Raw genomic sequence first — 55,534 nt, 5'->3', positions numbered from 1 at the left:
ACTGTCCATAGTCGCAAAAGGCCATAGGGACCTTGGCGCGGTCCGGAAGGCCCTTCTCAAAAAAGAGAGGCAGGCAGCGTGACCGTTTACTTCCGTCAGCAGACCGTCTCGCCGCAGGCCTGTCCCGCCCTCGTGCTCAACGCAGACTACCGGCCGCTGAGCTATTATCCGCTTTCACTATGGGGCTGGCAGGACGCGATAAAGGCGGTGTTTCTGGACCGCGTGAACATCGTCTCCGAATATGACAAGACAGTCAAAAGCCCGAGCTTCGAGATCAGGCTGCCATCCGTCGTCTCGCTGAAGGAATATGTGCGGCCGACGCGCCAGCCGGCATTCACGCGATTCAACGTGTTTCTGCGGGACCGCTTCACCTGCCAATATTGCGGCGCGCATGACGAATTGACCTTCGATCATGTCATCCCCCGCTCCAAGGGCGGAGCGACGACATGGGAAAATGTCGTGGCGGCGTGCTCGCCCTGCAACCTGCGCAAGGGCGACCGGCTGCCGCACGAGGTCCACATGTCGCCCGCGCAGGCGCCCTTTCAGCCGAGCGTTTCCGATCTGCATCGCAACGGCCGCCTGTTCCCGCCCAATTACCTGCACGAAAGCTGGATGGATTATCTCTATTGGGATTCGGTGTTCGAACCCTGACGCGCCGCCCCCACGGGATTCCCGATGCTTCGTCGGCTCATCGTCATGATTTTCGGATTCGCCATCGCCTCCGGCGTTGGCGCGATTTTCCTCGTCGTCTCCGCGCTTTTCGATCCCGCGACCATGGAGGTCGGCCTCTCGGCGACCATGGCCGGGATATTCGCGATCATCGATGAGACATTGCGCACCGGCGCGCCGGAGGACGCGCTCGCCGCTTTCGGTTTCGTGATCTGGGCCGTGGTCGTCGCCACCTGCGTCGCCCCGCTCGCGATTGCGGCGCTCGTCGGCGAGGCGGCCGGCGTGCGCTCGATTGTCTGGTATTCGGGAGTGAGCGGCGTCCTCGCCGGCGCGTCGCCCTGGATCGCCCGCGCGGCCAAGGGGCTGGAGCGCGCACAGAGCGTCAGCGCTCTGGAGGGCCGAATCGCGCTGCTGTTTTTCCTGACCGGCGCGGTGACAGGCGCGATCTACTGGCTGATCGCCGGCCCGCGCCAGCGAGAAACGGCGATCGCGCCGCGCCCGCAAGGACCAGTTTGACCGGACTTCGAAATAGGCGGGCGAAGCCGCGGACACGGGCCGCCCACGCCGTCCACTCTCGGCAGGGAGGCGCTCGATAACGGAAACGAACTCCCGATGCGTCGCGAAACTGATCCTCGTTCCCGCGCTCTGTCAGCCCCCTAAGGATAGGCGCTTGCGGTTCTTGCCGGTCCGCTCGCCGCGCTGGGCTCCGTAGCTCCAGTAAGCGAGAACGAGCCCCGTCAGGAACACGCCGCCGAGGATCGCCGGCGCGTAGAACAGAAGCGACCCGCCGACCGTGAAGCCGAATCGCGTCGTGCGGCGCGCGCCGGAGGACTCGATCACGGTGATGAAGGCCGCGTAATTGCCGCTTTCCGCAAAAGTGTGATCGACGACCACCGCCCCGCCGGGATAGACGCGCGGCTCCATGAAGGCCACAGTCAGCGGCGCGAGATCGTCTTCCTCGGTCAGTGGGCCGGCGGGCTCTTTCACCACGCGCACCTCGATCGGAAGATCACGCAGCCGAGCTGCGATGAGGTCGATCGTCATGATGATGCGTCCGGTCGCGGGAAAGTCCGCACAAAACCGGTCGCGTGAACGATCCGGCATATAGGCGACGACCTCGACAAGGTCGGGGCCGACCGAAAATTCGCACTGGTCCCTGATGGTTGAGCTCTTGTCCATGCTGATCGCCTCCGCGCGCGGACAGGCGAGGAACAGGACGAGCAGCGCGGGACATATTGCGCGCAGCAATTGGCCGGACAGGGACATGCACAATCTCCAGACGCGAGCGCCGCGCGATTTTTCGCCGGCGCCTCTCGATGCATGGAAATCCCCGGTTTTTCTCGCATTGGCAAGGGGGTCAGGATTGACGCCTCCGGCCGGAAGTGCTCTTAACCAAACATGGCTGATTATTATTCCTTGATCTCCAGAGCGATCTCCGCGCTCCCCCAGCCGACGACCGAGGCGAGACAAGCCGTCTACGAGCGTGCGCGAAAGGCGCTGGTCAACCAGCTGCGCAACATCCAGCCGCCTGTCGCGGAAGCCGACATCGCCGCAGAAGGCCGCGCGCTGGAAGAAGCGATCACGAGACTGGAGATCGAGACCGCGGCCAAGGGAGCGCTGTCGCCCGGCGCCCAGCCAAGCCCGCAGCCCGCCCCGTCGATGAAGCGGGAAGCCACGCCTCCGCCGGCCGCTCCGGCCCGCCCCCCGGAGCCGCCCAAGGCGCCCGCGCCGCCGCGCGACGAAAACGCCGCCTGGCGTGAGACGCTCGCGGCCGCCGAAAAAGCGCCCATCGACAACGATTCGCATCCGCGCGAGCCGCAGCGCCCTGCGGCGCCCCTGCCCCTGCCACCCGCCCCGCAGCGGGCCTCTCGCCGCATCATCGCCGTTTCGGCGGTGCTCGTCGCGCTGATCGGCGTCGTCGGCGTGCTCGCCTGGCAGCTGCGCGAGCGGCCCGAGGATCTCGCGAAACTCAAGCCCGAAGAAACCAAGACCGCCGAAAACGCGGAGGCCGGCAAGTTCGACGATCGCGTCGACGGCGGCGCGAAATCGGCGGCTCCCGCCGCTTCGGGCAAGCGCGCCTCGAACCTTCCGGTCGCGCAGAGAGCCGAAATGTGGGTGGCCTCGCTTCAGGAGCCCGCCAAGGTAGACAAGATCTATAACGCCAATGTCGTCTGGCGCCTCGAGAATGTCGGCGGCGGACCGGGTGAGCCCGTGGGTTCGGCCATTCGCGGCGACGTCGACATCCCCGACGCCAAGCTGAAACTTACGCTGCTGTTCCGCAAGAACACCGACACCGCGCTTTCGGCTTCTCACACGATCAACGTCACCTTCACGCCCGCCCCCGGCAGCCCTGTGGGCGGTGTGAAGGCCATCGGCCCCATCCAGATGCGGCGTGTGGACGCGCAGTCGGGCGAGAAGGTCGCGGGCATTCCCGTGCCGATCACGGAAAATAATTTCCTCATCGGCCTGATGCGCGGCGATCGCGAGCAGCGAAACGTCACCCTGCTGCGCTCGCTGCCACTGCTCGACCTGCCGATGCAGTTCAACGACGGTCGCGCCGCGACGATCAACATGGAAAAAGGCGCAACCGGCGAGCGCGTCTTCGCCGACGCGATCGACGCCTGGGGCCGGTAGTAGTCCTCAGACGAAGACCAGCTGGTAGACGAATGAGTCTCCGCCGCGCTTGCTGACCCATTCGCAGGCGGGCGGAAGATCGCCCTGTTCCGAGGGCGCGACGTCCCATGGCCGACCCATGAGCGCCTTGTTCTCCCCGTCCCAGACGATCCAGCCGAAGGCCGGGTCGCGCATGATCCAGACGTCCTTGTCTTCCCGACGATAACGCGGCGCGCCCTCCGCGGTCGGCGCCGCGACGAAACGATAGACCGCCCCGTCTTTCATGCGGCGCATCTCGATCGCGCTTTCCTTGCCCATCGCGAACCCCTCACATCACCAGCGTCAGCTTCTTCGCCGCGCGCGTGACGCCGGTATAGAGCCAGCGCGCGCGATGTTCGCGGAAGGCGTATGACTCGTCGAAGAGGGTCACGTCGTCCCATTGCGAGCCCTGCGCCTTGTGCACGGTGAGCGCATAGCCGAAATCGAATTCGTCGGAATCCTTCCGCAGCGCGAAAGGGATTTCACCCTCCCCGCCCTCGAAGAATTGCGGAATGACCGCGACGCGCTGGAACTTTCCGGCCTCCCCATCTTCGGGAATGACGAGCATCCGCACCTTGCCCCGCCGCAGCGCGCCGGCGCTTTTCACGGTGAACAGCGCGCCGTTGAGCAGCCCCTTCTTGCGATTGTTGCGCAGGCAGACGAGCTTCTCGCCCGATTGCGGCAAGTCGCCCGTGAAGCCGCGAAGCTGGCGCAGACGGCCATTATAGGCCCGACGTGTCTTGTTCATGCCGACGAGCACCTGATCCGCGCCAGTGACGAGGGCGGGATCGAGTTGATCGCGCGAGACGATGCGCGTGTCGCCGAATTCGCCGCGCGTCAGCGTTCCGCCCTCGCGAATGGTCATCGACAGGCGAATGATCGGATTGTCCGCCGCCTGACGATGCACTTCGGTCAGCATCACGTCGGGCTCCGCCTCTGTAAAAAAGCCGCCGCCCTTCACCGGCGGCAATTGGGCCGGATCGCCCAGCACGAGCACTTTCTTGCCGAAGGAGAGAAGATCCCGCCCCAACTCTTCATCGACCATCGAACATTCGTCGATGACGATCAGCTTTGCGTGAGCCGCGTCGCTTTCGTCATTGAGCACGAAGGAGGGCTCCTCCGTCTCCGTGTCGGTGGCGCGATAGATCAGGCTATGGATGGTGCGCGCGTCCTTGCAGCCCTTGGAGCGCATGACCAGCGCCGCCTTGCCGGTAAAGGCCGCGAAGGCGACGTCGCCGTCGACATGTTCGGCAAGATGGCGGGCGAGCGTTGACTTGCCCGTTCCGGCGTAGCCGAAGAGACGAAAAACCTGGGGCCCGCGCGGCGTTTCCAGCCAGCGGGCGACAGCGCCGAGCGCTTGATCCTGTTCAGGCGTCCAGACGGGCATGTTTCCGCAGGCAAGATCGAATCGGGAACAGGCACGATGCCGGAGCCTGCCGCGCGGGACAAGCCGCGGGGATTTATTCGCCGAGTTGCATCAACAGATTGATCTTCGTGATGATGTTCTCGATTGCGAGCAGCAGCCCGAGCCAGATTGCGACCCACACGGCCCAGAACTTCGGATTCTTGATCAGTTCTTGATCGGACATCTCTCCCTCCCCGGCCGCGCTGCGTCCTTTTGACGCCCATGGCGCATATGGCGCAAACCCGCCCATTGAGAAGTCCTTTACCGCCGCGCTCTAGCGTTCGGACAGGCGAAAATCCGACGAAGAGCGGGCAAAATGAGCATTCTGGCGAACCTGACCGAAAGGCTTCACCCCGTCCTAATGTCGCCGGGATCTCATTTCTCGCTCTTCTCCCTCGCGGGCGCCTTTTGTGTCGGGTTCGGCTATCTCGCCTTTCGTCAATGGCGCCGGCGCGGCCATGTGCGTCTCGCGGCGCTCTCGCGGGCCTTCTTTTCGCGAGAGCTGATGTTCCATCGCTCGACGCGCGCCGACCTCTTCTATTTCTTCGTAAATATATTCGTTACCGGTCTCTTCATCGGCTGGTTCTGCCTCGGCGTGAAGGAAGTTTCGGAATTCGTGCAGGCGCTGCTGACGGATCGCTTCGGCGCCCGCGCGCCATCCCAAGCGCCGGAACTCGTCTCCCGTACAGTCGTGACCGTCGTCGCCTTCCTGGCATACGAATTCGGCTACTGGCTCGACCATTATCTCAAGCACCGCATCCCTTTCCTTTGGGAGACGCACAAGACCCATCACACCGCCGAGCGTCTCACGCCATGGACGGTGTGGCGCGTCCATCCGCTGGATTCGCTCGTCTTCACCAATGTCGTGGCGCTCTGCGTCGGCCTTGCGATCGGCGTGACGGCCTTCGCCTTCGGCGCGCGCTTTGCGGCCTATGCGGTCGACGGCACCAACGCCTTTCTTGTGCTGTTCTTCTTCGCCTATGTGCATCTCCAGCATTCGCAGATCTGGATTCCCTTCACCGGCGCCCTCGGCCGTCTGCTGATGAGCCCCGCGCATCACCAGATCCATCATTCGATCGATCCGGCGCATTACAACAGCAACATGGGCAATGCGCTCGCGATCTGGGACTGGATGTTCGGCACGCTGGTCGTTCCGCAAAAGGAGAGTCCCCGCCTCGCCTTCGGCGTCGATGAGCCGGGCGTCGATCCCCACAGTGTCACGGAACTGCTGCTCACGCCGTTCCGCGACGTCGCCGTGGCGCTGCTGCCGCAGGCGCCGGCGCAGGAGGCGCTGGAAAAGCGGGCGGAACTCAGCCGATAAAGCCGGCGATCAGGAGATAGACGCCGATGAGGCACACGCCGCCGGCATAGGCGGCGTAATGTTTTTCGAGCCGCATCGACTCGAAAATCGCGACCAGCCTCTCATGCGGAAGGAAAAGGATGAGAAGGCCGCGCAGCAGCTCGAGCCAGCCGATGAGCGTGATGATCACCGGCGGCGCGCCGCCGCTCCAGACGTCGTGGCCCAGCACCATCGCCAGACCCAGGCAGGTCCGCAGAACGCCAATGTAGGCGGTGAAGACTTCATCGCCGATGACGCGCTTCGCCAGCGCGAGCACGAGCGGCTTTTTCGCGGCCATCCAGAGCGAGACGACCAGCATGGTCGCGCCGATGAGTTTGGCGAGATAGAGCGTCAGCGGCGTCATCAACGCCTCCCTGTAACGCCCCGCCCCTTACACCGCCACCGTATGCCGCGCGGCGCTCGTTTCGAGATAGGCGTCGAAGGCCGCGGCGGCAAGGCGCATGAAGGGCTGGCCGCGCGGGGTGACCGTCACGCGCCGCCCCTCGACGGTCACGACGCCGTCGGCGGCGAGCGCCGAAAGCGGGACCCGCGCGGCGTCGAAGGCGTCCTCCGCAAAGCCATGCGCCAGCGCCATTGCGCCGTAATCAACGGCGAAGTCGCACATCAGCCGCTCGATGATCTCGCCGCGCGCGCGGTCCTCGCGCGTGAAGGCGAGACCGCGCGTGACGGCGAAGCGATCCGCCTCCACCGCGCGGCGCCAGCCAGCGAGATCGGTGGCGTTGCCGACATAGCCCTGCGGCAAACGGCCGATGGAGGAGACGCCGAAAGGCAGAAGAGCGTCCGCCTGATCGATCGTGTAGCCCTGAAAATTGCGCCGCATATGGCCATTCTTCGCCGCAATCGCGAGCGGGTCGGTCGGCCGCGCGAAATGGTCGAGGCCGATCGCCTCATAGCCCGCGCGCTCCAGCGTCGCGCGCACGGCCGCCGCCTGCGCGAGGCGCTCGGCGGCGCCGGGAAGCGCCGCGGCGTCGATCAGCTTCTGATGCGTCTTGAACCAGGGCACATGAGCGTAACCGAAAACGGCGAGGCGCGTCGGATCGAGCCCCGCCGCGAGCGAGGCGGTGCGCTCCACATCCGCGACGCTCTGGCGCGGCAGGCCATACATCAGATCGAGGTTGATCGCCTCGATCCCGCCCGCGCGCAGCAACCCGACAGCCCGCTCCACAATCTCGTAAGGTTGTATGCGGCCGGAAACCTCCTGCACATGCGGATTGAGATCCTGAACGCCGAGCGAGGCGCGATTGACGCCCGCGCGCGCCAGCGCCTCGACGAGCGCCGCGTCGAGAATGCGCGGGTCGAGTTCGATGGAATGTTCCGTTTCGTCGGAGACGGCAAAGAGGTCGCGCACGCGCTCGGCGATTTCCCCAAAACGCGAGGGCCCCAGAATGCTCGGCGTGCCGCCACCCCAATGGATGCTCGTCACGCGCCGCGCGCGCGTCGTCTGCGCCGTCAGCTCCAGCTCGCGCAGCAGCGTCTCTTTGTATGCGGTGAGCGGCGCCTCCTGACGCAGCGCTTTGGTGTGGCAGCCGCAGTAGGAGCAGATCGCGGTGCAGAAGGGCACATGAAAATAGAGTGAAAGCGACGCGCCCTCGTCGAGTGCGGCGAGCCAGGCGCGCATTTCCGCGTCGCCGATTTCCTTGGAAAAATGCGGCGCTGTCGGATAGCTCGTGTAACGCGGCGCCGAGCGTTCGGCCAGCGCGAGGGCGGCAGGGTCCATCTGTCGGATTCCGTGGGGCCGCGGCGCGGCCCTTACATAAATCAAGAATAGCGCGCGGCGGAACGCGGCGCAAAAACTCCCGCTGCTACACATTATCGCGCCCTGTCCGGGTGAAGCTTGACAAAACGGGCTTGGCCCTCGCGCGCGAAAAAGGCACAATGTTGGCGATTCCCTTAAGTGTTGGAGCGAGGAACGATGTCGAAAAACTCCCGGCGCGCGCGCAAGCTGCAGCGCTTCGGCCTGGCGGCGGCGTTCGCGGCCTTTTCGGCGGCGGCTTTGGCGGCCGGCGACGTCGGCGGCCGCTACTCGATCCTGCGCGACGAGGACAAGGACACCGGCTGCATGCTGACCTTGGACACGCGCGCCCGCGGTCCCGGCGGCAACAAGGCGCAGCTCGCGCCGGCCTGCCGCGACAATGGCGTAGTCATCTTCGATCCCGTCGGCTGGACGGTCGATCACGGCCGGCTCGTGCTCACCGCCCGCAAAGGCCACAAGGCGCATTTCGAGCGCGACAGCAACGGCGTCTGGCGTCGCGACGCCAAGGAAGGCAAGGCGCTGGGCCTGAAGCCGATGTAGCGCGGGCCGGCCCATAAAAGAAAGCCTCCCGGATTTCTCCGGGAGGCTCTACGTCCAACGCCGCGCGAGAGGGGCGGGGGTGCGGCGAAGGATCGCGTAAGCGCTTGGCTTTTCATACGCGGCGCTTATTCTCGAACTTGTCTTCAGGCCGGGGACAACATCCCCCTGGATACTCTTCCTGAAGACTGATGGGACCGCAGCCGATGCGGCCTCATGTGACGCAATATGACTCGTCCCTCCTGAACAGGACATGTCCGCGTCGTTCATCTCCCATACAGCTTTTGCGTAGCCGCAAAGTTGAGCCTATGCTGGCGTCCCGCCCCCCGTAAGGAGCGAGAGGAAGGCCAAGTGACGGAACACCAGCCCATCCGCATCATGATCGCCGAGGATCAGACCGTGATCCGAAAGGCGCTCGCGGCGCTGCTGGCGCTCGAGGCGGATATCGACGTCGTCGCAACCGCGGCCGATGGCGAACAGGCGGTAAGCGCCGCGCGCGCCTATTCACCCGACGTCATTCTGATGGATGCGAAAATGCCGCGTATGGACGGCGTCGCGGCGACGCGCATGATTCTTTCCGACAATCCTCGGACGCGCGTGATCATGCTGACGACCTTCGACAATGAAGAACTCGTCTATGACGCCATAACGGCCGGCGCGCAGGCGTATTTATTGAAGGATTCGGAAGAGAGCGAAATCCTTGCGGCGATTCGGGCCGTCGCCAAAGGCGAACCCCGCCTTTCGCCGAGCGTCGCCGCGAAGATCCTCGCGGAGTTCCGCCGCGTGAAAAGCCCGCAGCGCGCCGCGTCGCCGTCGGCCGAGGACGAAGAGCCGCTCACCGACCGCGAAAAGGCCGTGCTCGCGCATGTCGCCGCAGGCAAGGGCAATCGCGAAATCGCCCGGGAGATGGGCCTCGCCGAAGGGACGGTGAAAAATCACGTCTCGACGATCCTGGCCAAACTCCATCTGCGCAGCCGCACGGAGCTTGCGATCCGCGCACTCTCGAACCGATGAAGCCGATCGCTAAATTGCGCGACGCCAGATTGCGCGGCCGAGGCCGAGAAACATTTCCTCCACCCCCTCGCCGGTCCTCGCGCTCGTGTAAACAGCCTTGATGCAGGAATCGCCGACATCGGGAAGCTCCGGCGCAAGGTCTATCTTGTTGACGATCGCCGACACCGGCCGCCCGGGAAAACTCTCCTCGAAACGCGACGCGAGCGCCGACATCTTCACCAGAGTCGCGGGACGCGTCGCGTCGGCGACGACGATCGCGGCCGAGGCGCCTGCGAGATAAACCGTCTCGAAAATACGGCTTCCGAAATCGCCGTCCGTGTCCCACAGGACAAAACGCAACTTGTCATTATTGCACTCCGCGCCGAGATCGACGTCGTGGGTGAGCACGTCGACGCCGATCGTGGTCTTGTACTCGCTCTCGAAGCGATTGAAGACGAAGCGGCGGGCGAGGGAGGATTTGCCGACGCCGATGTCGCCGAGCAACATGACTTTCGCGGAGATCATCGCACCTCGAACTCGCCGGCGAAGGGAAGCTCGAAAGCGACGCGGCGGCTCCGGATGGCGTCGAATTCGGTGTCCGCGATCGGGTCGAGAGTCGACCGCGGAACGAGCGCCAGCCGCTGACGCGGCACGCCGCGCTCGACGAGCATGGAGACGATCTTGTCGGCGCGCTTGCGCGAAGCGGCGCGGTTCAGGGTCGCGGAGCCGACCTCGTCCGCATAACCCACGACGCGAAGATTTGCGCCGCTCGCCTTCATCAACCCCACCAGTTCATCCAGTCCCTTCGCCGTCGCCGCAGGATTTGAAAGCGTGTCCAGCTCCGTGAAGAACACGGCGAAAGTCTCGACGAAGCGTCGCAGCTTCACGTGTGGCGCTTCGTCCTGCGCCAGAGATCGGTCGAGAGACGCGCGGGTTTCCTTCAACTCCGCGCGCAGGGTCTCGATCTGCGCCTGCGCCTCCTGCAGGGTCGCTGCGGCGCGAGTCTCGCCCGCGCGCATCTCCTGCGTCTGCGACGCCAACGCCACGATCGAGACCTCGCGCTCGACGCGATAGGGCGAAGCCGCTTCGACCAGCGCATCCGCAACTGCCAGCGGTTCGGCTTCATTGGCGGCGAGACCGCGCACCACCACGCGGCCGGCGTCGTGCTCGACCTCGATGCGTAGCGGGAATTGCGCAAGCACTGGATGCGCCGCCATCGCAGCGCGCGCCGCTGCGCCGATTCGCCAATCGCGAACGGCGCGCGTCGCCGGCCCCCATGCGGCCCATATGGCGAGCGCCGCCGCTACGGCGGCGAAGATCATCACCGGCTTCCTGCTTTTCGGCTTCGCAGGCTCCTCCGCCAGCGCGTCGTTCAGCAGGCGGCCAACCATCTCGCCCGTACAGGACACTTCGTCCTTCTCGTGACGTTCGACGATCGACAGAAAAGCCTCGTCGAGCCGGCTTTCGCGATGGCGCGACAGATCGCCGCCAAATTCCGCCGCGATGATGACGCGGTGCGAGGCGCGCAAGAAAACATGGCTCGCGCCGAGATCGAGCATGCGCAACTCGCCGCCCTTGTCGGCGTAGACGTTGGTCGCGAATTCCGTGATCGCCGCGATCATCCCGCTTTCGAGATCGACATTCGCGTCGACCCGCGCGTCGCCCTCCTCCGCCAGAGGCCATTTCGCCAGGACACGGCCGCTGCCGCGTTCGAGCAGGAGCGCGCGCTTCAGCCGGCCGGCGTCGGCTTCGGCGAGCGCAACTTCCGCCATGGTCCTGCCGGTGGCCATGGCCCGCATCCGCAGCCGCCAGGAATTGGCGGAGACCAGCGCGTCGATTCGCTCGTTCAGCGTTTCGACAAGTTCGCGAAAGGCGCCGGCGACCGCCGCGGTGACGAGGCGTCCCATGATCGGATAGAGCGCCTCGACCAGCATCTCCTTGGAGTTCTTGATTTCCGAGCGGATGGCCGAAATCACCAGCGGCGCGACGGCGCGTGAGAGTTCGGGATGCCGCTTCTCTTCCGCGCGCTGCAGCGCCTCGACGAGAATGTCGCCGGTGGCGGCTGCGAATTTTCTGCTGTCGCCGAAGCGCGCGTCGATCTTTTCGACACGTTCTGTCGTCACGTCGAGACGGCGAGTGGTCTCGTCGAGCAATAGCTGCTTGAGCCTTTCGAACGCCTCGCCGCCGCCGGATGCGGACATTTCAGCCCTTCCGCCTCGCGCTCATGTTCTGGATCGTCGCGCCCAATTGCGCGATCGCGCCGCCGATGGCCTCGATTGCCTCCGCCTGGCTATTCTCGGTCTCGCGCGCGAGATCGGCGAGCTGGCCCTCCAGCGCCGAGAAGCGGGCGAGGAAATCCGTCCGCATTTCTTCCAGCCTGGTCTCGATGACGCTCAGCTGGTTGTCGGTTTCGCGCTTGGTCGCGCCGAACAGGAGTTCCCGAACCTGATCGATGGGATCGGGAGGCGCGCCGCGTTCCGTTCCGATCGACACATCCCCCTCATCCGTGCTCCGCGTCATGTCGCCACACCCTCGGACGCAAAAATTATAGCTACGCTCAAGCCCTTCTAGCACCTGCGCCGCGCAATGACGAGGCGTGCGGTTACGAATTGTGACCAATGTCACGCCCGGGAGGTGACCATCAGCACTGTCAACCTTGGCCCTGAGCGCGCAATTTCGCGCAATGTTCCGGCCCCATAAGCGCTTACTGAACACGCTGCGCGCCGGAACAGAATGGACTCCGAGCTGTAAACATGACGACCGCCGATAAGTTGAATGGAATGCAATCCGATTTCCCGGAGGACGACGACCGTGAAACATCGCGCGGCGCGCTGACCCGTCAGGATATCGCGCTGGCGATCCACAGGCGTATCGAGGGCGTCTCCCGCCGCGAGGCGAAGCGGATAGTCGATTGCGTCATCGATGAAATGGTGTCGACGCTGGTCTCAGGAGAATCGCTCAAACTGCATGATTTTGGATCGTTCCTGGTGCGCGAAAAAGAAGAGCGCTCAGGGCGCAACCCGCGCACCGGCGCGCCGGTGCCGATCGAGGCTCGCCGCGTCGTCGTCTTCAAGGCTTCGCCGAACATGAAGGCGACGGTGAATGGCGAGCCGCCGGCTCCGCGCGACAAAGCGCCCGAGAAACGCCGGCCTTCGCGAAAAAACGAGACGATCGTGGCGCGTCAGAAGAGCGACGCAATAGCTTTGGGCGACACGCTCGCCGAATAAGTCCGTTCGCTTGCCCCGCGCAACGGACGCAAGGGCCCGATCACGCATACATGCCCCTCCGCGCGATCGGGCCCGTTTCTTTAAGGCAGAAGCTTCCGGTTCAACTTGCCGTTGGCGTTGCGCGGCAAGGCGTCGAGAAAAGTCACGGAGCGCGGGCGCTTGTAGGCGGCGAGATGCTCATGGCAATGCGCGAGGATCTCGGCCTCGTCGCGCGGCGCGCCGTCGCGCATCACGACATAGGCCCTGATGATCGTCGAGTCGGCGTCGCGGCCGGGACGCTCGGCGGCCGCGGCCTCGGCCACATGGTCGAAGGCGAGCAGGCATTTCTCGACTTCCGCCGGGGACACGCGGAAACCGCCGGCGTTCATCACTTCATCGGCGCGGCCGTGATGGTGCATGTAGCCTTCGGCGTCGAACTCGACGAGATCACCGGAGACGAACCACGCGCCGCGGAACGCCTCGCGCTCCTCCTCGGGACGGTTCCAGTAGCCCAGCATCAGGCCCGGATCATCGCGCCGCACGGCGAGCACGCCGGTTTCCCCGGACGGCAGCGGCGTCTCGCCGCCCTCCTGCGGCAGCGCCGCGACCACCCGCCCCGGCTGCGGCCGCCCGGGCGAACCGGGATGCACGGGCGTGGTCGGTCCGCTGGAAATGAAAGTCGAGCATTCGCTCATGCCGAAGGCTTCATAAATCTCCTTGCCGGTGCGCGCGCGCCAGTCGGCGAGCAGGCTCGGCGCGAGCGCGGCGCCGGCGGAAAGTCCATGACGCAGGCTGGAAAGATCGGCTTTCTCGGGCGCGGCGTATTTGAGCATCTGGCGATAGACGCCTGGCACGGCGGCGAAGACCGTTGCGCGATGCTCCTCGATCAGGCGCGGCCAGACCGCCGGGTCGGGATGGCCGTTATAGAGCACGGCGGACCCGCCGGCCGAAAGTGGGTCAACGATGCCGACGCCGAGCGTATAGGTCCAGTTGATCGCGCCGGCGTGGAGCATCACGTCGCCGGGGCCGAGCCCTGTCCAGTGCTCTCGCATCGGCCGGCGGCCCCAGGCGGCGCGGTGGGCGTGCAACACGCCCTTGGGCCGGCTCGTGGTGCCTGAGGTGTAGACGAGATAGGCGGGATCGTCCGCAGCGGTGTCGGCGTAGCCGGGAAGCGGCGCGCTTTCGGCGAGGCGCCCGAGATCGGCCCCGCGAAGGACGGTGACGCCCGGCGCGTCATGCGCTTCCTCCTCGAAGGCCGCGCCCAGCGCCAGAACCGAGGCGCCGCAGTCGCGCAGAAGAAAATCGGCCTCCTCGAAGGTGAGCTGCGAAGAGGCGAGCAGCGCCACATAGCCCGCGGCGATGGCGCCGAAATAGGCCAGCGCCGCGTTGGCCTCATTGCCCATGCGGATCATCACCCGCGCGCCGGGCGCGAGGCCGAGGGATTGCAGCCCTGCGGCCAGACGCCGCACCCTGAGATCGAGTTCCGCGTGCGTCCAGCGCAGCACATGGTCGTCGCCGACCACCGTGATGGCGGTCGCGTCCGGCCGCAGCCGGGCGTTGTCGGCGAGGCAATAGCGGGCGAGGTTGAAGCGGGGCGGAACGGGCTCGCGTGAGTGAAGGCTTTGCGTCATGCGCCGCCTTCTCGCATCGGAGGCCAGGTTTTCGCAAGCCTCGCGAGCGCGGGACGCCAACAAGGGCTCGCGCCGAAGGCTTACGAAATAAAACGCGCGAGGCGAAAGCCTCGCGCGTTCCAGCAAAAAGAATCAGAGGACTGCATTGTCTCTAATTTTTACTGTAAGGACAGGCGCCTATCGCAGAGCGCAGCCCAGTGATCCGACGGTTACGCTCATTCCGGGCGTCACATTCGGGAAATTGGCGGGAAAATTTCTCAACTCCGTCGCGAAGGTGAGGTCGCCGACAATGTCGCCGCTGGCCACATCCCGTCTCAACGCCATCTGACCCACGGCGACGCCGCCCACGGCGACTCCCAGTTTCTGGCCGGCCGCGAAGCCCAGTCCCGGCGCAGACTCGAAAGACGCGTTGAACTTCCTTCGCGGCGCGCGAACGTCATAACGCGCGCTCATGCTGAAATCTCGCGCGCCTTCCGCAGTGCAGGAGAGTCTGACACCGCCGGCCGCTTGGGCGGGGCCAGTCACTGCCACACTCGCGGCAGCGACGACGCAAACGGCTGCGGCAAAAACGAAAAACCCTCTTATCGACATGCTTATTTCCTCCTATCACAAGATCAATTTTAACGACGTGTATACGATAATTCGATAGCTTGGCCATTTCTGGACGAGCAAAAGGCGTAGTGGTTTTTTCTATGCTTGTCGTCAATCGGGATTGGGACGATTTTCTCGCGAAAATCCCTGAAAAATCAGTTGCGCGGCTTCCACGCGCGCCGATTTGATGGCTTGACCATGACTAGAAAACGGCCGAATTGCGGGGCGTGACAAATTCCGCCCGCAGCGCAGGGCGTCAATAGACGAACACCTCGGCACATCGATCAGTCGAACAGGCTCGACACGCTTTCTTCCTTCGCCGTGCGGGCGATGGCCTCGCCGATCAGAGGCCCGATCGGAATGACGCGAATATTATGCGCGCCGTTGATCGCGTCTGTCGCGCGGATCGTGTCGGTGATGACAAGTTCCTTGAGCTTCGAGGCCGCGATGCGCTCCGCCGCCGCGCCGGAAAGCACGCCATGCGTGATGTATGCGTGCACCGACTCGGCGCCGGCGGCGAGCAACGCTTCGGCGGCGTTGCACAGCGTGCCGCCCGAATCGACGATGTCGTCGACGAGGATGCAATTGTGCCCCGCCACGTCGCCGATGATGTTCATGACTTCCGACTCGCCGGCGCGTTCGCGACGCTTGTCGACGATGGCGAGCGGGGCGTCGATGCGCTTGGCGAGCGCGCGGGCGCGCACCACGCCGCCGACGTCGGGCGAAACCACCATCGTATTCTTCAGCAGCGCATGCGACTTGATGTCGGCTACCATGACCGGCGCGGCGAAGAGATTGTCGGTCGGGATATCGAAGAAGCCCTGCACCTGACCGGCGTGAAGATCGACCGTCAGGACGCGGTCGGCGCCGGCGCGGGTTATCAGATTGCTGACGAGCTTGGCCGAGATCGGCGTGCGCGGACCCTGTTTGCGATCCTGCCGGGCGTAACCGAAATAGGGAATGACCGCCGTGATGCGGCGCGCGGAGGCGCGGCGCAGCGCGTCGATCATGATCAGCAGTTCCATCAGATGGTCGTTCGCCGGAAAGGACGTAGACTGGATCACGAAAGTGTCCTGACCACGGACGTTCTCGAGAATCTCGACCCAGATTTCCTGATCGGCGAAGCGCCGCACCTGGGCGCGGCACAGGGGAATATTGAGATGCGCCGCAATCGCCTCCGCGAGCGCCCGGTTCGAGTTGCCCGCCAGAAGTTTCATCGCCGCCATCGACCCTTCCTCACCCCTTTGAAACACCGCGGCGTATTAGCAGCCGCGGCCGTCGCGAACAATATGACGTTTCCGTGGCGCCGGGTCGCGTGGGGTCCGCCGCTCATGATTGCGTCACGGACGGGTAATGTTCTAAATGTCAGTTTGCCGACGGTCGCGACACCCTTCTACCGGGTCCGGACCGTGGCGCGGGCCACACTCAACCCCGGATTTGCAGGCGCTCTCGAATATGACGGTTTGTTCCAGCGTTTCGGATCCCCTGATCCTGCCGGCGTCGCCCGGCGACACGCGCGTGGTCGTCGCCATGTCGGGCGGGGTGGATTCCAGCGTCGTGGCCGCGCTGCTCAAGGAACAGGGCTATGACGTCGTAGGCGTCACGCTGCAGCTTTACGACCATGGCGAGGCGACCCACCGCAAGGGAGCCTGCTGCGCCGGACAGGACATTCAGGACGCGCGCGCGGTGGCGGCGCGGCTCGGCATTCCGCATTTCGTGCTCGACTACGAGCGCCGCTTCCGTGAGAAGGTGATCGACGAATTCGCGGCCTCCTACGCCAGCGGCGAAACGCCGGTCCCCTGCGTCGCCTGCAACCAGTTCATCAAATTCGCCGATCTCTTCGAAACCGCGAAGGATCTCGGCGCCCATGTGCTCGCGACGGGCCACTACATCTCTTCGCGCGACGATGGCGAAGGCGGGCGCGCGCTCTACCGGGCGAAGGACGCCTCGCGCGACCAGAGCTACTTCCTCTTCGCCACGACGCGCGAGCAACTGCGCATGCTGCGCTTTCCGCTCGGCGACTACACGAAGGCCGAAGTGCGCGAAATGGCCCGCAACTACGGACTCGAGGTCGCAGACAAGCCGGACAGCCAGGACATCTGCTTCGTGCCGAGCGGCCGCTACACCGACGTTGTCGAGCGCCTGGCGCCCGACGCCGTGGTTCCCGGCGACATCGTGCATGTCGACGGCCGCGTGCTTGGCCGACACGCCGGGGTTGTGCATTACACGATCGGCCAGCGCCGCGGGCTCGGCCTTGGCACCTCCGTCGCCGGCCGCGACGCCGAGCCGCTGTTCGTCGTGCGCCTCGACGCCGCCAGGGCCGAGGTCGTGGTCGGGCCGCGCGAGGCGCTGGAAACCCGCGCCGTTGCGCTACGCGACGTGAACTGGATCGGTTCTGGCGAGTTTAACGATATGCCGCCACAGGGAATCGACATCATGGCACGCGTGCGCTCGACGCGCCCACCTGTCCCCGCCCGACTGATCGCCCGCGAGGACTCGTCCGCGACGGTGGTTTTCGCCGCCAGCGAATTCGGCGTATCGCCGGGCCAGGCCTGTGTTTTCTATGATCGCGCCGACGATGCGGCGCGCGTGCTCGGCGGCGGTTTCATCGCCGCTGTGGAGCCGGCACGTACGACAATTGCACCCATGGCGCCGCCGCGGCGCGCCGCAACTGCGCAAGGGGCGCCAAGATGAGCGAAGCACGAAATATTTATCGCGAAGCCGACGCGCTCGACAATTGCGACGTCGAGGCCGCCTATGCGCGCTGGGCGCCGATCTACGACCTGACCTTTACGGCGCTGCTGCGCCCCGGCCGCCGCGCCGCCGCCGCCGCGGCCTCGAAGGCCGACGGTCCGATTCTCGACGTGGGCGTCGGCACCGGGCTCGAACTGCCAATGTTCGAGCGCGATACGCAAATCTATGGCGTCGACCTGTCCGAGCCGATGCTGCGCCGCGCCGCCCATCGCGTGGCGCGCGAGCGGCTGGCCAATGTTCACGGCCTCGCCAAGATGGACGCGACGCGAATGGCTTTCGCCGACTCGAGCTTCGCCTGCGTCGTCGCGCCTTACGTCCTCACCGTCGCGCCGGAGCCCGAGGCGATGCTCGACGAACTCGCCCGCGTGGTGCGCCCGGGCGGGGAGATCGTGCTGGTTAACCATGTAAGCCGCAAGGACGATCCGCTCGCAGTGCTGGAGACCTTCCTCGACCGGCACGTCGCCCCCAAGCTCGGCTGGAGACCGCAGTTTCCATGGTCGACGATTGGCGACTGGATCGATCAGCGCGACGACATGACCCTCGTCGAACGCCGCCTGCTCGCGCCCTTTGGCCTTTTCACGCTGGTTCGCATCCAGCGCCTGCAGGTGGAGCCCGCAACGGAGACGGCGCCGGAGCCCGCCGAGCTGGAATACGCCTGAAGCCCACTGGCGCAAAGCCCCGGTCGTCGCTAAATTAGCAGAGCGGCGCTGCGGGGTTCGTGCAGGACTATTATTCCCCGGGGCCTTATCGATCCTTATGGGAGCTGTCCCCGGCCTTGCCCGTGGGCTTGGTCATATGGCGCCCACCTACGTTGTAGGTTCCCGGGATCGATGTCCCACGGCTCACGTGGCCCGCGCTTTCTCTTTCTTCGACGACCAGACGCCCGACCGCCATGACCGACGTGAAAACCGATCTGCGCCGGCATTCGCTCGCGCGCCGTGACCTCGTGTCGCCGCAGGAGGCGCATGAGGCGGCCGCCGCCGTCGCAAAGCGCGGCCTTGCGCTCGTCAAGGAGATCGCGAGCCAAGCCGGTTCCGCAGCGCCCGTCGTCTCGGTCTATTGGCCGATCCGCAGCGAACTCAACACGCGCCCGCTGATCGAGGCGCTTGCCGGCGACGGCTATCAGGTCGTGCTGCCGGTGATGCACAAGGTGCGTCACCCGCTCGTTTTCCGTGACTTCGCGCCTGGCGACGATCTCGTGAAAGGGCCGTTCGGCCTGTCCGAACCCGCCGACGACAAGATCGCGCGCGACCCGGACATCATTTTCTCGCCGCTCGCGGCTTTCGACCGCCGAGGTTTCCGGCTCGGATATGGCGGCGGGATCTATGATGCGACGCTCGCCGAACTGCGGCCGAAGAAAAAGGTCGTCGCCGTCGGCGTCGCCTATTCCTGCCAGGAGGCCGACCACGTGCCGACCGAGCCGCACGACCAGCGGCTCGATTATCTGATGACCGAGCGGGAACTGATCACGCCGCGCTGACGCGGCGATTCAACTCGCCTTTCCGCTCACTCCCGCGCTCTCGAATGTCGCCATGTCGCGATGGCAGGCGAGCGCTGTCTTGATGATCGCGATGGCGAGGCCGGCGCCGGAGCCCTCGCCCAGACGCATACCGAGATCGAGCAGCGGCTTCTTGCCGAGACGCTCCAGGACATCGGCATGCGCGCCCTCCGCCGACACATGACCGGCGACGCAATGCGCAATAGCGTCGGGCGTGATCGCATGCAGCAGCGCCGCCGCCGCGCAGACGACATAGCCGTCGAGCACGACCGGAATGCGGTTGAGCCGCGCGGCGGTGATCGCGCCCATCATCGCCGCAATTTCCCGCCCGCCGAGACGCCGCATGATCTCGAAGGGGTCGGAAAGATGCGGCCCGTGCAGCTTCAGCGCCGCTTCGATGGCGGCGTTCTTGCGCGCAAGACCCGTGTCATCGACGCCCGTTCCGCGCCCCGTCCAGCGCGAGGCCGGCCCGCCATAGAGCGCCGCATAAATCGCCGCCGCCACCGTCGTGTTGCCGATTCCCATCTCGCCGGGCGCGAGAAGGTCGACGCCATCCTCTATCGCCGCCGTCCCATAGGCGAAGGTCGCGGCGGCCTCGCGCTCATCCATCGCGGGCGCTTGGGTGAAATCCTGCGTCGGGCGCTCCAGCGCGAGTTCATAAACCTTCAGCCCGACGCCGTGGGTCTTGCAAATCTGGTTGATCGCCGCGCCGCCGCCGGTGAAATTCGCCACCATCTGCTCCGTGACGCTCGCCGGAAAGGCGGAGACGCCTTGCGCGACGACGCCATGGTTTGCGGCGAAGACAGCGACGAGCGGACGCTCGATCGCGGGCTGCGCCCTGCCCTGCCACGCCGCGAGCCACTCGATGATCTCCTCCAGCCGTCCAAGCGCCCCCGGCGGCTTGGTGAGCTGCGCGTCACGCGCGCGAACGGCCGCGACGCTCTCTTCGCTCGGCGCCGGAAGATTGGCGAAAAGCATGCGGATTTCTTCGAAGGGGCGGATGTCGGCGTGCATGGTTTCTCGAATTGGGAAGAGAGACCATGCCTTAATGGGTTTCAGGAGGATTTGCGAGCGTCGCTATCCTCGCGTCGCCTCGAACGCCTTCAACGCCCGATCACGCGCCTTCGCATGGTCCACGATGGGGCGCGGATAGGTCTCACCCAGTCGCACGCCCGCCGCCCGCAAGACCTCCTCCGGCGCCTCCCACGGGCAATGGATGTGGCGCGCGTCGAGCCTTGCGAGTTCCGGAACATAACGGCGCACGTAATCGCCCTCGGGATCGAATTTCTCGCCCTGCAGAACGGGATTGAACACGCGAAAATAAGGCGCGGCGTCGGCGCCGCAGCCGGCGACCCATTGCCAGCCGCCGCTATTGTTGGCGAGATCGGCGTCGACGAGCGTGTCCCAGAACCAGCGCTCACCCTCCTGCCAGGGGATCAGCAGATGCTTGACGAGAAAGCTCGCGGCGACCATGCGCGCCCGATTGTGCATGTAGCCTGTGATCCATAATTCGCGCATCGCGGCGTCGACCAGCGGATAGCCCGTCTGGCCTATGCGCCACGCCTCCAGCGCCGCGGCGTCCTCGCGCCAGGGAAAATCGCGGAACCGCTCGTCGAGCGCGCGCTCGGGCATCTGCGGATTTGCGACGAGCAGATGATGGCAGAACTCGCGCCAGCCGATTTCGCGCAAATAGGCCGCGCCTGCGTCGCCTGCGGCTTCCGTTATCTCCGCCCATATCCGCCGCGGCGAAACTTCGCCGAAATGCAGATGGGGCGACATGCGCGAGACGCCCTCGCGCGCCATGAAATCGCGGTCGATTTTGTAGTCGCGCACGCGCTTCTTCGCGAATTCGGCAAGCCGCTCGAGCGCTGCGCGTTCCCCCGCCCGCCAGGTTTCGCGCAGGCCGCCCGCCCAATCGGGTTTCGTCGGCAATAGACGCCAATCGGCCAGCGCGTCGCTCGCCGGCGGCGGCGCGGCGGTCAGTTTCTTTGGCGCCGGCAATGGCGCGTCCGGCGCCTCCGCCGCAAGACAGGCGCGCCAGAAAGGGGTGAAAACGCGGAAGGGCTCGCCCTGCTTGTTGCGCAAGCCGCCCGGCTCGAAAAGCAGCGAGCCGTTGAAGCTTTCGACCATCACGCCGCGCGCGCGCAACTGCGACTTGATTTCGCTGTCGCGACGCATCGCCCATGGCTCGTAAAGCCTGTTCCAGTAGACGGCGCCGGCGCCGGCGTCGGCCACGATATTTTCGAGCACGAACTCAGCGCGTCCGCGTCTCAGTGTGAGCGTGACGCCCAGTCGCGCAAGGTCATGCGCAAGCGCCGTCAGCGAATGATGCAGCCACCAGCGGCTCGCCGAGCCCATGCGCCATTCGCCGGCGCTTTCATCGTCGAGCACGTAAAGCGCAATAATCGGCGCGCCCGAGCGCGCCGCCGCCGTCAGCGCCGGATTGTCTGCAAGACGCAGGTCATTGCGAAACCAGACGACAGCGGGCGCGCTCATTAATGCGCTCACCCCCGCTTCGCGTGACTGATGCCGTAGAACATGTAGATCGCCAGACCGATTCCGGTCCAGATCAGCAGCCGCAACCAGGTTTCGAGAGGCAGGGCGACCATCAGCGCGAGGCAGGAGCCGATGCCGAGGATCGGCATGAACGGAATGCCCGGCGCGCGGAAGGGACGATGCATTTCGGGATGCGCGCGGCGCAAATGAATGACGGCCATGCAGACGAGGCAGAAAGCCGCAAGCGTGCCGATGCTGACCATTTCGTCGAGAATGTCGATCGGCAACAGACCGGCGGCCAGCGCGACGAAGAAGCCGATCATGATCTGGCTCACCGCCGGCGTGCGGAAGCGATCATGCAGTTTCGCGAAGACGGGCGGCAACAGACCGTCCTGCGCCATGGCGTAGAAGACGCGCGTCTGTCCGAAGAGCAGCACGAGGATCGCCGTCGTCAGACCGGCGAGCGCACCGAATTTCACGACCCATGAAATCCAGGTCTGGCCGGTGCGATCCATCGCCAGCGCAATCGGATCGGGAACGCCGAGCTCCTTGTAGTTCACGACGCCCGTCGCGACGGCCGCGACGGCGACGTAGAGAACCGTGCAGATGACGAGCGAGCCGAGAATGCCGATCGGCACGTCGCGCTGAGGCGTATGAGCCTCCTGCGCGGCCGTCGAGACGGCGTCGAACCCGATATAGGCGAAGAAGACGACGGAGGCGCCGCGCACCACGCCGCTCCAGCCGAATATGCCGAATTCGCCCTTGTTCTCGGGCACGAGCGGCGTCCAGTTGGCGAGATCGACATGCGCCGCCCCAAAAAAGATCACCAGCAGCACGACGGTGACCTTTATGGCGACGATGATGTTGTTGAAGGTCGAGGACTCCGTCGTGCCGCGCACGAGTATCATCGTCAGAAGGAAGATGATCGCCGCCGCCGGCACGTTGAAAACGCCATGCACGGTCTCCGGTGGCGCATGCGCGCTTGCATGGGCGAAATAGGCGGTGGTGAACTCGGGCGGCAGATTTATGCCAAAGCCCTGCAGCACGCGATTGAAATAGCCGGCCCATCCTACCGCGACGGTCGCGGCGCCGGCGGCGTATTCCAGCACGAGATTCCAGCCGATGATCCAGGCGAAGATCTCGCCGAGCGTCACGTAAGTGTAGGTGTAGGTGCTTCCCGCCACCGGAATGAGCGCGGCGAGTTCCGCATAGCACAGCGCCACGAAGGCGCAGGCGAGGCCGGACAGCAGGAAGGAGACCGTGACGCCGGGGCCGGCGAACTTCGCCGCCGCCGTGCCGGTGAGCACGAAAATGCCGGCGCCGATGATGCCGCCGATGCCGAGCGCCATCAGCGACCCCCAGCCAAGCGCGCGCTTGAGACCGCCGCCCTCACGTTCTGCGTCGTTTTCCGCAATGATCGCTTCCAGCGATTTCCGCGTCAGATAGTTTTTTCGCGCGACTTCGGACAAGGCCGTCGCCCTTTCGCAAATGCGCGGCGCAATTATCGTTTCGCGCCACGGGAGTGAACTCGCGCCGATTATGGTTGCGGCGCCGAAAGATACAAGCGGAAAAGGTCTAGTCCGGCTATGCGCCGACGCAAGCGGTCAACCCGCGGCGGACTCCCGTCCGTCGACATATTGCAGCACGATCTGCGCCGCGCGGGCGCTGGGGTTGTCGCCGGCCTCGCTGAGGCGTTCGCGCACCCGAGCAAAGGCCGAAAGCTGCCTCGCGCGTGCGGCGCCGTCTTCGAGCAGCGACGCGATCGCGTCGGCCAGCGCAGGCGGCGTCGCCGCCTCCTGAAGAAACTCCGGAATCGCGTTTTCGCCGATGACGAGATTGGGCAGCACGATCGAATCTACCTCGATCAGAAAACGCAACAGCGACTCGGCTGGCGAGACCTTGTAAGCGACGGCCATCGGCGCGCCGGCGAGCGCAAGCTCCAGCGTCGCGACGCCCGAGGTGACGAGCGCCGCGCGCGCATTGCGAAAGGCCGCGAATTTCTCCTGCTGCGTGATCAGGCGGGGTGCAAGCGGCCAGTCGCGTAGCGCGTCGCGCAACGTCCTCTCCATATTCGGCGCCACGGGAATGGCGACTTCGAGATCGGGACGTTCGCGCATCAGAAGCTTGAGCGTCTCGCCGTAAAGCGGCGTCATGCGCTGGACTTCCGCAACGCGCGAACCCGGAAGGACGAGGAGCAATGGCCGATCGCGCCGCGAGGCGTCGCCCGGCTCCCCGCTTTCGCTTCCTTCAAGCGGAGCGTAGCGCGTCAGTTCATCGAGCCGCTCGACCAGCGGATGACCGACATAGACGCAGCGCGGGCCGCCGAGCCGTTCATGCGCCTCGGGCTCGAAAGGCAACAGGGCCAGCACGCAATCGACATAGGCGCGCATCGCCTTCGCGCGGCCGGGGCGCCAGGCCCAGACGGTTGGGCTGACGTAATCGACGATCGGCATGCGTGGCCTCTCGCGGCGAACCTTGCGCGCGACGCGATGGGTGAAATCAGGCGCGTCGATGAGAACGAGACAATCCGCTTGCGCGGCTATGACCGCGCGCGCCGTTTCATTGATGCGCGCGATGAGTTTGGGGAGGCGCCGAATCACGGGCGCGAGCCCCATCACAGCAATATCGGCAAGCGGAAAGAGGGAAACGAGCCCCTCTCGCGCCATCGCCTCGCCGCCGACGCCAATGAAACTCGCGTCAGGCCGCGCGACGCGAAGCGCGCGCATCAAAGCCGCGCCGAGCGCGTCGCCCGAGGCTTCGCCAGCGATCAGAAAAATGCGCGGAGCTTTCACGCGTCGTCGCCGCGCGCGCGTGGCGCGCAAAGCGGGCGCGTAGACGGAGCCCGCAGAAAATCGATGATCTGCGCAACGTCGGCGTCGCCCGCGAAGGCTGCGGCGACCTCGTCGATGCGCTCGGTGAGCGCCCGCGCATCGTCTCTCGCAAAGAGCCGGCGATAGGCTTCACGCAGACGGGCGATGCGCTCATTCGAAAAACCGCGCCGTCGAACGCCGACCAGATTGACGCCGAAGAGATGCGCGCGATTGCCGCCCGCGAGACCGAAAGGAATCACGTCGCCCTCGACGCCCGCCAGCCCGCCGACGAAGACATACGCGCCGACGCGCACATTCTGGTGCACGGCCGTGCCGCCGCCGATCATCGCATGGTCGCCAATCTCGACATGGCCGCCAAGCAACGTCTGGTTCGACAGCACGACGCCGTCCCCGAGGCGGCAATCATGCGCGACATGCGAATAGGCGAGGAAGACGCAGCGCGCGCCGACCAGTGTGCCTGCGCCAACGCCGGCGTTGATCGTCACGCCCTCGCGCACAACACAGTCATCGCCGATCGTCACCGCGCCCTCGGCCAGCGCGGCCTTGAGATCCTGTGACGGCGTTCCGATCGAAACGAAGGGAAAGATACGCGCGCCCGCGCCGATGCGCGAGCGCCCCGAAATCACGACATGGGATTGGAGAACGGCTCCGGCGCCGATCTCGACGCTCGCGCCAACATGACAGAAAGGCCCGATGACGACGCCGTCATGCAGGCGGGCGCCGTCCTCGACGATTGCGGTGGGATGGAGCGTCGCGCTCATTCTTCTCTGATGCGCTGCGCGCGTCAGACCCCCATCATGGCGCTGATGGTCGCTTCGGCGACAAGCACGCCATCGACCATCGCACGGCCCTGATACCACCAGATGTTTCGCTTCTGCGCCGTCTTGGTCATGTGGAATTCGACACGGTCGCCCGGCGTCACGGGCTTGCGGAACTTCGCATTGTCGATCGTCATGAAATAGACGAGCTTCGGTTTCTCCATCTCGCCCTGCGCGCGCATGACGATGACGCCGGCCGTCTGCGCCATCGCCTCGATGAGCAGCACGCCCGGCATCACCGGCCGCTCGGGGAAATGGCCCATGAACTGCGGCTCATTGATGGTGATGTTCTTGACGCCCACGCAGGATTCGTCGCCGCGAATGTCGACGATGCGATCGACAAGCAGAAACGGATAACGGTGCGGCAGACAGCGCATGATCTGCAATATGTCGGCGCTCTCCAGCGTCGCGCCGGCGGCTGTCTCAGTCATATTTTTCCTCCCCGATGAAACCGCGGGCGACTGCCGCGCCCTTGCCGGTTGTATTACATCGGTCTGTCCCGCCGCGCCATTTTGTCGAGCATGGCTTCCGCGCGCAAATGCCGGCGCAAAGGCCGGGCGGGGGAGCCGCCAAAGCGCGCGCCGGGCGGGACGTCGCGCATGACGCCGGATTTCGCCGCAATGGCGGCGCCCTCACCGATCGTCAAGTGGCCGGCGATCGCGGATTGGCCGCCCAGCGCGACAAAATCGCCGATCTCGCAGGAGCCCGCTATGCCCGTCTGCGCGACGATGGCGCAGAAACGGCCGATCACGACATTGTGGCCAATCTGCACGAGATTATCGATCTTCGTGCCCTCGCCGATGATCGTGTCGCGCGTCGCGCCGCGGTCGATCGTTGTGTTGGCGCCGATTTCGACGTCGTCCTGGACGATGACGCGCCCCAGTTGCGGCGTCTTTAGATAGCCTTTTTGCGTCGGCGCAAAACCGAAGCCGTCCTGCCCGAGCCGCGCGCCGGGATGAATGATGACGCGATTGCCGACGAGCGCGCAAATGAGACTGGCGTGCGCCCCGATGGAACAGTCGCGGCCGATACGGACGTGCGGCCCGACGACCGCATGTGGTCCGATAGTCGTGCCGGAGCCGATTTCCGCGCGCGGGCCGATGAAAGCGCCGGGATCGACAGTGACGCCAGGCTCCAGCCGCGCCTCCGGATGAACGACGGCGCCGGGCGACACTCCGCTGGCGGCAAACAGCGAGCCTGGACGCAACGCCTGCGGAAAGAGCAGCCCCATCGCGCGCGTGATGGCCCGGTATGGCTGCTCGACAACGAGGCCGATGACGCCCTCAGGCAGAAGCGGAAGATGCCGTTCACGCAGAAAACAGGCGGTGGCGCGACAGCAGGAAAGCGCCTCGGCGTAGCGCGACGAATCGAAGAAACACAGATCGCCGGCGCGAGCCGCCTCCAGCGGAGCCACGCCTGTGACGACCGCCGATGCGGGCGACTGGTCGGCGTTGCGGATTTCCGCCTCCGTCGCTTCGGCAATTTCGGCGAGCGTGAACGGACGGGACAATTGGAAGAAGGCGACGGCGCTCATGCGCGCCGCTCTTTTGGGGCGGCGCCGGAGGCAATCGCAGGCGCGGAGATAAGATTGGCGCATGCGCCGGCGGGCGGCTGCGCAAGGCAAACCGCTCGCCGGGCGCTTTTGGCCCGACGAGCTTTGCTGAGCATCAGAAGTTCGTGCCGCCAGTGAAGCGGAAGTTCTGCGTGATGTCGCCATAGACCTTCGACGTCACGACCGCATAGTCGAAGCGGATCGGGCCCATCGGAGAATTCCACAACAGCGACGCGCCGACCGACGAACGAAGCTTCATCGAGTCGGATACGGGGATCACACAGGTTCCGACGCCGAAGGCGGCCTGCGCCGAATAAGGCGCAAGGCAGGTGACGCCCGGAATGGTCGGCAGATTGTTGCTGTAGTTGGTGCGCCCCTGGAAGTTCCAGAGCGTGCCAGCGTCGGCGAACAGCGCGCCTCTCAGACCAAGATCCTTCGGCAGGCCCCACAGCGGGAACTGCACTTCGAGCGACCCGCCGAAGTAATCGGAGCCGCCGAGGGAGTTGCCCCGGTTATTGTTGAAGCTGGTGAAGATATTCGAGTCGCGCGGACCAATGCCGCCCGGCGCGAAGCCGCGAACGAGGCTCGGGCCGAGGTTGAAGTTGTCCTGAATGCGCGGCGTATATCCGCCGAAGGTCGAGAGGTCGCCGCCCTGGACGCGGGCAATGCCGACAACATCGTCGAGATAGGGGATCTCGTGGAAGTAGCGGATGTCGCCGGTGGTGCGCAGGTAACGCGAATCGCCGCCGACACCGGCCACGTCCTGCGACAGGGTCGCATGCCAGCCGTTGTGCGGGTTCTTGAAGTTGTCGACATTGTCGAAGGTCAGCGAATAGCCGACCAGCGACGTCAGCAGCGTGCCCTGCGATTCCTTGATCGCCAGCGACGCTTCTCCGTTCGTCTGACAGTTGATGAAGAGGCTCGGCTCCGGGAAGAAGGGCGAGAAGCCAGGCGTCAGACCCGGGACCGGCGACCAACAGTCGTTATAGGGACGGCTCCAGTTATTCGGGATCGAGATCGTCGTCTGATAGATCGAATAATGGGGCGAGAAGGTCAGCTCGTCCGTGATCGGAACGCCGAAGCGGATCGTGCCGCCGACCGAGGTCGAGCTGTAGATCGAGTAGTTGTAGGCGTCCATGCGCTTGGCGAAGACGTCGAAACCCGCCGCGATGCGCTGGTCAAGGAAGTAAGGCTCGGTGAAGCTGAAGGTCACGCCGCGCGACAGCTGACCCGCCTGCACGGACATGCGCACGGCCTGGCCGCGGCCCATGAAGTTGCTTTCGGAGACCGACACTTCGGCGATGAAGCCCTGAGTCGTCGAATAGCCGCCGGAGACGCCGAAGTTGCCCGTCGGCTGATCTTCCACGTCGACATTCACGATCACGCGGTCGGGCGACGAGCCCGGCTCATTGGTGATCTTGACCTTCTTGAAGTAGCCGAGGCCGTTGAGGCGGCGCTCGGCGCGGTCGATCAGCACGCGATTATAGGCGTCGCCCTCGCCGATCTCGAATTCGCGGCGAATGACATAGTCGCGCGTGCGGGTGTTGCCGCGGATGTTGATGCGCTCGATGTAGACGCGCGGACCCTCGTCGAGAACGAAGCGGATCGCGACGGTCTGGGCGGCCGGATTGCGCTCGCCGCGCGGACGCGCCTGAGTGAAGGCGTACCCCTTCTTGGCGATTTCGCGGGTCAGCGCCTCGACCGACTTCTCGACTGCGTCGCCATTGTAGACGTCGCCGGCGGAGATGCGGAGCACGTCGTTCAGCGAGGCGGCGTCCACGTCGGGCAGATGCGATTCGACATCGACCGACGACACGCGATATTGCGGGCCTTCCTCGACAACGATGGTGATGATGTAGCCGCCCTGCGCGGGATCAAACTGCGCGTCGGAGCTCACCACGCGGAAGTCGGCATAGCCGTTCTTGAGATAGAAGCGGCGGACGAGTTCGAGATCCGACGCGATGCGATCGGGATCATAGACGTCGCTGGACTTCAGGAACGACAGGAAATTCATTTCTGTCGTCTCCATCATGCCGACGAGCCGGCGCGTGGAGTAGACGTTGTTGCCGACGAACTTGATCTCCTTGACGCCGGTCTTGTCGCCCTCGACGATGGTGAAGACGACATCGATGCGGCCATTCGGCAGATCGACAGTGCGATAGGAGACTTTCGCGGCCGCGCGACCCGAGCGGCGGTAGATTTCCGTCAGACGCGCAACGTCCGACTCCGCGGTCGCGGGGCTGAACGCGGTGCGGGCGCGCGTGCGCAACTCAGGCAGAAGATTCTCGGTCTTGACCTTGCTGTTGCCCTCGAGAGCGACGCGGTTGATCATATTGCCTTCGGAAACGCGCACCACGACCTTGCCGCCCTGGCGGCTAGCGGAAACGCTCGAAAAACGCCCGCTCGCCCGCAGCGCCTCGAGGCCCTGATCGATCTCGGCGGGGCTTGTTCCGGTAAAGTAAGAACGAATCATTTCAGCGTCGGCGCGCGTATTGCCCTGCACGATTATTTCCGGCGCCGCGGCGGCGGGAGCGGCGCAGGCGAGCAGGACCGCGAACGCCGCGATCAAAAGTGACGAAGATTTCCAAATGCCGCTGATGGATTGCATAAAAGCCGGTCCTCGTCGCAACGACCGCCGCCCATGGCGCGGCGCGATGTTCCACTGTTTTGGCGCGCTGGCGAGCCGCGCTCCTACTGGTCCGTCGAATCTTCTACAGGGTTTAACCAACCCTGCAAATCCAGAATAAATGGTGTTTTAGCAATTTGTCGAAGGCGTGACGCCAAAGCCACGATTCATGGTCAGCACCTGGTTAACAACCGATCTTTCGTGCGTCGAAAACGCAGAAAAGCCGCGCCCCGAAAGGCGCGGCCAGACAGTATTTGCGTCGAAAAGTGGCGGAAAGACGGTTATGATGCGCCGCCCGCCAGTCTGTGGATGAGGCGAGCGATGTCATTATAGGTCGAGAAGATCATCAATGCGCCGACCATCGCGAGGCCGACCCGGAAGGCGAACTCCTGCGCGCGCTCGTTCAGCGCCCTGCCGCGCACCGCCTCGATGCCGAAGAACAGCAGATGCCCTCCGTCCAGCAGTGGCACTGGCATCAGATTGAGCAGGCCTATCGAGACAGAGAGGATCGCGATGAGGTTCATGAACGGCGCAATGCCGACCTTGGTGGCCGCCTTCGCCATCTGACCCGACATCTGCGCTATGCCGATCGGGCCGGACAACTGGTCGGCGCTCTCGCGCCCCGTGATCAGCCCGCCGACATAGACGCCTGTGCGATGCACGACCTGCCAGGTCTCGTCGACGGCCATCGCCAGCGACTGGAGCGGCCCATACCGCTCCTCGCGCACGTCGGCGGCCGCGGTCGAGGCCTGCAGGCCAAGCATGCCGATGCGGACCTTGCCCACCGCGCTGTCGATTTCACGCCAGGCGGGGATCGCCGGGAACGTCAGCTCCGCGCCGTTGCGGCGAATAACGAAAATCAGCTTCCTGTCGGCGGAGACGGAGACGATCTCCTGCATCTTGCCAAAACTGTCGATCGGCGTCCCGTCAATCGACACGACCAGGTCGCCCGGCTGGAAGCCTGCCGCCTGCCCCGCCCCGCCGGCGACGACGGAGCCGACGCGCGGCGCGAGCACCGTACGGCCATAAAACCCGAACAACGCCGCGAAAATCGCGATCGCCAGCAGGAAATTCGCGAACGGGCCAGCGAAGACGATTGCCGAACGCTTCCAGACCGGCTGTGCGGCGAAGGTCACCGCCCTCTCGGCCGCAGGCATGGCGTTCACGGCTTCCGGGTCCGGCACGCTGGCGCCATTGGCGTCGCCGTGGAATTTCACATAACCGCCGAGCGGTATGGCCGCGATCCGCCACCGCGTGCCGAGACGGTCGACGCGCGACCAGAGCTCCGGCCCGAAGCCGATCGAAAAGGCGTCGACCTGCACGCCGCACCAGCGCCCGACGATGAAATGGCCGTATTCATGAATGAAGACGACCACGCTGAGCACGAGGACGAAGGGGACGACGTAGGTCACGAAAGTCATCAACAGGTCCAGCACGTCTCGCCTCCGAACGCTCTCGCTTGGGCCAAACCCTCGCCGGCGCTCGGCGTGGATTGGTTACTAAAGCGTTAACATGCCTGAAGCCGCGGCCACGGCCAAGACCGTCCGCGACCTTTCTCTGACAATATGGTCAATGGCGAGCGCATCTTCCACACTTGCCGGCTCGCGGGCCGTGCCGTCGCGCAGCGCCGCCTCGCAGGCTCCCGCGACATGCCCGGCGATTCCTGCGAAGGGGATGCGCCGGTCGAGGAAGGCCTCGACCGCAATCTCATTGGCTGCGTTGAGCACGGTGGGCAGGCCGCCGCCATTGGCGAGGGCGTCGAGCGCCAGGCGCAGGGCCGGAAAACGTTCAAAATCAGGGGCTTCGAAGGTGAGCGCGGCGATCTTCGCGAAATCGAGCCGCGGCGCGGGCGTGGTCAGGCGATCGGGATAACCGAGACAATGAGCGATCGGCACGCGCATGTCCGGCGGGGCCATGCCAGCCGTCACCGAGCCGTCGGTGAAGGCCACGAGGCCGTGGACGATCGACTGAGGGTGCACGACAACCTCGAGCTTCTCAGCCGGAACGTCGAAAAGGTGATGCGCCTCGATAAGCTCGAGTCCCTTGTTCATCAGGCCCGCCGAGTCGATCGTAACTTTCGGCCCCATCGCCCAGTTGGGGTGGTTGAGCGCCTCCTCCACCGACGCGGCGGCGATGCGCTCCCTGCTCCAGGTCCGGAAGGGACCGCCGGACGCCGTGACGATCATGCGCTCGATGCGCGCGGGATCCTCCCCGCCCAGCGCCTGGAAAATGGCGTTGTGCTCGCTGTCGACCGGCAGCAGCCGGACCTTCATCTTTTTCGCCATGCGCATGAAGGGAACGCCGGCGCAGACGAGACATTCCTTGTTGGCGAGCGCAACGTCGCGGCCTGCGGAAAGCGCCGCATATGTCGGCTCGACCCCCGCCGCCCCGACGATCGCCGAAACGACCAGATCGCATTCGCGCACCGCCGCCTCTATCACCGCCTCGCGGCCGGCTGCGACCTGCGTATTGGTGTCGGACAGCGCCTCCTTGAGCTCCGCATAGGCGCTTTCGTCGCGGATCGCGGCGAATTCGGCCTTCGTCACGCGAGCGACGCGGGCGAGTTCGGCGGCGTTGGCGCCGCCGGCGACCGCCACGACCGAAAAGCCTTCGGGATCACGTTCGAGAAGGTCGACCGTCGAGCGTCCGATCGAGCCGGTAGCGCCGAGGAGAACGATGCGGCGCGGCGCGCGCGCGCTCATGTCGGAATGTCCGTTGCCCAAAGCCATCTTTTACTCGCTTACCAGAAGAACAGGCCGGCGGCCGCCGACGGGTCGCCCCGCAACAAGCCGAGAGCGGCCGCGAAGACGCTGGCGAAAATGAATCCGTCGAGCCGGTCCATCACCCCGCCATGGCCAGGGATGAGCTGGCTCGAGTCCTTCACCCCGAAGCGGCGCTTGACCGAGGATTCGAAAAGGTCGCCGATCTGCGAAACGGCGGCCGCGACGAGGCCGACAAGGAAGGTCTGGACGCTCGCGAGCGCCGGACCGCCGACGAAATAGGCCGTGGCGAGGCCGAGCGCCGCGCCGCTCAGCACGCCCGTTATCGTGCCCGACCAGGTCTTGCCGGCTGATACGCGCGGCCAGAGCTTCGGCCCGCCGATCAGCCGCCCGCCAAAATAGGCGAAAATATCGGTGCCCCACACCACCGCGAAAAGGAAAGCGATGGAAAGCAGCCCGAAGTCGGGCGACTCGCGGAGGAGACAGACGGAAAAAGCCAGCGCCCCGGCGTAGACCACCCCTGCCCCGGCCCAGACGCGCCGCTCCGGCCCTGCCAGAATGGCGGCGACAAGCGCGAAGAGCGCGATCTCGGCGGCGGCTACGCCCGCCATTCCAACGCGCCCGAACGCGGCCGCGGCCGCGGCGGCCGCGCCGCCCGCCACGACCCGCGCCAGACGCCGTTCGCCGCCGATCAGTCCCTGCCATTCCCAGTTGATCGCCAGAGCGGCGGCCAGCCAGAACAGGGCGAAAACATCGCCGCCGGCATACAGGGTGAAGGCCGCCGCGGCCACCAGCACCACGGCCGACGCGACGCGCGGTCCGAGGTCGGCGAAGCCGCCGCGCGGCGCAGGCGCGCTGCTCGAGGGGGGCGTCATGACGCGGTCGTCGCGCTGCGCGCGGGTTGGACGCGGCCGAAGCGCCGGTCGCGATGCTTGTATTCGGCAATAGCGGCGACAAGCGCTGCGTGGTCGAAATCCGGCCAGAGGATCGGCAGGAACACGAACTCCGCGTACGCCGCCTGCCACAGAAGAAAGTTCGACAGGCGCTGCTCACCCGAGGTGCGGATGATGAGGTCCGGGTCGGGAATGTCCGCCGTGTCGAGACGGGCCGCAATCGCGTCGGCGTCGATCTTTTCAGGGTCGAGCCGACCTTCGGCCACCATTTCCGCCAGAGCGCGCGCCGCCGCCGCGATCTCCTGCCGCGCGCCGTAATTGAAGGCGACGACGAGCGTAAGGCCGGTGTTGGCCTGCGTCACCTGCTCCGCCTCGCGCAGCAGGTCGGCGATCTCCGGAGCGAGGTCGGCCCGCGCGCCGATGACGCGCACGCGGACATTATTGCCATGGAGTTCGGCGAGATCGTTGCGGATGAAGCGGTGCAGCAGGCCAAGCAGGCTCTGCACCTCTTCTCGGGGACGCGCCCAGTTCTCGGCCGAGAAGGAATAGACGGTGAGATAGGAGATCTTGAGGTCGATCGCCGCGCGCACGGCGCGGCGCAACGCCTCGACGCCGCGGCGGTGACCCTCGAAGCGCGGCAGGCCGCGCGCCGCCGCCCAGCGGCCGTTACCGTCCATGATGAGAGCGACATGCCGAGGCGCCGCCCCGATTTCCGGGGCGGTCGTCGCCATCTCCAAAAAATCACTTTCCGCCATCGTTGCGTTCCGAATCGCCGTCCGATCTTAGCAAAGGATGGCGTATTGCCACGCTTCAGACTTGCATGATTTCCTTTTCCTTGGCGGCCAGCGCGGCGTCGATCTCCTTCACCGCCTCGTCGGTCGCCTTCTGGACCTCGGTTTCGTGCCTTTTCTCGTCATCCTCGGGGATGGCGTGATCCTTCAGCAATTTCTTGAGGATGTCGAGCCCGTCGCGGCGCACGTGGCGCACGGCGACGCGCGCGTCCTCGGCATATTTGTGGGCCACTTTCACGAGCTCCTTGCGGCGCTGCTCGTTCAGTTCGGGCATGCGGATGCGCAGCATCTGCCCTTCGACGGTCGGCTGCAGGCCGAGATTGGCCTCGCGAATCGCCTTGTCGACGGCGATCACCAGCGCCTTGTCCCACACCTGCACGGAGAGCATCCGCGGCTCCGGGACGCTGATCGTCGCGACCTGATTGAGCGGCGAATGCTGGCCATATGCGTCGACATGCACCGGCTCGAGCAGGCTCGCAGAAGCGCGGCCCGTGCGCAGGCCGCCGAACTCGTGCTTGAGCGTCGCGATCGCGCCCTGCATCCGGCGCTTCAAATCCGCGAGATCGAATTTCTCCGTCATGATCTCCACAACCTGTCTTTGGTCGCCGGCGGCGTCAAGAACGGCCCGCCGTCGTGTTAATCCCGCCAAACGGCGATTTTCCCGCAACGCGCCCCGCTGGACAATGACGCGCGCCAGCCGTCCGCCTGGCCGGGGAGCCCCTTATTGCATGTTTTTTTCCGCCGCGCGCGGAAAGTCGAGATTTACGGCGCGACCAGCGTCGAGCGCCCGCCGCCGGCGAGCACCGAGGCTATGGCGCCGGGGTCGCCGATCGAAAATACGATGATCGGGATCTTGTTCTCGCGCGCGAGCGCGAAAGCGGCGGTGTCCATCACCGCGAGATTTTGGGCGATCGCCTCGTCATGGGTGAGCCTTTCGTAGCGCGTCGCGCTCGGATCGCGCTTCGGGTCGGCGGTGTAGACGCCGTCTACCTGGGTCGCCTTCAGCACGGCGTCGGCGGAGAGTTCGGCCGCGCGCAGCACAGCGCCCGTATCCGTGGTGAAGAACGGATTGCCGGTGCCGCCTGCGGCGATGACGACGCGGCCCTTGTCGAGATGATGGAGAGCGGCCCGGCGCGAGAAGGACTCGCAAACGGCGGGCATGGGCACGGCGGAGAGGCAGCGCGCCTGGCGCCCCTGCATCTCTATCGCCTGCTCCAGCGCCAGGCCGTTCATGACGGTGGCCAGCATCCCGATCGAATCGGCGCGGGCTCGTTCGATGCCGCTGTCAGCGCCTTTAATGCCCCGGAAGAAATTCCCCCCGCCGACGACGACCGCGATTTGATAGCCATTTTCGGCGGCGGAGGCGAGATCGCTCGCCACGCGCGCCAGCGTCGGCGCGTCGAGCCCGTGAGCCGCCTGCCCCTGCAGCGCTTCGCCGGACAATTTGACGACCACGCGTCTGAAGCTTCGCGTCGGGACGTGATCGCGCATGTCTCTTGGTCTCGCTGGCTGGAACGGGGCGCTTCCTTCATACGAACGGCGCGCCGCGCCCGCAAGTGACCGGCGTCACGATCCGCATGAACGGCCCTCCCGCAAGGACGCATCAAAAAACCCGGGCCGCTCACGCAGCCCGGGCCTCGATCTCGAAATCGAAGGGGAATCAGCCCTTCGCGGCCGCCGCCACTTCCGCGGCGAAGTCGCTGGTCTGCTTCTCGATGCCTTCGCCCAGCGCATAACGCAGGAACCCCTTGATGGCGATCGGCGCGCCGGCCTTGCCCTCGAGCTCCTTCACCGCCTGCGCGACGGTCTTGCCGTTATGGTCGGGGTGGTTCGAAACCTGATCGAGCATGCAGACTTCCTTGGCGAAGGTCTTGATGCCCGAATCGATGATCTTCTCCAGCACATTGGCCGGCTTGCCGGCGTTCTTCTCGGCGAGCAGCTTCTTCTCGCGCTCGACGATCGCCGGGTCGAGGCCGGAGGCGTCGAGGGCCTGCGGATTGGCCGAAGCGACATGCATGGCGAGCTGGCGGGCCAGCGTGGCGAGCACTTCCTTGTCGCCCTTCGACTCCAGCGCGACGATGACGGCGATCTTGCCCTGGCCGTCGACGACCTGGCCATGCACGTAGCGGCCGACAACCCCGTCGGCCACGGCGAGCGAGGCGGCGCGGCGCAGCGTGAGGTTCTCGCCGATGGTCGCGATGGCGCTGGTGATGTTCTCGGCGACCGTGCCGCCGCCCGGGTAGGCCTGCGCGCCGAGCTCCGCGGCGTCGGTCTTGCCGGTCTTCAGGGCCACCTCGGCGATATTCTTCACCAGCGTCTGGAAGTCCGCGTTGCGCGAGACAAAGTCGGTTTCGGAGTTCACCTCCACGACGACGCCACTGGCGCCGGCGGTCAGCGCGGCGACGAGGCCTTCGGCCGCGACGCGGTCAGCCTTCTTGGCGGCCTTGGAGAGGCCCTTCTTGCGCAGCCAGTCGACCGCCGCCTCGAACTCGCCGTCGGTCGCGGTCAGCGCGGCCTTGCAGTCCATCATGCCGGCGCCGGTGCTTTCGCGCAGTTCCTTCACGAGGGCGGCGGTAATCGTTGCCATGGTCGAAATTCCTTCTTTTCGAGGTCGGGCCGTTTCGCAGCCGCGCAAACACGCGGCTTGCCGGCCTGGGGCGATATTGCGTCGGGCGCCGGCTCTGGTGGAGCCGGCGCCCGATAGCTTGAAGACTGAGGGTGACGAACGAACGCGTCAGGCGGACAGAAGCGTGCGCGCCTGATCGATCCAGCCGTCACGGGCGATGCGGCCATTGAGCTTGAGATCGGCGTCGACCTTCTCGACATCGGCCGGCGTCATCGCGGCGAGCTGCCAGTAATGGAAGATGCCGGCGTCATTGAGCTTCTTGACGAGCTGCGGGCCGACGCCGTTCAGCTTGGCCAGATCGTCGGGGGCGCCGCGCGGGGCGGCAAGGAGCTCGAACACCTCGGCGGAAACATAGGCTTCGCCGGCGTCGCTCGCCGCGACCGCAGCCTCCGCCACCGGCTCCTCGGCCGCGCCGAGGTCCACGCCGAGCGAGCCCTGGCTGCGGGAGATGCCGTCGATCGCCGCCCTGGCGATGAGATCGCAGTAGAGAGCAATCGCACGGCCAGCGTCGTCGTTGCCGGGGATCGGATGCGTGACGCCGTCCGGATCACAGTTGGTGTCGAGCACCGCCACGACCGGGATCTTGAGGCGATTCGCCTCCTTGATCGCGAGTTGCTCCTTGTTGGTGTCGATGACGAAGATCAGGTCCGGCGTGCCGCCCATGTCGCGGATGCCGCCGAGAGCCTTTTCGAGCTTGTCGCGCTCGCGGGTCAGCAGGAGGCGCTCTTTCTTGGTCACGCCCGAGGCGCCGGCCGACAGCATTTCGTCCAGCTTGCGGAGACGGTTGATCGAGCCCGAAATTGTCTTCCAGTTGGTGAGCGTGCCGCCCAGCCAACGGGAGTTGATGTAATATTGCGCGCTGCGCTTGGCGGCGTCGGCGATCTGGTCCTGCGCCTGGCGCTTGGTGCCGACAAAGAGCACGCGGCCGCCCTTGGCCACCGTGTCGGAAACGGTCTTCAACGCCTGATGCAGCAGCGGAACCGTCTGCGCGAGGTCGATGATGTGGATGTTGTTACGAGCGCCGAAGATATAGGGAGCCATCTTCGGGTTCCAGCGATGCGCCTGATGGCCGAAGTGGGCGCCGGCCTCGAGAAGGCCGCGCATGGTGAAGTCGGGAAGCGCCATAGTTTTTTCTCCGGTTGAGCCTCGGCGAAAGCAAGGATTTAGAGGCCGGAGACCGGCCACCGGAAACGACGCCTTGAATCAGACGCCGTAATACCTTCGCCTGTGGAATGCGCGCGCTTATAGGGGAACCGCCCGCCCGGGGCAATAGGCTCCTGCGCGCAGCTGCAACTCGACTGGACGTGGACGCATGCCGCTTGCGCCCTGCGGTCGTCGCCAGAACGATTTTTTTGCAGCGCGTGGCTGACCGCGAAATGCGCGAGACACGGATTTTTGCACTGCAAAAATCAAATCGCCCGCGACGTGTTGTCGCACATCAAATATCTGATTTATAATAATAAACCCCATTTTTGAAGAGTTTGAAATTCGTGAAAGACGTGCATTGCCAACGGTTTTGAATCGAGCTAGGCTACCTTTGATGCGGCAGTAATACTGGTTACAAAAAACAACAGGGGGAAAACACATGGCCGTTAACGTTCACAGCGGAGCTGAAATCGGCAAGACCCTCATCTGGGTCGCCGCCTTCTTGGGTTTCGTCATCGTCGCTCTTACTTGGGTTCCGGACTGGATCTCCCCCGAGGGCACGAACGGCACCGGCAACAACCGTGAAGCGCTCGGCTCCGCCGGCGTCGGTTCGACCGCCCGCATGATCCAGTAATACCCCTGCCTACGGACTTGCCGGGAGTTCAGGCTCCCGGCCTTGTCTGATAGATGGGTGATCTGCGTCGTTCACGGCGTAGATCGGTTTGGAGCCGACGTTCTCGACTAGTTCGAGCGTCGGCTTCCGCCTTTTTGGCGGCGCTTTTTTCAAGAGGTTTTCACAGGCGTAAGCGTGTGGAAGCATACCCGGTTTTCGGGCGAAGCGTTCTCCAACACAACTTTCTGCAGAGATTGAGCGTCCCTTTAATCTGCGTGGCGGTTCAGGGCTCGACGAAAAATACGCCGCACGAAACCAGCTTGCGGTCAGGGGCGGCCGGGCTTGTCAGGCGCCGGGACAAGGCCCCTTTTTCGTGAAATGGCGGCGAAAACACTCGCAACCTGCAAAAAACAGAACGCAGGCAATTTCCGTCACGAAATCCGATTTCTTTTTGCCCACAATGCAAACGCACCATTGGGGAAGGATTTTCGGATTGAGACAACCTCATGCCACAGCGCGCTCGCCGCCATGACAATCGGCGTCAACAACATTCCTGTCGAGGAGTGTGGGCGCTGGCCTTCTTCGTTGACGCCATATACGAGGCGCGGGTTCTTCGTTGATGGAATTTCGAGCGTGCCGAACATCCAGTCCCAGACGGCGAGAACGCTGCCGAGGTTGCGATTGAAATGCCGGGGATCGTTCGAATGATGGATCTGATGATGCGCGGGGCTCAGGATGATCCGCCCCCAAACGCCCCGGAACGGGATCCAGAACTGCGAATGCTGCAGATGCCCGATTGTCCAGAGAAAAAAGATGAAAATTATGTTTTTGCCGTCAACCGTGAACGCTTCCGTATTTCGACCGAACAGCCACGCCAGCAGTCCGGAGGCGCTGCCGATGAACATTGAGAGCATGTACCCGAAAAATATATTGTCGACAGGGTGATTTCTGAAGTTCGTCAGTGGCGTAAGAACCTCAGCCGTGTGATGCACCTTATGGAGTTCCCACAAAAACGAGACCCTGTGTTTGAGGTAGTGGTCAACCCAATATCCTATCTCATACGCCAGAAACAGAACGACTGTGGAGACCAGTTTTATAGAGAGATCACAGCAATCGGTGGACCCCATCGCGCCAAAGGCGCCTGTGAGCATGGATTTGACGGCGATTGCGACAGTATTTGCGGAAACCACGAGGGAAACCACGATTACCGGCATGAAAACGACGCTCAGCACGAAGAGTTTCACGTCGGCTGCAAAGGATTCATGCACCAAGATTTTCTTTGTGAAAATGGCGCGGGCGATGGCTCGCAAATTGGCGCGCCCTCGACGGCTTTTCTGGCGATAAGCCAATACGAAAACCGCCAGGCCGAATGTCGTTGCCAGCGAATAGATTGAAAAAATCGAGCCAAATGAAAACAGTTCGTTCGATATTCTCGTCAGGGAAAAGCGGATCGCGGTGTACAGGTCCATCGAAAGCTTCTTGTCCGGATGGTTTTCGAGAGGTCGGCCGGAACCTCGCCGCCTGAAAATGGCTGTCCAGTTCCAGCGTCGGTTTGGGCTGCGTCCGACCTCATGAGCTGCTCGAACTAACTGCCCGGAAAGCGTATTCTCTCTGCTGGACCTTGCCAAGGCCTCGCCCCGGCTCATCGGCGCGCCTTTTGCCGAAGCGGCGACCCGATTTAGAACTCTATGCCCTCCTGAGCCTTCACGCCGGCCGCAAAATGGTGCTTCACCAGCGTCATTTCGGTGACGAGATCGGCGATTTCGACCAGCTCCTGCTTGGCGTTTCGGCCCGTCACCACGACATGCAGATCGTTGCGACGCGCCGTGAGCGCCGCGAGAACCTCGGCCAGCGGCAGATGCTCGTAACGCAGCGTAATATTCAGCTCGTCCAGCACCAGCAGACGGATTTCGGGGTCCGCCATCAATTCGCAGGCTTTTTCCCAGGCGCGCCGCGCCGCGGCCTCGTCGCGGGCGCGATCCTGCGTCTCCCAGGTGAAGCCCTCGCCGAGAGTATGCCAGGAGACCTGTCCAAGCTTTTCGAGCATGTCGCGCTCGCCGGTTCGCCAGGCGCCCTTGCCGAATTGCACGACGCCGACCTTCCAGCCATGACCGAGCGCGCGCAGGGCGAGCCCGAAAGCGGCGGTGGACTTCCCCTTGCCGGGCCCGGTGTGGACCATCAGCAGGCCCTTCTGCGCGATGGTCTTGCCGGCCACCTCGGCGTCCTGAACGGCCTTCCGCTTCTCCATCTTCAAGCGATGGCGGCGCGCTTCGTCGTCCTCCTGCCCGATTGTCAAAATGCAGCCCTCGCCATTTGACGGAATGATGTCACGCGCATATGACTGAAAGCGACGGTCCTTCGCAAGAAGGCGAAAAGGGAACGCGGTGCGGGCCTTGCCCAAATCCACGGCTGCCCCCGCAACTGTAACCGGTAAGGCCCGCGCCATCCGCCACTGAGCAATCAGCTTGGGAAGGCGGCGCGGACCATGGACCCGGAAGCCAGGAGACCTGCCGTCGCGGCGATCCCTCGATCGCCTCTCGCATGAAAAACGCCGCCGGTGGGGCGGCAGGAGAACACCATGAACGCTTTTTTCGCCGCCCGGTCCGGGTCTCTTGCGCGCTCGAAGGTCGAAGCGCTGAAGGCCGCCTTCATCGCGCTGTGCCTCGGCGCGAGCCTCGTCTATGTCGCGGGTTTCGCGAATCCCGAGACCGTGCACGACGCGGCCCACGATTCGCGCCACGCCCTCTCCTTCCCCTGTCACTAGCCGCCACGACACGCGACCCGTGATCGCGCGAACATTGGCGGCCGGTCTCATCGCCGGCGTCGTTGCGGGGCTCGCCGTCGCGGCCCTGCAGCATGTCACCACGACTCCGCTCATCCTCGCCGCCGAGGTTTATGAGACGGCGCAGCATGCTCACGACGTCGCGGCTGAGCATGCCGCGCCCGCTTTCGAGGGTCTGCGGCGGACGGCCGCCACCAGCCTCGCAACCGTCGCCGTCTCGATTGGTTACGCGCTGATTCTGCTCGCCGGAATGCTCGTCTCCGGCGATCCGATCGGCCCGCGCCGCGCCGCGCTCTGGGGCGCCTGCGCCTTTGCCGCGACCGGGCTTGCAACGAGTCTCGGGCTTGCCCCCCAACTACCCGGGGCCGCAGAAACCGATCTCGCCGGACGCCAGATCTGGTGGGTCGCCGCCGCGGTTTCGACCGGCGCCGGGCTTTACGCGCTGTTGCGGCTCGACGCATGGATCGCGCAAGTCGCGGGCGCCGTGTTGATCGTCGCGCCGCATTTCTTCACGCCGACGCCCGCCGCGCCGGAAAGCACGGCGCCCGCGGAGCTGGCGGCGCAATTCGCCGCCTCGTCGCTCGCTGTACAAGCCATGAGCTGGGTGCTCGCCGGCGCGCTTGTCGGCCTCGTGTGGCGGCTCATCTCGCGAGACGAGACGCAGACCGCATGACGACACAAGCAAAAATCCCCGCGACCATCGTCACCGGCTTCCTCGGCGCCGGCAAGACGACTCTCATCCGCAACGTGCTGGAGAATGCGCGCGACCGCCGTCTCGCGCTGGTCATCAATGAATTCGGCGACGTCGGCGTCGACGGCGAAATCCTGCGCGCCTGCGGCGTCGAGAACTGTCCGGAAGAAAATATCGTCGAACTCGCCAACGGCTGTCTCTGCTGCACGGTCGCCGACGACTTCGTGCCCGCGATCGAGGCGCTGCTCGCGCATGAAAAGCGGCCGGACCATATCATCATCGAGACGTCGGGCCTCGCGCTGCCGAAGCCCCTCGTGAAAGCCTTCGACTGGCCGGCGATCCGCTCCAAGCTTACTGTCGACGGCGTCATCGCCGTCATCGACGGAAAGGCGGTCGCAGAAGGCCGCTTCGCCGACGATCTCGACGCCGTCGCGCAGGAACGTGCGGATACCGAGACGATCGACCACGACAATCCGCTCGAGGAAGTCTTCGAGGACCAACTCGCTTGCGCCGATCTCGTGATTCTCAACAAGACCGATCTTCTGGACGCCGATGAGGAGCTTCGCGTCGCCGAGCAGCTTTCACAAGGCGCCCGCGATACTGTGAAGGTGGTGCGCGCGCGGGACGGCCGGGTCGATCCGCTCGTGCTGCTCGGTCTCGCCGCGGCGGCGGAAGACGATCTCGCCAGCCGCCCCTCCCACCATGACGCCGAGCCGGATCACGATCACGACGACTTCGACAGTTTCGTCGTCAGCCTGCCGGCGGTCACGGACCCCGCCGCCCTCGTCGCGAAACTCGCGGACATTGCGCGCGCGCATGACGTGCTGCGCGTGAAAGGATTTGTCGAAGTCGCCGGCAAGCCGATGCGGCTTCTGGTGCAGGGCGTCGGCGCGCGCATCCAGCACCATTTCGATCGCCCATGGAAACCGAACGAAGCCCGCGCCAGCCGTCTCGTCGTCATCGGCGAAAAGGGCCTCGACCGCGATTCGATAACCGCCATGCTGGCGCAGCCGTGACGCGCCATGCACCTCCTCCCGCGCGATCTCCATAGTCTCGACGACGCCGGCGCGGCGACGGACCTTGGCCAGACGCCGGGAACAATCGTCTTTCTGTCTTTCTCCGATTCGGAACTGCGCCTGCTTGCGCAACAGCACGAGAAAGACCGTGGCGTCCTGCCGAGCCTGCGCTGCGCGTCGCTCGCGCAACTGAAACACCCCTACTCCGTCGATCTCTATCTCGACAACGTCGTTCGCCACGCGCAAGTCGTCGTCGTGCGACTGCTCGGCGGCAAGGAATATTGGGCCTATGGCGTCGACCAACTGGAGGCGCTGGCGCGCACGCAAGATATTGCGCTCGCCATCGTGCCGGGCGACACGGTCGACGACATGCGCCTTGCTCAGGCGTCCACACTCGATGCGCAAGCGCTGCATCGCATCTGGTCCTTCTTTCAGGACGGCGGCCCCGACAATCTGCGCTCGTTTCTCGGTTACGCATCGACTCTCGCGGGTCTTCCCGCCGAGTGGCGGGAAAGCGTCGCCGTCGCCAACGCCGGACGTTTCGACGCCGCCTGCCGTGCGGCGCAGGTCGACGCGCCGCGTGCGATCATTGTCTTCTATCGCTCGATGTATCTCGCGGACGATGTCGCGCCCATCATTGCGCTCGCCGACGCGCTGAACGAGCGCGGGTTCGCGGTGGAGGCGCTATACGTCGCGAGCCTGAAAGATCCGGAGAGCGAAGCCTTCGTCGCGCGGGCGCTCGACGCTTTCTTTCCCGACGTCATTCTCAACGCCACGGCATTTTCCGCAAGGCGCGAATCCGGCGCCGTTCTCGACCGCGCAGACGCGCCGGTGCTTCAGGTGGCGCTCGCGACCTGCACTCGGGAGGCGTGGGAAGGTTCGGCGCGGGGCGCCAATGGCGCCGATCTCGCAATGAATATCGTGCTGCCCGAAGTCGATGGCCGCATTTTCACCCGCGCTATTTCTTTCAAGGAAGAAACCGCGCGCGGCGTCGCCGAACTCGCCGAAATGCGCCACGCGCCCGAGACGTCGCGTGTTTCTTTTGTCGCCGATCTCGCGACGAATTGGGCCCGACTGCGCCACAAATCCAATGCCGAAAAGAGCCTGGCGCTGATCCTCTCCGACTATCCCGCGCGGCGCGGACGCGGCGGATATGCGATTGGTCTGGATACGGAGGCGAGCGTCGCCGAGATCGTCGAAGCGCTGCGTGAAGCGGGATACAGCGTCAGCCACGGTATGGAACGCGCGCCCTTCTTGATGCGGGCGCTCGAAGACAGCGTTTACACTATCGACTATTCGATCGACGACTATCTTCGCCTGCTCCCGACGCTTCCCCCCGATTTCGTCGTCAGCGTCAATGAATCATGGGGCGCGCCGCAGGACGATCCCGCTGTCGTCAACGACGCTTTCCGTTTCTCCTGCATCGTCAGCGGCAATCTCGTCGTGGCGCTGCAACCCGATCGCGGCGCGCGCGCCGATCGTTACGAAACCTATCACGACTTGCAGCGGGCGCCGCGACACGCCTATGTCGCCTTTTATCTCTGGCTCCGTCACATACGAAAAATCGACGCGTTGATCCATCTCGGGGCCCATGGCACGCTGGAGTGGCTGCCGGGCAAATCGGCGATGCTGTCCTGGTCCTGCGCGCCGGAAGCCGTGCTCGGCCCGACGCCGCTCATCTATCCTTTTATCGTCAACGATCCGGGCGAAGCCGCACAGGCGAAACGCCGCGCCGCCGCCGTGACGATCGGCCATCTCACCCCGCCGCTCATCGACGCCGAACTCTTCGACGCGGCGGCAAAAATTGAAACGCTTCTGGACGAATATTCCACGGCCGCGTCGCTCGACCCGCGTCGCGCGCGCGTCATCGCGGGCGCCATCCTCGACGAAGCGGAGCGCAGCGGACTCGCCGCCGAATGTGGCGTGTCGCGCGAGAACGACATTGCCGAAACGCTCACACGCCTCGACGCCTGGATGTGCGATCTGAAGGAAATGCGCATCGGCGACGGGCTGCATGTCTTCGGCCGCGCGGACGACAACCCGGAGCGCAACGCTTGCGCGACAAGCGAACGCCGCGCGCTGATCGCCGCCCTTGCAGGCCGTTTCATCGAGCCTGGTCCCGCCGGCGCGCCCTCGCGCGGCCGCGCCGACGTGATGCCCACGGGCCGCAATCTTTATTGTATCGACCCGCGTCACGCCCCTACGCAGACGGCATATGACATCGGCCGGCGCGCCGCGCAGGAAGTGATGACGCGCCATGCGCAAAACCATGGTGAATATCCGCGCCATATCATGCTCGACCTTTGGGGCAGCGCGACGATCCGCACGGGCGGAGAGGATTTCGCGCAGGCGCTTGCGCTGCTCGGCGCGGCGCCGCGCTGGGATGCGGCGAGCGCGCGCGTCATCGGCTTCGAGATTCTGCCGCAGGCGCGTCTCGAATTTCCACGCGTCGATGTGACGTTGCAAGTGTCAGGTCTGTTCCGCGACATGTTCCCCAATCTCGTTGCGCTCTTCGACGACGCCGTGCGCGCCGTCGCCGCGCTCGACGAAGACAGCGACTTCAATCCGCTGAAGGACGCGGATGATCTGACGCGCATTTTCGGAGCCGCTCAAGGAACATACGGCCTCGGCGTAAGCGATCGCATCGTGCGGGGTGAATGGACGACGCGCGAGGATCTTGCGCGCGCCTATCTTTCCGCTGGCGGCCATGCGCTCAACCGCGCGGGAGAGAGCGCGCCCGCGCATGAGCGTTTCACCGCGCAGGTCGCGCGCGCCGACGCCCATGTGCATGTGCAGGACATGGCGGAAGTCGATGTGCTCACCGGCCCGGCCTTCGTCGATTTTGAAGGCGGATTCGCCGCCGCAAATAAAATGCTGGGCGGCGATGCGGATTTCGTCCATCTGGACGCCACTCGCCCCGAGCAATTGCGCGCGCGCGCGCTGCAGGATGAAATCGCCCGCGCGCTGCGCATGCGCCTCGCCAATCCGCGCTGGCTCGCGGGACAGATGCGTCACGGCCATCGCGGCGCCAGCGAGATAGCGGAGAGCGTCGACAATCTCTATTCCTTCGCGGCGACGGGCGGCCTTGTCAGCGACGCGCAATTCGACCTCGCTTTTTCTGCGACGCTCGGCGACGACGCCGTGCGCGATTTTCTGAGGAAGGAAAATCCACGCGCGTTGCAGGCTGTCGCGCGGGTCTTCAACGAAGCGCTGTCGCGCGATCTGTGGCGTACGCGGCGTAACAGCGTCCTTGCCGTCTTGTCGAGCGTCGGAGAGCAACATGCGGCCGACGCCTGAAATCAAGGGCTGGTGCCCCGGCGCGCACAGGCCGATGGCGAGCAATGACGGCTTGCTGATCCGCGCCAAGATCATCGGCTCGCGCGTTACCGCCGCGCAACTGCGCGCGATTGCGGAGATTGCGGCGGATTGCGGCAACGGCCTCGTCGATCTTTCGCAGCGCGCGCAATTGCAGATACGCGGAGTTAGCGAGTCGACGCTTGCAGAAGCGTTGCGTCGTATGGATGCGCAGGGGCTGCTTGCGCCCGACGCCGAGGCGGAGCGCGTGACGAATATTGTCGCCTCCCCCCTCGCCGGTCTGGACGCCGCCGCGCTTTTCGACGCGAATGCGCTCGCATTCGAGCTCGCCGAGGCGGCGCGACGCGACGCTGCGCTTCATGCCCTTCCCGCGAAATTCCTCTTTTCGGTCGACGACGGCGGCGCCCTGTCGCTCGCCGATGTCGCCGCAGATATTCGAATTGAAGCGCATGACGTGGCGAAAGTGGCGCTTTTTGTCGCCGGCGCAGATGACCGCGCCGTCCTCGTCGACAGACCCGACGCTGTGGCGACTGCGCTCCGAATGACCCGCGCCTTTCTCGCGCTTCGCGGCGATCGCGCATTCGAATTGCGGCGTATGCGCTATGTCGTTGCGGCTCGCGGCTTAGAGGCCCTGCTGCGCGAAGCAGGGCTGAAGGCGCAGCCTTGCGAGAGGCGCTCCCATCCCCAGCTCGCCGCCGCGTTCGGCGCACAACAGACGCATGGGGTCAATTACGCCGGCGCCGCGGCGCCCTTCGGCCGCTGGCGCGTCGACGATCTCTCGACGCTCGCAATGCTCGCGATAGACGAGGGCGTCGGCGAGATACGTCTCACGAGCTTGCGCGCGCTTCTGGTTCCAACGCCATCACGCCAAGCGGCGCAACGCGTTGTCGACGCCGCACATGCGCGCGGCCTTGTGACCTCCGCCGACGATCCACGCCTCGCGGTTGTCGCCTGCCCCGGCGCGCCGGAATGTCCGCAGGCGCAGGGTGAAACGCGCAACGCCCTTGCGTTGCTGGCGCCGCTGGCGCAAAAGTTTGCGGGAATACACGGCGTCGGCCTGCATGTCTCCGGCTGCGCCAAAGGTTGCGCACATCCCGGCCGCGCGCCGGTCACGCTCGTCGCAAACGGCGGCCTGTTCGATCTTGTCGAGAATGGCGACGCATCGGCTGCGCCGCGAATGGCGGGATTGTCGATCGACGACGTCGAACGCGCGCTGACAATTCGCGCAAAGGAACAATCATGTCAGACGCCATGAGTTACATCCGCGACGGCGCCGCGATCTATACGCGCTCCTTTGCGATCATTCGCGCGGAGGCGAATCTCTCGCGCTTCACGCCCGAGCAGGAGAAAGTCGCCGTGCGCATGATCCACGCCTGCGGCATGGTGGAGCTTGCCGACGACATCGAATTTTCACCGACCTTCGTCTCGGCTGCAAAGGAAGCGCTTCGCAGGGGCGCGCCGATCCTCTGCGACGCCAACATGGTCGCGCATGGCGTGACGCGCGCGCGTTTGCCCGCGAACAACCCGGTCGTCTGCACGCTCGCCGAGCCCGCTGTCGCGACGATTGCCGCGGAAATCAAGAACACGCGCAGCGCCGCCGCGCTGGAGCTTTGGCGCAATCGGCTCGACGGCGCCATCGTCGCCATCGGCAATGCGCCCACCGCCCTGTTTCGATTGCTCGAAATGTTCGACGAGGGCGTCGCGCGTCCAGCCGCGGTCATAGGCATGCCCGTTGGTTTCGTCGGCGCTGCCGAGTCGAAAGAGGCGCTTGCCGCCGACGGGCGAGCGCCTTTCGCCATCGTCAAGGGCAGAAAGGGCGGCAGCGCAATGGCGGCGGCAGCGATCAACGCGCTCGCGAGCGAGGCGGAATGAACGTGGCTGCGTCGAAATCGCAGGAGAGCGGCGTCGCGCTCGGCGCGCTGATCGGCGTCGGCCTCGGTCCCGGCGACCCCGAACTCGTGACAGTAAAGGCCGCGCGTCTCATTGGAGAAGCGAAGATCATCGCTTATTTCGGTAAGCCGGGACGCGCGAGCAATGCGCGCACGATTGCGGAGCGATATTTTTCGCCCGGCTGCGAGGAGCTGCCGCTCCTTTATCCCGTGACGACGGAAATTCCTTTCGAGCAGCCCGAATATGTGGACGCGCTCGCGTCCTTTTATATGGAGAGCGCGCAACGTCTCGGCGCCGTGCTGGAATCGGGGCGTGACGTGACCTTGCTGTGTGAAGGAGACCCGATGCTCTACGGTTCCTTCATGCACATGTTCACGCGCCTCGATCAGCGATTTCGCGTGGATATTTGCGCGGGCGTTTCCGGCATGTCCGGCTGTTTCGCCGCCGCGCGGCAGCCGATGACATGGGGCGACGATATTCTTACCGTAATGCCCGCGACGCTCGATGAAGACACGCTTGCGCAACGGCTCGCCTCGACGGATGCGGCTGTCGTGATGAAGCTCGGCGGCAACTTTCCCAAGCTGCGTCGCGCCATGGCGCGCGCGGGCGTCGCCGAACGCGCGATCTATGTCGAACGCGGCACCATGACCGGCGAGAAGATCATGCGGTTTGCGGAGAAGCGCGACGACGTTGCGCCCTATTTCTCCATGGCGCTCGTTCCCGGAAGGGGACGCCGCCCATGAATGGCCGCCTCTATGTCGTTGGTCTCGGCCCCGCCGACGCGCGCTGGCTGACGCTGGAGGCCCAGCAGGCGCTTGCCGAGGCGCAGGACGTCATCGGTTATGCGCCCTATGTCGCGCGCGTGCCGGAGCGTGAAGGTCAGACGCGTCTTTCGAGCGATAACCGCGTTGAGATCGATCGCGCGCGCGAAGCGCTCGTGCGCGCATCGGCCGGACGCATTGTTGCGGTTGTCTCGGGAGGCGATCCGGGCGTATTCGCCATGGCGGCGGCGGTGTTCGAGGCGGTCGATCACGGGCCGCGCGAATGGCGCGATCTCGATATTCGAGTCATGCCCGGCGTTTCAGCGATGCAGGCCGCGGCCGCGCGGCTCGGCGCGCCGCTCGGACATGATTTTTGCGCTATCTCGCTCTCGGACAATCTCAAGCCATGGGACGTGATCGAGAAGCGGCTGGAGCATGCGGCGCGCGGCGATTTCGTCATCGCATTATACAATCCCGCGTCACGCGCGCGACCGACGCGCATCGCTGACGCCTTTGCGCTGCTGCGGCGCTTTCTCCCCGGCCAAACTTTTGTGAGCCTCGCAAAATCCGTCGGGCGCGAGGGGGAAGAAATGATCTTCACGCAACTCGACAAGGTTGATCCCTCGCAGGTCGACATGTCGACGCTCGTCCTCATCGGCGCGAGCGGCACGCGGCGAATTGCGCGCGAGGGCGCGCGTGATTGGGTCTATACGTCGCGGAAGGCCAATTGATGCGCCCCTGGCTGTCCATTGTCGGCGTTGGCGAAGAAGGCTTCGCAGCGCTTTCCCCGGCCGCGCGCACACTCCTTGAACAAGCGACGCTGATCGTCGGCGGAGCGCGCCATCTTGCCCTGATCGGGGATACCGCCGCAAAGCGCCTGCAATGGCCGTCGCCATTGTCGGACGCCATCCCGCAAATTCTCGTGCAGCGCGGCGAGCCGACAGTCGTTCTCGCGTCGGGCGATCCATTTTTCTATGGCGTCGGCGATCTTCTCTCGCGCCATATCACAAGCGAGGAAATCTTCTGCGTTCCGAGTCCATCGGCTTTTTCGCTCGCCGCCGCGCGACTGAAATGGAGCCAGCAGGATTGCGCGCTCATCTCGCTGCACGGGCGCGCCTTCGAGCGCATTGCGCCCTACCTGCAACCGCGCGCGCGCATCATCGCGCTGTCCTGGGACGAGACGACGCCAGCGCGGCTTGCGGAATATCTCGACGCGCGCGGCATGGGCGACTCGCGGCTACATGTGCTGGAGCATCTGGGCGGACCCAATGAGCGCGTGCGCGAAACGCGCGCGAAGGATTTCCGTTTCAATGAGGTCGCGGCGCTCAATATGGTCGCGATCGAAGTGCAGGCTGGCTCCGGCGCGCGCATCATTCCGCTCGCTCCCGGTCTTCCCGACGACTGGTTCGAGAACGACGGCCAGCTCACGAAACGCGAGATTCGCGCCGTTACGCTCTCTGCGCTTGCGCCACGCAAGGGCGAGACGCTTTGGGACATCGGCGCCGGCTCCGGCTCCATTTCGATCGAATGGATGCTGCGCGATCCCGCCAACCGCGCCGTTGCAATCGAACGCGACGCGGAGCGCGCGGCGCGCATTTCGCGCAATGCGCTCGCGCTCGGCGTTCCCGACCTCAGGATCTTGACAGGCGCGGCGCCGCAGGCGCTTGCCGGACTCGCGCCGCCGGACGCAATCTTCATCGGCGGCGGCGCTGATGGGCAGATGTTGCAAAGCGCATGGAGCGCCTTGCCCGGCGGCGCCCGTATCGTCGTCAACGCCGTGACGATCGAAACGCAGGCGCTCCTCTCACAAAACTATGCAGAAAAAGGCGGCGAACTCATTCACCTGCAAATCTCCCGCGCCCGTCCGGTCGGGCGCTTTCACGGGCTCGACCCGGCGATGGCGGTGATGCAATGGCGGGCGACGAAGCCATGATTGCGCGCTACGCGGCCGGCATCGGCGCGCGACGGGGCGTCGACGCGCAGGAGATCGTCGATCTCGTGCGGCAAATCGTCGGCCAGCACCATGTCGATATGAGCCGCGTCACGCTCTGCACGCTCGAGAGCAAGGCGGAAGAAGCAGGCCTTCAGGAGGCCGCGCGTCAACTCGGCGTCGACATCATCTTCCTGCCGCTCGACGCGCTGCGCGCGCGCAAGAGCGCCGCGCCGACGCATTCGCCGCGCGTGCAGGCCATGTTCGGCGTCGGCAGCGTGGCGGAAACAGCGGCGCTCGTCGGCGCCGGGCCCGACAGCAGATTGATCGCGCGGCGCGTTGCGACGCCTCATGCCGCCTGCGCTCTTGCGATCAGCGCGGAAGAGAGCGCAAAGGATAAGGAATGACGGTGCATTTCATCGGCGCAGGACCTGGCGCCGCCGATCTTCTCACACTGCGCGGACGCGACATCATCGCGCGCTGTCCAGTCTGTCTTTACGCGGGGTCGCTCGTGCCCGCCGGCGTGCTGGCGCATTGCCCGCCCGACGCCTGCATCGTCGACACGGCGCCACTCTCCCTCGATGACATTATCGGGGAGATGAAAGCCGCGCATGACGCCGGCCTCGATGTGGCGCGGCTGCACTCCGGCGATCTCTCCATCTGGAGCGCCGTGGGCGAGCAGATGCGGCGGCTCGACGCGCTGGACATCCCTTATACGATGACGCCAGGCGTGCCCTCTTTCGCCGCTGCGGCCGCGGCGCTGAAGCGCGAGCTGACTCTGCCGGAGGTCGCGCAGTCTCTGGTGCTGACCCGCACCTCGGGCCGCGCGTCGGCCATGCCCGAGCGCGAGAAGCTGGCAACCTTTGCGCAATCGGGCGCAACCCTCGCCATCCACCTCTCGATTCATGTGCTGGCGCGCGTCGTCGCGGAGCTTACGCCCTTCTATGGCGCCGATTGTCCTGTGGCCGTCGTCTTTCGCGCGTCCTGGCCGGACGAACGCATCTTGCGCGGCGCGCTCTCCGATATAGAGGCGCGCGTATCCGAGGCGCCGATGGAGCGTACCGCGCTGATTCTCGTTGGCCCGGCGCTCGGCGCGACGGATTTTCGCGAGAGCGCGCTGTATGACGCCGGCTACGACCGCCGTTTCCGGCCGCGAGGCGGGGTGTGATCGCGCCCGGTCTTATCATCGCCGCGGCGCGCTCCGGCTCCGGCAAGACGACGCTGGCGCTTGGCCTCATGCGGGCGCTGACTCGGCGCGGCATGCGCGTGAGCGCAGTGAAATGCGGCCCCGATTATATCGATCCAGCCTTCCATGCGGCGGCTACCGGTCGTCAAAGTCTCAATCTCGATTCCTGGGCCATGGACGCCGGCCTCATCGCCGGCCTCGCTGGCGGCGCAGCCAGGGACGCCGACATTGTCGTCGGGGAAGGAGCGATGGGCCTGTTCGATGGCGCGCCCGGCGGAGCGGCGGGCGTGGGCGCCAGCGCCGACATCGCCGCCCTGCTCGGGTGGCCGGTCCTGCTCATTCACGACGTCTCGGGTCAGGCGCAGACGGCGGCGGCGGTGTTGCGCGGTCTTGCGACGCATGACGCCCGCGTGAAAATCGCCGGCGTGGTGATGAACCGGGTTGGTAGCGAACGCCATCGACGGCTCGTCAGCGAAGGCGCCGCGGCGCTGGACCTGACCGTCTTCGGCGCTCTCCCGCGCAACGAGAGCGTCGCCCTGCCCGAGCGCCACCTCGGTCTGGTCCAGGCCGGCGAGACCGCGGACCTCGACGCGCGGCTCGACGCGCTGGCGGATTTCATCGAGGCGCATGTGGACGTCGACGCCGTCGCCGCTTCCGCGCGCAGCAGCGAGGGCGCCTTTCCCACCGGCGGATCTCAGAACATTTTCAAGCCGCCCGCGCACCGGATTGCGATTGCGCGCGACGACGCTTTCTCCTTCTTCTACCCCCATCTCGCGCAGGCTTGGCGGGCCGCCGGGGCCGAGCTTTTCTTTTTCGCTCCCCTCGCCGACGAGCCGCCGCCGGAGCACTGCGACCTTTGCTGGCTGCCGGGCGGTTATCCCGAACTCCACGCCGGACGCCTCGCCCAGGCGGGACGTTTTTTGAGCGGCCTTCGCCAATTCGCCACCACTCGCCCAGTTCATGGCGAGTGCGGCGGTTACATGGTCCTGGGGCGCGGGCTGGTGGACGCCGCCGGCGCCGCCCATGCGATGGCAGGCCTCCTCGACCTCGAAACCAGTTTCGCAAAACGAAAGCTGCATCTCGGCTATCGCCGGGCCCGACTTGCCGCGGATCACTCACTGGGCGCCGCAGGGCGGCTGCTTCGCGGGCATGAATTTCATTACGCGACGATTCTGAGGGAAACCGGCGAACCCTTTGCGCTCGCAAGAGACGCCTACAGCGACAATGACGCTCCGGCCGGCCTGAGACAGGGTCGTGTCTCAGGCTCGTTTTTTCATCTGATCGGATAAAAAAGGGGCCGCCGGAGAACCAGCGGCCCAAGTCAAGGGAGGAAACGCCCAAGGAGGGCTACGAAGCGAGACAACTCTCGCTGCGATGCACATTTATAATGCTGCGATGCACAAGCGTCAAGTTAATTTTGCGCAAATTCCTGATCAACCCCGGATCAGATTGCCGCATGCCGGTCACGGCTGTCGCCCGATGCCCGACCTCGTCTGAGCCCGGAAAAGTCGATCCGACACTGCGTTGTCAATTAAGTAATTATATTTCCTAGTTGTTTTTCAGATCCCGTGATAATTGCTCGGGCTCCCGCCGATGAAAAGCTGGGGAAGGGAGGGCCTCCAATGAAGTATCTAAAACTGTTAAGTTTCGGAGTGCTGGCGTTCGCTGGGACAGCGACCACACTGGCTACAGAGGCTGGCGCTGTTGTATGCGCTCGCGGCGTTTATCGAGCCGGCTGTGCAGTGGCCGCGCCGCGTGGGTTGGCGGTCGTCTCCCCACGCCCGGTTGTCGTAGCTCCGCGCCCGGTCGTCGTCGCCCCGCGGGTCAGGGTTTATCGCTGATAATGAAGTGTTTGAATTCGCACTCCCGATTAGCGGAGGCGAAATCAGGAGACTCCGGATGAAATTCACGGGCCTTACAGCCGCGCTGTTTCTGTTCTCGTTCCCCGCGCTCGCCGATCAGAAGGCTGCGGACGCCTGCGCCGCCAGGCTGCCGAAAAATTCGGCCGCCATATATTCGGCGTCGGCCGCCAAATACTCGCCCGGCTCGGATATGAGAGATATCGTCAAGGGCGTCGCCAGAGGAATGGTCATGTCCGGCGCCCTCGGCCGCGACGACGCGAGACCTGCCGCGGAAGCTGCGGGTGCGTGCCTGAAGCTTATGGTGAACTGAGGCGAGATAATCTCTGACCGCGAAGAGCCAGCCCGGTTTTTTACAGCCGGGCTTGTTTTGCGATGGGAGATACGGAGTCGCCGATCAGCATTGTCTCCGCGGACCCGGATAAATCGTGCGCGACACCGCCGGATTTTCGTGACTGGCATTTTTTTTGATTTCTTTGGATGCGGGGACAGGATTTGAACCTGTGACCTTCAGGTTATGAGCCTGACGAGCTACCGGGCTGCTCCACCCCGCGCCAAAGGGGAATGCGCCGCGTATGGAGCGGCGCGATAAAGAAGGGTTATCGGAGGAGGATATATTGATGTGTTTGGCAGGCCTGGCGACGACCTACTCTCCCAGGTCTTGAGACATAGTACCATTGGCGCTGAAGCGTTTGACGGCCGAGTTCGGGATGGGATCGGGTCTGATCGCTTCGCCGAAGGCCACCAGGCCGGCGAAACACATCTGAAGCAAATGGGATTTCTATTTTGGTGGGCATTGATAATGAGAACGATCAAGCCGATCGAGCTATTAGTACCGGTAAGCTCCATGCGTCGCCGCACTTCCACACCCGGCCTATCAACGTGGTCGTCTTCCACGGCTCTCGAGGGAGAACTCGTTTTGAGGTGGGTTTCCCGCTTAGATGCATTCAGCGGTTATCCCGTCCATACATAGCTACCCTGCACTGCGGCTGGCGCCACAACAGGTCCACCAGAGGTATGTTCATCCCGGTCCTCTCGTACTAGGGACAAATCCTCTCAATTCTCCTACACCCACGGCAGATAGGGACCGAACTGTCTCACGACGTTCTGAACCCAGCTCACGTACCACTTTAATCGGCGAACAGCCGAACCCTTGGGACCTTCTCCAGCCCCAGGATGTGATGAGCCGACATCGAGGTGCCAAACAACCCCGTCGATATGGACTCTTGGGGGTTATCAGCCTGTTATCCCCGGCGTACCTTTTATCCGTTGAGCGATGGCCCTTCCACGAGGGACCACCGGATCACTATGACCGACTTTCGTCTCTGCTCGACTTGTCTGTCTCGCAGTCAGGCAGGCTTATGCCATTGCACTCGACGACCGATTTCCGACCGGTCTGAGCCCACCATCGCGCGCCTCCGTTACTCTTTGGGAGGCGACCGCCCCAGTCAAACTGCCTACCATGCATTGTCCCGGGCCCGGATGACGGGTCTCGGTTAGACATCCATGACGATAAGGGTGGTATTTCAAGGGTGGCTCCACACGAGCTGGCGCCCATGCTTCAAAGCCTACCACCTATCCTACACATGCCGACACGAATGCCAATGCAAAGTTACAGTAAAGGTGCACGGGGTCTTTCCGTCTGACCGCAGGAACCCCGCATCTTCACGGGGAATTCAATTTCACTGAGCTGACGTTGGAGACAGCGGGGAAGTCATTACGCCATTCGTGCAGGTCGGAACTTACCCGACAAGGAATTTCGCTACCTTAGGACCGTTATATTTACGGCCGCCGTTTACCGGGGCTTCAATTCAGAGCTTGCACTCCTCCTCTTAACCTTCCGGCACCGGGCAGGCGTCAGACCCTATACGTCATCTTGCGATTTCGCAGAGCCCTGTGTTTTTGTTAAACAGTTGCCACCCCCTGGTCTGTGCCCCTCCCGC

Annotated in this window: 54 protein-coding genes, 1 tRNA gene, 2 rRNA genes, 1 other RNA gene and 1 riboswitch (1 of these 59 running past the window's edge); of the genes, 25 read left to right on the top strand and 33 right to left on the bottom strand. The window is 64.8% G+C overall.

Translation table 11 applies throughout. The features are described 5' to 3' along the window. Positions 1 to 132: 132 nt before the first annotated feature. Both LG047_RS17740 and LG047_RS17735 read left to right on the top strand, forming a co-directional pair. Entirely contained in the window at positions 133 to 651 is a 519-nt protein-coding gene (locus LG047_RS17740; RefSeq protein ID WP_370635075.1) for an HNH endonuclease, read from the top strand. A gap of 24 nt (positions 652 to 675) precedes the next feature. After that, on the top strand, positions 676 to 1,185 hold the full coding sequence (locus LG047_RS17735; protein ID WP_227968029.1) for a hypothetical protein: 510 nt from the start codon (positions 676 to 678) through the stop codon (positions 1,183 to 1,185). Between the two features lie 132 nt (positions 1,186 to 1,317). Here the strand turns inward: LG047_RS17735 and LG047_RS17730 are convergent, their stop codons facing one another. Continuing rightward, the gene (locus LG047_RS17730; protein ID WP_227968028.1) at positions 1,318 to 1,935 is read right to left on the bottom strand and encodes a hypothetical protein; all 618 of its coding nucleotides are present in this window, start codon (positions 1,933 to 1,935) and stop codon (positions 1,318 to 1,320) included. A 132-nt stretch (positions 1,936 to 2,067) separates the two neighbouring features. Between LG047_RS17730 and LG047_RS17725 the strand changes: the two genes are divergently transcribed. Continuing rightward, positions 2,068 to 3,303: a hypothetical protein gene (locus LG047_RS17725; RefSeq protein ID WP_227968027.1), complete on the top strand. Its 1,236-nt coding sequence runs from the start codon at positions 2,068 to 2,070 to the stop codon at positions 3,301 to 3,303. 6 nt (positions 3,304 to 3,309) lie between these two features. Here the strand turns inward: LG047_RS17725 and LG047_RS17720 are convergent, their stop codons facing one another. The 3 genes from LG047_RS17720 to LG047_RS19635 form a co-directional block, all read right to left on the bottom strand. Beyond that, positions 3,310 to 3,600 (bottom strand): hypothetical protein, encoded by a 291-nt coding sequence (locus LG047_RS17720; RefSeq protein WP_227968026.1) that lies wholly within the window; start codon positions 3,598 to 3,600, stop codon positions 3,310 to 3,312. Between the two features lie 10 nt (positions 3,601 to 3,610). Then, positions 3,611 to 4,708 carry an ATP-dependent RecD-like DNA helicase gene (locus LG047_RS17715; RefSeq protein ID WP_227968025.1) on the bottom strand — a complete coding sequence of 366 codons (1,098 nt, stop codon included), beginning with the start codon at positions 4,706 to 4,708 and terminating at the stop codon, positions 3,611 to 3,613. Between the two features lie 73 nt (positions 4,709 to 4,781). After that, on the bottom strand, positions 4,782 to 4,910 hold the full coding sequence (locus LG047_RS19635) for a hypothetical protein (protein WP_255679599.1): 129 nt from the start codon (positions 4,908 to 4,910) through the stop codon (positions 4,782 to 4,784). A 132-nt stretch (positions 4,911 to 5,042) separates the two neighbouring features. Here LG047_RS19635 and LG047_RS17710 point away from each other — a divergent pair, with 132 nt between their 5' ends. Next, positions 5,043 to 6,047, top strand: coding sequence for a sterol desaturase family protein (locus tag LG047_RS17710; RefSeq protein WP_227968024.1), 1,005 nt, complete (start codon positions 5,043 to 5,045; stop codon positions 6,045 to 6,047). Here the strand turns inward: LG047_RS17710 and LG047_RS17705 are convergent. Together LG047_RS17705 and hemN are read right to left on the bottom strand one after the other, a co-directional pair. Next, entirely contained in the window at positions 6,037 to 6,429 is a 393-nt protein-coding gene (locus LG047_RS17705) for a hypothetical protein (protein ID WP_227968023.1), read from the bottom strand. The genes LG047_RS17710 and LG047_RS17705 overlap by 11 nt on opposite strands. A gap of 27 nt (positions 6,430 to 6,456) precedes the next feature. Next, a complete protein-coding gene (gene hemN, locus LG047_RS17700; protein ID WP_227968022.1) occupies positions 6,457 to 7,803 on the bottom strand; it encodes an oxygen-independent coproporphyrinogen III oxidase in 1,347 nt (448 codons plus the stop codon). Between the two features lie 195 nt (positions 7,804 to 7,998). Between hemN and LG047_RS17695 the strand changes: the two genes are divergently transcribed. Next, positions 7,999 to 8,379, top strand: a complete 381-nt coding sequence (locus LG047_RS17695) for an AprI/Inh family metalloprotease inhibitor (RefSeq protein ID WP_051133945.1) — start codon at positions 7,999 to 8,001, stop codon at positions 8,377 to 8,379. A 348-nt stretch (positions 8,380 to 8,727) separates the two neighbouring features. Beyond that, positions 8,728 to 9,390 carry a response regulator transcription factor gene (locus LG047_RS17690; protein ID WP_227968021.1) on the top strand — a complete coding sequence of 221 codons (663 nt, stop codon included), beginning with the start codon at positions 8,728 to 8,730 and terminating at the stop codon, positions 9,388 to 9,390. Positions 9,391 to 9,399: 9 nt separating this feature from the next. Here LG047_RS17690 and LG047_RS17685 read toward each other — a convergent pair whose 3' ends face one another. Genes LG047_RS17685 through LG047_RS17675 form a run of 3 tightly spaced genes read right to left on the bottom strand, consistent with a single transcriptional unit; the run spans position 9,400 to position 11,889 of the window. Beyond that, positions 9,400 to 9,894 carry a Rab family GTPase gene (locus tag LG047_RS17685; protein WP_036280320.1) on the bottom strand — a complete coding sequence of 165 codons (495 nt, stop codon included), beginning with the start codon at positions 9,892 to 9,894 and terminating at the stop codon, positions 9,400 to 9,402. Continuing rightward, positions 9,891 to 11,570 carry an OmpA family protein gene (locus LG047_RS17680; RefSeq protein ID WP_227968020.1) on the bottom strand — a complete coding sequence of 560 codons (1,680 nt, stop codon included), beginning with the start codon at positions 11,568 to 11,570 and terminating at the stop codon, positions 9,891 to 9,893. Before LG047_RS17680 ends, LG047_RS17685 begins: the two co-directional genes overlap by 4 nt. A gap of 1 nt (position 11,571) precedes the next feature. Further along, positions 11,572 to 11,889, bottom strand: a complete 318-nt coding sequence (locus LG047_RS17675; protein ID WP_036280316.1) for a hypothetical protein — start codon at positions 11,887 to 11,889, stop codon at positions 11,572 to 11,574. A 233-nt stretch (positions 11,890 to 12,122) separates the two neighbouring features. On the opposite strand from LG047_RS17675, the gene LG047_RS17670 reads away from it, so the two are divergent. Then, positions 12,123 to 12,596 (top strand): integration host factor subunit alpha, encoded by a 474-nt coding sequence (locus LG047_RS17670; protein ID WP_227968019.1) that lies wholly within the window; start codon positions 12,123 to 12,125, stop codon positions 12,594 to 12,596. A gap of 80 nt (positions 12,597 to 12,676) precedes the next feature. On the opposite strand, the gene LG047_RS17665 is transcribed toward LG047_RS17670, so the two are convergent. From LG047_RS17665 to LG047_RS17655, 3 genes are all read right to left on the bottom strand, one after another. Further along, positions 12,677 to 14,206: an acyl-CoA synthetase gene (locus LG047_RS17665; RefSeq protein WP_227968018.1), complete on the bottom strand. Its 1,530-nt coding sequence runs from the start codon at positions 14,204 to 14,206 to the stop codon at positions 12,677 to 12,679. 177 nt (positions 14,207 to 14,383) lie between these two features. Next, positions 14,384 to 14,659, bottom strand: coding sequence for a hypothetical protein (locus tag LG047_RS17660; protein WP_227968017.1), 276 nt, complete (start codon positions 14,657 to 14,659; stop codon positions 14,384 to 14,386). Positions 14,660 to 15,081: 422 nt separating this feature from the next. Then, complete coding sequence (locus LG047_RS17655; protein WP_227968526.1) at positions 15,082 to 16,014, bottom strand: ribose-phosphate pyrophosphokinase; 933 nt, start codon at positions 16,012 to 16,014, stop codon at positions 15,082 to 15,084. 238 nt (positions 16,015 to 16,252) lie between these two features. On the opposite strand from LG047_RS17655, the gene mnmA reads away from it, so the two are divergent. The 4 genes from mnmA to LG047_RS17635 all read left to right on the top strand — a co-directional run bounded on the left by mnmA (position 16,253) and on the right by LG047_RS17635 (position 19,031). Beyond that, complete coding sequence (gene mnmA, locus LG047_RS17650) at positions 16,253 to 17,491, top strand: tRNA 2-thiouridine(34) synthase MnmA (protein WP_227968016.1); 1,239 nt, start codon at positions 16,253 to 16,255, stop codon at positions 17,489 to 17,491. Continuing rightward, the gene (locus LG047_RS17645) at positions 17,488 to 18,210 is read left to right on the top strand and encodes a class I SAM-dependent methyltransferase (protein ID WP_227968015.1); all 723 of its coding nucleotides are present in this window, start codon (positions 17,488 to 17,490) and stop codon (positions 18,208 to 18,210) included. Before mnmA ends, LG047_RS17645 begins: the two co-directional genes overlap by 4 nt. A 42-nt stretch (positions 18,211 to 18,252) precedes the next feature. Continuing rightward, positions 18,253 to 18,407, top strand: a non-coding RNA gene (ssrS, locus tag LG047_RS17640) — 6S RNA. Positions 18,408 to 18,443: 36 nt separating this feature from the next. Continuing rightward, on the top strand, positions 18,444 to 19,031 hold the full coding sequence (locus LG047_RS17635; protein WP_227968014.1) for a 5-formyltetrahydrofolate cyclo-ligase: 588 nt from the start codon (positions 18,444 to 18,446) through the stop codon (positions 19,029 to 19,031). Positions 19,032 to 19,040: 9 nt separating this feature from the next. On the opposite strand, the gene cobT is transcribed toward LG047_RS17635, so the two are convergent. From cobT to LG047_RS17555, 16 genes are all read right to left on the bottom strand, one after another. Further along, on the bottom strand, positions 19,041 to 20,063 hold the full coding sequence (gene cobT, locus LG047_RS17630; protein WP_227968013.1) for a nicotinate-nucleotide--dimethylbenzimidazole phosphoribosyltransferase: 1,023 nt from the start codon (positions 20,061 to 20,063) through the stop codon (positions 19,041 to 19,043). A gap of 63 nt (positions 20,064 to 20,126) precedes the next feature. Continuing rightward, entirely contained in the window at positions 20,127 to 21,545 is a 1,419-nt protein-coding gene (locus LG047_RS17625) for a deoxyribodipyrimidine photo-lyase (protein ID WP_227968012.1), read from the bottom strand. A gap of 8 nt (positions 21,546 to 21,553) precedes the next feature. Further along, complete coding sequence (locus tag LG047_RS17620; RefSeq protein WP_227968011.1) at positions 21,554 to 23,014, bottom strand: amino acid permease; 1,461 nt, start codon at positions 23,012 to 23,014, stop codon at positions 21,554 to 21,556. A 135-nt stretch (positions 23,015 to 23,149) separates the two neighbouring features. Further along, a complete protein-coding gene (gene lpxB / locus LG047_RS17615) occupies positions 23,150 to 24,337 on the bottom strand; it encodes a lipid-A-disaccharide synthase (RefSeq protein ID WP_227968010.1) in 1,188 nt (395 codons plus the stop codon). Next, positions 24,334 to 25,137: an acyl-ACP--UDP-N-acetylglucosamine O-acyltransferase gene (gene lpxA / locus LG047_RS17610; protein ID WP_227968009.1), complete on the bottom strand. Its 804-nt coding sequence runs from the start codon at positions 25,135 to 25,137 to the stop codon at positions 24,334 to 24,336. Before lpxA ends, lpxB begins: the two co-directional genes overlap by 4 nt. A 23-nt stretch (positions 25,138 to 25,160) precedes the next feature. Continuing rightward, a complete protein-coding gene (gene fabZ / locus LG047_RS17605; RefSeq protein ID WP_227968008.1) occupies positions 25,161 to 25,625 on the bottom strand; it encodes a 3-hydroxyacyl-ACP dehydratase FabZ in 465 nt (154 codons plus the stop codon). Positions 25,626 to 25,678: 53 nt separating this feature from the next. After that, entirely contained in the window at positions 25,679 to 26,728 is a 1,050-nt protein-coding gene (gene lpxD, locus LG047_RS17600) for a UDP-3-O-(3-hydroxymyristoyl)glucosamine N-acyltransferase (protein ID WP_227968007.1), read from the bottom strand. Positions 26,729 to 26,861: 133 nt separating this feature from the next. Continuing rightward, positions 26,862 to 29,354 carry an outer membrane protein assembly factor BamA gene (bamA, locus tag LG047_RS17595; RefSeq protein WP_227968006.1) on the bottom strand — a complete coding sequence of 831 codons (2,493 nt, stop codon included), beginning with the start codon at positions 29,352 to 29,354 and terminating at the stop codon, positions 26,862 to 26,864. A 299-nt stretch (positions 29,355 to 29,653) separates the two neighbouring features. Continuing rightward, the gene (gene rseP / locus LG047_RS17590) at positions 29,654 to 30,793 is read right to left on the bottom strand and encodes an RIP metalloprotease RseP (protein ID WP_192815613.1); all 1,140 of its coding nucleotides are present in this window, start codon (positions 30,791 to 30,793) and stop codon (positions 29,654 to 29,656) included. A 78-nt stretch (positions 30,794 to 30,871) separates the two neighbouring features. After that, positions 30,872 to 32,101, bottom strand: a complete 1,230-nt coding sequence (dxr, locus tag LG047_RS17585; protein WP_227968005.1) for a 1-deoxy-D-xylulose-5-phosphate reductoisomerase — start codon at positions 32,099 to 32,101, stop codon at positions 30,872 to 30,874. An 11-nt stretch (positions 32,102 to 32,112) separates the two neighbouring features. Beyond that, positions 32,113 to 32,967, bottom strand: coding sequence for a CDP-archaeol synthase (locus LG047_RS17580; protein WP_036280285.1), 855 nt, complete (start codon positions 32,965 to 32,967; stop codon positions 32,113 to 32,115). Continuing rightward, positions 32,964 to 33,740, bottom strand: a complete 777-nt coding sequence (locus LG047_RS17575) for an isoprenyl transferase (RefSeq protein WP_227968004.1) — start codon at positions 33,738 to 33,740, stop codon at positions 32,964 to 32,966. The genes LG047_RS17580 and LG047_RS17575 overlap by 4 nt, the downstream gene beginning before the upstream one ends. 55 nt (positions 33,741 to 33,795) lie before the next feature. After that, the gene (gene frr / locus LG047_RS17570; protein WP_036286581.1) at positions 33,796 to 34,356 is read right to left on the bottom strand and encodes a ribosome recycling factor; all 561 of its coding nucleotides are present in this window, start codon (positions 34,354 to 34,356) and stop codon (positions 33,796 to 33,798) included. A 182-nt stretch (positions 34,357 to 34,538) separates the two neighbouring features. Next, a complete protein-coding gene (pyrH, locus tag LG047_RS17565) occupies positions 34,539 to 35,267 on the bottom strand; it encodes a UMP kinase (RefSeq protein WP_227968003.1) in 729 nt (242 codons plus the stop codon). A 169-nt stretch (positions 35,268 to 35,436) separates the two neighbouring features. Further along, a complete protein-coding gene (gene tsf / locus LG047_RS17560) occupies positions 35,437 to 36,363 on the bottom strand; it encodes a translation elongation factor Ts (protein ID WP_036280278.1) in 927 nt (308 codons plus the stop codon). A gap of 147 nt (positions 36,364 to 36,510) precedes the next feature. Next, complete coding sequence (locus tag LG047_RS17555; RefSeq protein WP_036280275.1) at positions 36,511 to 37,527, bottom strand: 30S ribosomal protein S2; 1,017 nt, start codon at positions 37,525 to 37,527, stop codon at positions 36,511 to 36,513. 460 nt (positions 37,528 to 37,987) lie between these two features. Here LG047_RS17555 and LG047_RS17550 point away from each other — a divergent pair, with 460 nt between their 5' ends. After that, complete coding sequence (locus LG047_RS17550) at positions 37,988 to 38,182, top strand: hypothetical protein (protein ID WP_036280272.1); 195 nt, start codon at positions 37,988 to 37,990, stop codon at positions 38,180 to 38,182. 410 nt (positions 38,183 to 38,592) lie between these two features. Here LG047_RS17550 and LG047_RS17545 read toward each other — a convergent pair whose 3' ends face one another. Both LG047_RS17545 and cobO read right to left on the bottom strand, forming a co-directional pair. Further along, positions 38,593 to 39,630: a sterol desaturase family protein gene (locus LG047_RS17545; protein ID WP_227968002.1), complete on the bottom strand. Its 1,038-nt coding sequence runs from the start codon at positions 39,628 to 39,630 to the stop codon at positions 38,593 to 38,595. Between the two features lie 209 nt (positions 39,631 to 39,839). After that, complete coding sequence (cobO, locus tag LG047_RS17540) at positions 39,840 to 40,457, bottom strand: cob(I)yrinic acid a,c-diamide adenosyltransferase (RefSeq protein ID WP_036286579.1); 618 nt, start codon at positions 40,455 to 40,457, stop codon at positions 39,840 to 39,842. Positions 40,458 to 40,495: 38 nt separating this feature from the next. After that, a riboswitch (cobalamin riboswitch) is annotated at positions 40,496 to 40,691 on the top strand. A gap of 48 nt (positions 40,692 to 40,739) precedes the next feature. On the opposite strand from cobO, the gene LG047_RS17535 reads away from it, so the two are divergent. From LG047_RS17535 to LG047_RS17475, 13 genes are all read left to right on the top strand, one after another. Further along, entirely contained in the window at positions 40,740 to 40,925 is a 186-nt protein-coding gene (locus LG047_RS17535) for a CbtB domain-containing protein (protein WP_227968001.1), read from the top strand. 19 nt (positions 40,926 to 40,944) lie between these two features. Beyond that, positions 40,945 to 41,616, top strand: coding sequence for a CbtA family protein (locus tag LG047_RS17530; RefSeq protein ID WP_227968000.1), 672 nt, complete (start codon positions 40,945 to 40,947; stop codon positions 41,614 to 41,616). Next, complete coding sequence (cobW, locus tag LG047_RS17525; protein WP_036280258.1) at positions 41,613 to 42,650, top strand: cobalamin biosynthesis protein CobW; 1,038 nt, start codon at positions 41,613 to 41,615, stop codon at positions 42,648 to 42,650. The genes LG047_RS17530 and cobW overlap by 4 nt, the downstream gene beginning before the upstream one ends. A gap of 6 nt (positions 42,651 to 42,656) precedes the next feature. Then, entirely contained in the window at positions 42,657 to 45,947 is a 3,291-nt protein-coding gene (cobN, locus tag LG047_RS17520; protein WP_227967999.1) for a cobaltochelatase subunit CobN, read from the top strand. Further along, positions 45,931 to 47,220 (top strand): precorrin-3B synthase, encoded by a 1,290-nt coding sequence (cobG, locus tag LG047_RS17515; protein ID WP_227967998.1) that lies wholly within the window; start codon positions 45,931 to 45,933, stop codon positions 47,218 to 47,220. The genes cobN and cobG overlap by 17 nt, the downstream gene beginning before the upstream one ends. Continuing rightward, a complete protein-coding gene (locus LG047_RS17510; protein WP_227967997.1) occupies positions 47,205 to 47,837 on the top strand; it encodes a precorrin-8X methylmutase in 633 nt (210 codons plus the stop codon). Before cobG ends, LG047_RS17510 begins: the two co-directional genes overlap by 16 nt. After that, on the top strand, positions 47,834 to 48,598 hold the full coding sequence (locus LG047_RS17505) for a precorrin-2 C(20)-methyltransferase (protein ID WP_227967996.1): 765 nt from the start codon (positions 47,834 to 47,836) through the stop codon (positions 48,596 to 48,598). Before LG047_RS17510 ends, LG047_RS17505 begins: the two co-directional genes overlap by 4 nt. Continuing rightward, a complete protein-coding gene (gene cobJ / locus LG047_RS17500) occupies positions 48,595 to 49,347 on the top strand; it encodes a precorrin-3B C(17)-methyltransferase (protein WP_227967995.1) in 753 nt (250 codons plus the stop codon). Before LG047_RS17505 ends, cobJ begins: the two co-directional genes overlap by 4 nt. Beyond that, positions 49,347 to 50,549, top strand: coding sequence for a precorrin-6y C5,15-methyltransferase (decarboxylating) subunit CbiE (gene cbiE / locus LG047_RS17495; protein ID WP_227967994.1), 1,203 nt, complete (start codon positions 49,347 to 49,349; stop codon positions 50,547 to 50,549). Before cobJ ends, cbiE begins: the two co-directional genes overlap by 1 nt. After that, positions 50,528 to 50,953, top strand: coding sequence for a cobalamin biosynthesis protein (locus LG047_RS17490; RefSeq protein WP_051133944.1), 426 nt, complete (start codon positions 50,528 to 50,530; stop codon positions 50,951 to 50,953). Before cbiE ends, LG047_RS17490 begins: the two co-directional genes overlap by 22 nt. Then, positions 50,950 to 51,714, top strand: a complete 765-nt coding sequence (cobM, locus tag LG047_RS17485; RefSeq protein ID WP_036280237.1) for a precorrin-4 C(11)-methyltransferase — start codon at positions 50,950 to 50,952, stop codon at positions 51,712 to 51,714. The genes LG047_RS17490 and cobM overlap by 4 nt, the downstream gene beginning before the upstream one ends. After that, positions 51,711 to 53,021: a cobyrinate a,c-diamide synthase gene (locus LG047_RS17480; protein WP_227967993.1), complete on the top strand. Its 1,311-nt coding sequence runs from the start codon at positions 51,711 to 51,713 to the stop codon at positions 53,019 to 53,021. The genes cobM and LG047_RS17480 overlap by 4 nt, the downstream gene beginning before the upstream one ends. A 610-nt stretch (positions 53,022 to 53,631) precedes the next feature. Then, positions 53,632 to 53,904 carry a hypothetical protein gene (locus LG047_RS17475; protein ID WP_227967992.1) on the top strand — a complete coding sequence of 91 codons (273 nt, stop codon included), beginning with the start codon at positions 53,632 to 53,634 and terminating at the stop codon, positions 53,902 to 53,904. 164 nt (positions 53,905 to 54,068) lie between these two features. On the opposite strand, the gene LG047_RS17470 is transcribed toward LG047_RS17475, so the two are convergent. From LG047_RS17470 to LG047_RS17460, 3 genes are all read right to left on the bottom strand, one after another. After that, a tRNA-Met gene (locus tag LG047_RS17470) sits at positions 54,069 to 54,145 on the bottom strand. Between the two features lie 79 nt (positions 54,146 to 54,224). After that, positions 54,225 to 54,340: ribosomal RNA gene (gene rrf, locus LG047_RS17465) — 5S ribosomal RNA — on the bottom strand. 59 nt (positions 54,341 to 54,399) lie between these two features. Continuing rightward, positions 54,400 to 55,534, bottom strand: a 23S ribosomal RNA gene (locus LG047_RS17460) (it continues 1,707 nt past the right edge of the window).

The sequence above is a fragment of the Methylocystis sp. WRRC1 genome, from assembly GCF_020733155.1.
Taxonomy (GTDB): Bacteria; Pseudomonadota; Alphaproteobacteria; order Rhizobiales; family Beijerinckiaceae; genus Methylocystis.
Note: the sequence above shows the minus strand (reverse complement) of the source record. Positions and strands in the feature narration are given on the sequence as shown.

Bases quoted from the DNA above. Each gene is read 5' to 3' on its own strand.
- LG047_RS17490 (WP_051133944.1), top strand. From the start codon at position 50,528: ATGGCGGGCGACGAAGCCATGATTGCGCGCTACGCGGCCGGCATCGGC.
- frr (WP_036286581.1), bottom strand. From the start codon at position 34,356: ATGACGGAGAAATTCGATCTCGCGGATTTGAAGCGCCGGATGCAGGGC.
- LG047_RS17695 (WP_051133945.1), top strand. From the start codon at position 7,999: ATGTCGAAAAACTCCCGGCGCGCGCGCAAGCTGCAGCGCTTCGGCCTG.
- LG047_RS17730 (WP_227968028.1), bottom strand. From the start codon at position 1,935: ATGTCCCTGTCCGGCCAATTGCTGCGCGCAATATGTCCCGCGCTGCTC.
- LG047_RS17655 (WP_227968526.1), bottom strand. From the start codon at position 16,014: ATGAAACTTCTGGCGGGCAACTCGAACCGGGCGCTCGCGGAGGCGATT.
- LG047_RS17575 (WP_227968004.1), bottom strand. From the start codon at position 33,740: ATGGCGGAAAGTGATTTTTTGGAGATGGCGACGACCGCCCCGGAAATC.
- hemN (WP_227968022.1), bottom strand. From the start codon at position 7,803: ATGGACCCTGCCGCCCTCGCGCTGGCCGAACGCTCGGCGCCGCGTTAC.
- lpxA (WP_227968009.1), bottom strand. From the start codon at position 25,137: ATGAGCGCGACGCTCCATCCCACCGCAATCGTCGAGGACGGCGCCCGC.
- LG047_RS17735 (WP_227968029.1), top strand. From the start codon at position 676: ATGCTTCGTCGGCTCATCGTCATGATTTTCGGATTCGCCATCGCCTCC.
- LG047_RS17675 (WP_036280316.1), bottom strand. From the start codon at position 11,889: ATGACGCGGAGCACGGATGAGGGGGATGTGTCGATCGGAACGGAACGC.
- LG047_RS17680 (WP_227968020.1), bottom strand. From the start codon at position 11,570: ATGTCCGCATCCGGCGGCGGCGAGGCGTTCGAAAGGCTCAAGCAGCTA.
- LG047_RS17635 (WP_227968014.1), top strand. From the start codon at position 18,444: ATGACCGACGTGAAAACCGATCTGCGCCGGCATTCGCTCGCGCGCCGT.
- LG047_RS17545 (WP_227968002.1), bottom strand. From the start codon at position 39,630: ATGGACCTGTACACCGCGATCCGCTTTTCCCTGACGAGAATATCGAAC.
- LG047_RS17505 (WP_227967996.1), top strand. From the start codon at position 47,834: ATGAACGTGGCTGCGTCGAAATCGCAGGAGAGCGGCGTCGCGCTCGGC.
- LG047_RS17715 (WP_227968025.1), bottom strand. From the start codon at position 4,708: ATGCCCGTCTGGACGCCTGAACAGGATCAAGCGCTCGGCGCTGTCGCC.
- LG047_RS17535 (WP_227968001.1), top strand. From the start codon at position 40,740: ATGAACGCTTTTTTCGCCGCCCGGTCCGGGTCTCTTGCGCGCTCGAAG.
- LG047_RS17665 (WP_227968018.1), bottom strand. From the start codon at position 14,206: ATGACGCAAAGCCTTCACTCACGCGAGCCCGTTCCGCCCCGCTTCAAC.
- rseP (WP_192815613.1), bottom strand. From the start codon at position 30,793: ATGACTTTCGTGACCTACGTCGTCCCCTTCGTCCTCGTGCTCAGCGTG.
- cobN (WP_227967999.1), top strand. From the start codon at position 42,657: ATGCACCTCCTCCCGCGCGATCTCCATAGTCTCGACGACGCCGGCGCG.
- cobT (WP_227968013.1), bottom strand. From the start codon at position 20,063: ATGCACGCCGACATCCGCCCCTTCGAAGAAATCCGCATGCTTTTCGCC.
- LG047_RS17580 (WP_036280285.1), bottom strand. From the start codon at position 32,967: ATGACGCCCCCCTCGAGCAGCGCGCCTGCGCCGCGCGGCGGCTTCGCC.
- LG047_RS17550 (WP_036280272.1), top strand. From the start codon at position 37,988: ATGGCCGTTAACGTTCACAGCGGAGCTGAAATCGGCAAGACCCTCATC.
- LG047_RS17685 (WP_036280320.1), bottom strand. From the start codon at position 9,894: ATGATCTCCGCGAAAGTCATGTTGCTCGGCGACATCGGCGTCGGCAAA.
- LG047_RS17475 (WP_227967992.1), top strand. From the start codon at position 53,632: ATGAAATTCACGGGCCTTACAGCCGCGCTGTTTCTGTTCTCGTTCCCC.
- LG047_RS17625 (WP_227968012.1), bottom strand. From the start codon at position 21,545: ATGAGCGCGCCCGCTGTCGTCTGGTTTCGCAATGACCTGCGTCTTGCA.
- LG047_RS17725 (WP_227968027.1), top strand. From the start codon at position 2,068: ATGGCTGATTATTATTCCTTGATCTCCAGAGCGATCTCCGCGCTCCCC.
- LG047_RS17670 (WP_227968019.1), top strand. From the start codon at position 12,123: ATGACGACCGCCGATAAGTTGAATGGAATGCAATCCGATTTCCCGGAG.
- cbiE (WP_227967994.1), top strand. From the start codon at position 49,347: ATGCGCCCCTGGCTGTCCATTGTCGGCGTTGGCGAAGAAGGCTTCGCA.
- cobJ (WP_227967995.1), top strand. From the start codon at position 48,595: ATGAATGGCCGCCTCTATGTCGTTGGTCTCGGCCCCGCCGACGCGCGC.
- LG047_RS19635 (WP_255679599.1), bottom strand. From the start codon at position 4,910: ATGTCCGATCAAGAACTGATCAAGAATCCGAAGTTCTGGGCCGTGTGG.
- LG047_RS17555 (WP_036280275.1), bottom strand. From the start codon at position 37,527: ATGGCGCTTCCCGACTTCACCATGCGCGGCCTTCTCGAGGCCGGCGCC.
- cobW (WP_036280258.1), top strand. From the start codon at position 41,613: ATGACGACACAAGCAAAAATCCCCGCGACCATCGTCACCGGCTTCCTC.
- LG047_RS17705 (WP_227968023.1), bottom strand. From the start codon at position 6,429: ATGACGCCGCTGACGCTCTATCTCGCCAAACTCATCGGCGCGACCATG.
- LG047_RS17710 (WP_227968024.1), top strand. From the start codon at position 5,043: ATGAGCATTCTGGCGAACCTGACCGAAAGGCTTCACCCCGTCCTAATG.
- fabZ (WP_227968008.1), bottom strand. From the start codon at position 25,625: ATGACTGAGACAGCCGCCGGCGCGACGCTGGAGAGCGCCGACATATTG.
- bamA (WP_227968006.1), bottom strand. From the start codon at position 29,354: ATGCAATCCATCAGCGGCATTTGGAAATCTTCGTCACTTTTGATCGCG.
- tsf (WP_036280278.1), bottom strand. From the start codon at position 36,363: ATGGCAACGATTACCGCCGCCCTCGTGAAGGAACTGCGCGAAAGCACC.
- LG047_RS17645 (WP_227968015.1), top strand. From the start codon at position 17,488: ATGAGCGAAGCACGAAATATTTATCGCGAAGCCGACGCGCTCGACAAT.
- LG047_RS17660 (WP_227968017.1), bottom strand. From the start codon at position 14,659: ATGAGCGCGCGTTATGACGTTCGCGCGCCGCGAAGGAAGTTCAACGCG.
- dxr (WP_227968005.1), bottom strand. From the start codon at position 32,101: ATGGCTTTGGGCAACGGACATTCCGACATGAGCGCGCGCGCGCCGCGC.
- cobG (WP_227967998.1), top strand. From the start codon at position 45,931: ATGCGGCCGACGCCTGAAATCAAGGGCTGGTGCCCCGGCGCGCACAGG.
- mnmA (WP_227968016.1), top strand. From the start codon at position 16,253: ATGACGGTTTGTTCCAGCGTTTCGGATCCCCTGATCCTGCCGGCGTCG.
- pyrH (WP_227968003.1), bottom strand. From the start codon at position 35,267: ATGCGCGATCACGTCCCGACGCGAAGCTTCAGACGCGTGGTCGTCAAA.
- lpxD (WP_227968007.1), bottom strand. From the start codon at position 26,728: ATGAGCGCCGTCGCCTTCTTCCAATTGTCCCGTCCGTTCACGCTCGCC.
- LG047_RS17720 (WP_227968026.1), bottom strand. From the start codon at position 3,600: ATGGGCAAGGAAAGCGCGATCGAGATGCGCCGCATGAAAGACGGGGCG.
- LG047_RS17510 (WP_227967997.1), top strand. From the start codon at position 47,205: ATGTCAGACGCCATGAGTTACATCCGCGACGGCGCCGCGATCTATACG.
- cobM (WP_036280237.1), top strand. From the start codon at position 50,950: ATGACGGTGCATTTCATCGGCGCAGGACCTGGCGCCGCCGATCTTCTC.